Annotated in this window: 54 protein-coding genes and 1 pseudogene (2 of these 55 running past the window's edge); 12 read left to right on the top strand and 43 right to left on the bottom strand. The window is 70.8% G+C overall.

What is annotated here, in order from left to right; translation table 11 throughout:
• Positions 1 to 1,784 carry the 5' portion of a bifunctional metallophosphatase/5'-nucleotidase gene (locus ACIBJB_RS18980; protein WP_398931862.1) on the bottom strand. The gene continues 25 nt to the left of window position 1, outside the view, so the window shows 1,784 of its 1,809 coding nt (coding positions 1–1,784); the start codon lies at positions 1,782 to 1,784; the stop codon falls past the left edge of the window.
• A gap of 149 nt (positions 1,785 to 1,933) precedes the next feature.
• Complete coding sequence (locus ACIBJB_RS18975; RefSeq protein WP_057612355.1) at positions 1,934 to 3,217, bottom strand: adenylosuccinate synthase; 1,284 nt, start codon at positions 3,215 to 3,217, stop codon at positions 1,934 to 1,936.
• A 188-nt stretch (positions 3,218 to 3,405) separates the two neighbouring features.
• Between ACIBJB_RS18975 and ACIBJB_RS18970 the strand changes: the two genes are divergently transcribed.
• Entirely contained in the window at positions 3,406 to 4,254 is an 849-nt protein-coding gene (locus tag ACIBJB_RS18970) for a diacylglycerol kinase (RefSeq protein ID WP_398931860.1), read from the top strand.
• Positions 4,255 to 4,404: 150 nt separating this feature from the next.
• Here ACIBJB_RS18970 and ACIBJB_RS18965 read toward each other — a convergent pair whose 3' ends face one another.
• The 7 genes from ACIBJB_RS18965 to ACIBJB_RS18935 all read right to left on the bottom strand — a co-directional run bounded on the left by ACIBJB_RS18965 (position 4,405) and on the right by ACIBJB_RS18935 (position 11,530).
• Complete coding sequence (locus ACIBJB_RS18965) at positions 4,405 to 6,945, bottom strand: FtsX-like permease family protein (RefSeq protein ID WP_398931858.1); 2,541 nt, start codon at positions 6,943 to 6,945, stop codon at positions 4,405 to 4,407.
• A 7-nt stretch (positions 6,946 to 6,952) separates the two neighbouring features.
• Positions 6,953 to 7,654, bottom strand: coding sequence for an ABC transporter ATP-binding protein (locus ACIBJB_RS18960; protein ID WP_398932019.1), 702 nt, complete (start codon positions 7,652 to 7,654; stop codon positions 6,953 to 6,955).
• Positions 7,655 to 7,701: 47 nt separating this feature from the next.
• On the bottom strand, positions 7,702 to 7,935 hold the full coding sequence (locus ACIBJB_RS18955; RefSeq protein WP_398931856.1) for a hypothetical protein: 234 nt from the start codon (positions 7,933 to 7,935) through the stop codon (positions 7,702 to 7,704).
• 228 nt (positions 7,936 to 8,163) lie between these two features.
• Positions 8,164 to 8,601, bottom strand: a complete 438-nt coding sequence (locus ACIBJB_RS18950; RefSeq protein ID WP_398931854.1) for a hypothetical protein — start codon at positions 8,599 to 8,601, stop codon at positions 8,164 to 8,166.
• 53 nt (positions 8,602 to 8,654) lie between these two features.
• Complete coding sequence (locus tag ACIBJB_RS18945) at positions 8,655 to 9,170, bottom strand: SigE family RNA polymerase sigma factor (RefSeq protein ID WP_398931852.1); 516 nt, start codon at positions 9,168 to 9,170, stop codon at positions 8,655 to 8,657.
• 225 nt (positions 9,171 to 9,395) lie between these two features.
• Complete coding sequence (gene eutC / locus ACIBJB_RS18940) at positions 9,396 to 10,145, bottom strand: ethanolamine ammonia-lyase subunit EutC (protein WP_398931850.1); 750 nt, start codon at positions 10,143 to 10,145, stop codon at positions 9,396 to 9,398.
• Positions 10,142 to 11,530 (bottom strand): ethanolamine ammonia-lyase subunit EutB, encoded by a 1,389-nt coding sequence (locus tag ACIBJB_RS18935; RefSeq protein WP_398931848.1) that lies wholly within the window; start codon positions 11,528 to 11,530, stop codon positions 10,142 to 10,144. Before ACIBJB_RS18935 ends, eutC begins: the two co-directional genes overlap by 4 nt.
• Before the next feature lie 149 nt (positions 11,531 to 11,679).
• Here ACIBJB_RS18935 and ACIBJB_RS18930 point away from each other — a divergent pair, with 149 nt between their 5' ends.
• The gene (locus ACIBJB_RS18930; protein WP_398931846.1) at positions 11,680 to 13,188 is read left to right on the top strand and encodes an APC family permease; all 1,509 of its coding nucleotides are present in this window, start codon (positions 11,680 to 11,682) and stop codon (positions 13,186 to 13,188) included.
• A gap of 10 nt (positions 13,189 to 13,198) precedes the next feature.
• Here ACIBJB_RS18930 and ACIBJB_RS18925 read toward each other — a convergent pair whose 3' ends face one another.
• Positions 13,199 to 13,687: a GbsR/MarR family transcriptional regulator gene (locus ACIBJB_RS18925; RefSeq protein ID WP_398931844.1), complete on the bottom strand. Its 489-nt coding sequence runs from the start codon at positions 13,685 to 13,687 to the stop codon at positions 13,199 to 13,201.
• A gap of 74 nt (positions 13,688 to 13,761) precedes the next feature.
• On the opposite strand from ACIBJB_RS18925, the gene ACIBJB_RS18920 reads away from it, so the two are divergent.
• Genes ACIBJB_RS18920 through ACIBJB_RS18910 form a run of 3 tightly spaced genes read left to right on the top strand, consistent with a single transcriptional unit; the run spans position 13,762 to position 16,505 of the window.
• Positions 13,762 to 14,658: an ATP-binding cassette domain-containing protein gene (locus tag ACIBJB_RS18920; RefSeq protein ID WP_398931841.1), complete on the top strand. Its 897-nt coding sequence runs from the start codon at positions 13,762 to 13,764 to the stop codon at positions 14,656 to 14,658.
• Positions 14,655 to 16,223, top strand: a complete 1,569-nt coding sequence (locus ACIBJB_RS18915) for an ABC transporter permease (protein ID WP_398931838.1) — start codon at positions 14,655 to 14,657, stop codon at positions 16,221 to 16,223. The genes ACIBJB_RS18920 and ACIBJB_RS18915 overlap by 4 nt, the downstream gene beginning before the upstream one ends.
• Positions 16,224 to 16,268: 45 nt before the next feature.
• The gene (locus ACIBJB_RS18910; protein WP_398931836.1) at positions 16,269 to 16,505 is read left to right on the top strand and encodes a hypothetical protein; all 237 of its coding nucleotides are present in this window, start codon (positions 16,269 to 16,271) and stop codon (positions 16,503 to 16,505) included.
• Here the strand turns inward: ACIBJB_RS18910 and ACIBJB_RS18905 are convergent.
• The 4 genes from ACIBJB_RS18905 to ACIBJB_RS18890 are packed head-to-tail and all read right to left on the bottom strand — an operon-like array spanning position 16,465 to position 19,422.
• Entirely contained in the window at positions 16,465 to 17,097 is a 633-nt protein-coding gene (locus tag ACIBJB_RS18905; RefSeq protein ID WP_398932017.1) for a Uma2 family endonuclease, read from the bottom strand. The genes ACIBJB_RS18910 and ACIBJB_RS18905 overlap by 41 nt on opposite strands.
• 58 nt (positions 17,098 to 17,155) lie before the next feature.
• Positions 17,156 to 18,361 carry a cytochrome P450 gene (locus ACIBJB_RS18900; RefSeq protein WP_398931834.1) on the bottom strand — a complete coding sequence of 402 codons (1,206 nt, stop codon included), beginning with the start codon at positions 18,359 to 18,361 and terminating at the stop codon, positions 17,156 to 17,158.
• A gap of 9 nt (positions 18,362 to 18,370) precedes the next feature.
• Positions 18,371 to 18,571 (bottom strand): DUF397 domain-containing protein, encoded by a 201-nt coding sequence (locus ACIBJB_RS18895; RefSeq protein WP_398931832.1) that lies wholly within the window; start codon positions 18,569 to 18,571, stop codon positions 18,371 to 18,373.
• Positions 18,571 to 19,422 (bottom strand): helix-turn-helix domain-containing protein, encoded by an 852-nt coding sequence (locus ACIBJB_RS18890; protein WP_398931830.1) that lies wholly within the window; start codon positions 19,420 to 19,422, stop codon positions 18,571 to 18,573. Before ACIBJB_RS18890 ends, ACIBJB_RS18895 begins: the two co-directional genes overlap by 1 nt.
• A 218-nt stretch (positions 19,423 to 19,640) precedes the next feature.
• On the opposite strand from ACIBJB_RS18890, the gene ACIBJB_RS18885 reads away from it, so the two are divergent.
• Both ACIBJB_RS18885 and ACIBJB_RS18880 read left to right on the top strand, forming a co-directional pair.
• Positions 19,641 to 20,045, top strand: a complete 405-nt coding sequence (locus ACIBJB_RS18885; RefSeq protein ID WP_398931828.1) for an ATP-binding protein — start codon at positions 19,641 to 19,643, stop codon at positions 20,043 to 20,045.
• Between the two features lie 126 nt (positions 20,046 to 20,171).
• Positions 20,172 to 20,540, top strand: a complete 369-nt coding sequence (locus tag ACIBJB_RS18880) for a hypothetical protein (protein ID WP_398931826.1) — start codon at positions 20,172 to 20,174, stop codon at positions 20,538 to 20,540.
• 144 nt (positions 20,541 to 20,684) lie between these two features.
• Here the strand turns inward: ACIBJB_RS18880 and ACIBJB_RS18875 are convergent.
• From ACIBJB_RS18875 to ACIBJB_RS18865, 3 genes and pseudogenes are all read right to left on the bottom strand, one after another.
• Positions 20,685 to 20,900, bottom strand: a pseudogene (locus ACIBJB_RS18875) (helix-turn-helix domain-containing protein); the annotation flags it as partial.
• Between the two features lie 35 nt (positions 20,901 to 20,935).
• Complete coding sequence (locus ACIBJB_RS18870; RefSeq protein WP_398931824.1) at positions 20,936 to 21,274, bottom strand: helix-turn-helix domain-containing protein; 339 nt, start codon at positions 21,272 to 21,274, stop codon at positions 20,936 to 20,938.
• Positions 21,271 to 21,609 carry a type II toxin-antitoxin system RelE/ParE family toxin gene (locus ACIBJB_RS18865; protein WP_398932015.1) on the bottom strand — a complete coding sequence of 113 codons (339 nt, stop codon included), beginning with the start codon at positions 21,607 to 21,609 and terminating at the stop codon, positions 21,271 to 21,273. The genes ACIBJB_RS18870 and ACIBJB_RS18865 overlap by 4 nt, the downstream gene beginning before the upstream one ends.
• A 505-nt stretch (positions 21,610 to 22,114) precedes the next feature.
• On the opposite strand from ACIBJB_RS18865, the gene ACIBJB_RS18860 reads away from it, so the two are divergent.
• Complete coding sequence (locus tag ACIBJB_RS18860) at positions 22,115 to 23,194, top strand: MerR family transcriptional regulator (protein WP_398931822.1); 1,080 nt, start codon at positions 22,115 to 22,117, stop codon at positions 23,192 to 23,194.
• A gap of 29 nt (positions 23,195 to 23,223) precedes the next feature.
• Here ACIBJB_RS18860 and ACIBJB_RS18855 read toward each other — a convergent pair whose 3' ends face one another.
• From ACIBJB_RS18855 to ACIBJB_RS18815, 9 genes are all read right to left on the bottom strand, one after another.
• Complete coding sequence (locus ACIBJB_RS18855) at positions 23,224 to 23,889, bottom strand: response regulator transcription factor (protein ID WP_352387642.1); 666 nt, start codon at positions 23,887 to 23,889, stop codon at positions 23,224 to 23,226.
• Complete coding sequence (locus tag ACIBJB_RS18850) at positions 23,886 to 25,262, bottom strand: histidine kinase (protein ID WP_398931819.1); 1,377 nt, start codon at positions 25,260 to 25,262, stop codon at positions 23,886 to 23,888. Before ACIBJB_RS18850 ends, ACIBJB_RS18855 begins: the two co-directional genes overlap by 4 nt.
• Before the next feature lie 99 nt (positions 25,263 to 25,361).
• A complete protein-coding gene (locus tag ACIBJB_RS18845; protein ID WP_398931817.1) occupies positions 25,362 to 26,054 on the bottom strand; it encodes a response regulator in 693 nt (230 codons plus the stop codon).
• Positions 26,051 to 27,427 carry a sensor histidine kinase gene (locus ACIBJB_RS18840; protein ID WP_398931815.1) on the bottom strand — a complete coding sequence of 459 codons (1,377 nt, stop codon included), beginning with the start codon at positions 27,425 to 27,427 and terminating at the stop codon, positions 26,051 to 26,053. Before ACIBJB_RS18840 ends, ACIBJB_RS18845 begins: the two co-directional genes overlap by 4 nt.
• Positions 27,420 to 28,661, bottom strand: a complete 1,242-nt coding sequence (locus ACIBJB_RS18835; RefSeq protein ID WP_398931812.1) for an acyltransferase — start codon at positions 28,659 to 28,661, stop codon at positions 27,420 to 27,422. Before ACIBJB_RS18835 ends, ACIBJB_RS18840 begins: the two co-directional genes overlap by 8 nt.
• Positions 28,654 to 29,622 carry an alpha/beta hydrolase gene (locus ACIBJB_RS18830; protein WP_398932013.1) on the bottom strand — a complete coding sequence of 323 codons (969 nt, stop codon included), beginning with the start codon at positions 29,620 to 29,622 and terminating at the stop codon, positions 28,654 to 28,656. Before ACIBJB_RS18830 ends, ACIBJB_RS18835 begins: the two co-directional genes overlap by 8 nt.
• A 241-nt stretch (positions 29,623 to 29,863) precedes the next feature.
• Positions 29,864 to 30,787: an alpha/beta hydrolase gene (locus ACIBJB_RS18825; RefSeq protein ID WP_398931810.1), complete on the bottom strand. Its 924-nt coding sequence runs from the start codon at positions 30,785 to 30,787 to the stop codon at positions 29,864 to 29,866.
• Positions 30,788 to 31,034: 247 nt separating this feature from the next.
• Positions 31,035 to 32,231, bottom strand: coding sequence for a kynureninase (gene kynU, locus ACIBJB_RS18820; protein WP_398931808.1), 1,197 nt, complete (start codon positions 32,229 to 32,231; stop codon positions 31,035 to 31,037).
• Positions 32,224 to 33,066, bottom strand: a complete 843-nt coding sequence (locus ACIBJB_RS18815) for a tryptophan 2,3-dioxygenase family protein (RefSeq protein WP_398931806.1) — start codon at positions 33,064 to 33,066, stop codon at positions 32,224 to 32,226. Before ACIBJB_RS18815 ends, kynU begins: the two co-directional genes overlap by 8 nt.
• 341 nt (positions 33,067 to 33,407) lie before the next feature.
• Here ACIBJB_RS18815 and ACIBJB_RS18810 point away from each other — a divergent pair, with 341 nt between their 5' ends.
• Positions 33,408 to 34,094: a gamma-glutamyl-gamma-aminobutyrate hydrolase family protein gene (locus ACIBJB_RS18810; RefSeq protein ID WP_398931804.1), complete on the top strand. Its 687-nt coding sequence runs from the start codon at positions 33,408 to 33,410 to the stop codon at positions 34,092 to 34,094.
• Between the two features lie 59 nt (positions 34,095 to 34,153).
• On the opposite strand, the gene ACIBJB_RS18805 is transcribed toward ACIBJB_RS18810, so the two are convergent.
• From ACIBJB_RS18805 to ACIBJB_RS18775, 7 genes are all read right to left on the bottom strand, one after another.
• On the bottom strand, positions 34,154 to 35,485 hold the full coding sequence (locus tag ACIBJB_RS18805; RefSeq protein ID WP_398931802.1) for an MDR family MFS transporter: 1,332 nt from the start codon (positions 35,483 to 35,485) through the stop codon (positions 34,154 to 34,156).
• A 3-nt stretch (positions 35,486 to 35,488) separates the two neighbouring features.
• Positions 35,489 to 36,712, bottom strand: coding sequence for an ATP-grasp domain-containing protein (locus ACIBJB_RS18800; RefSeq protein ID WP_398931800.1), 1,224 nt, complete (start codon positions 36,710 to 36,712; stop codon positions 35,489 to 35,491).
• Between the two features lie 47 nt (positions 36,713 to 36,759).
• Positions 36,760 to 37,686, bottom strand: a complete 927-nt coding sequence (locus ACIBJB_RS18795; protein WP_398931798.1) for a diiron oxygenase — start codon at positions 37,684 to 37,686, stop codon at positions 36,760 to 36,762.
• A gap of 96 nt (positions 37,687 to 37,782) precedes the next feature.
• On the bottom strand, positions 37,783 to 39,525 hold the full coding sequence (locus ACIBJB_RS18790) for a carbamoyltransferase (RefSeq protein ID WP_398931795.1): 1,743 nt from the start codon (positions 39,523 to 39,525) through the stop codon (positions 37,783 to 37,785).
• Between the two features lie 75 nt (positions 39,526 to 39,600).
• Positions 39,601 to 41,313, bottom strand: a complete 1,713-nt coding sequence (locus tag ACIBJB_RS18785; RefSeq protein WP_398931793.1) for a carbamoyltransferase N-terminal domain-containing protein — start codon at positions 41,311 to 41,313, stop codon at positions 39,601 to 39,603.
• Position 41,314: 1 nt separating this feature from the next.
• Complete coding sequence (locus ACIBJB_RS18780) at positions 41,315 to 42,718, bottom strand: acetyl-CoA carboxylase biotin carboxylase subunit family protein (RefSeq protein ID WP_398931791.1); 1,404 nt, start codon at positions 42,716 to 42,718, stop codon at positions 41,315 to 41,317.
• 170 nt (positions 42,719 to 42,888) lie between these two features.
• Positions 42,889 to 43,635, bottom strand: a complete 747-nt coding sequence (locus ACIBJB_RS18775) for a hypothetical protein (RefSeq protein ID WP_398931789.1) — start codon at positions 43,633 to 43,635, stop codon at positions 42,889 to 42,891.
• 75 nt (positions 43,636 to 43,710) lie between these two features.
• On the opposite strand from ACIBJB_RS18775, the gene ACIBJB_RS18770 reads away from it, so the two are divergent.
• Positions 43,711 to 44,607: a LysR family transcriptional regulator gene (locus tag ACIBJB_RS18770; protein ID WP_398931787.1), complete on the top strand. Its 897-nt coding sequence runs from the start codon at positions 43,711 to 43,713 to the stop codon at positions 44,605 to 44,607.
• Between the two features lie 245 nt (positions 44,608 to 44,852).
• On the top strand, positions 44,853 to 45,272 hold the full coding sequence (locus ACIBJB_RS18765; protein ID WP_398931785.1) for a DUF3151 domain-containing protein: 420 nt from the start codon (positions 44,853 to 44,855) through the stop codon (positions 45,270 to 45,272).
• A 72-nt stretch (positions 45,273 to 45,344) separates the two neighbouring features.
• On the opposite strand, the gene ACIBJB_RS18760 is transcribed toward ACIBJB_RS18765, so the two are convergent.
• From ACIBJB_RS18760 to ACIBJB_RS18725, 8 genes are all read right to left on the bottom strand, one after another.
• Positions 45,345 to 46,814 carry an MFS transporter gene (locus tag ACIBJB_RS18760; RefSeq protein ID WP_398931783.1) on the bottom strand — a complete coding sequence of 490 codons (1,470 nt, stop codon included), beginning with the start codon at positions 46,812 to 46,814 and terminating at the stop codon, positions 45,345 to 45,347.
• Positions 46,815 to 46,880: 66 nt separating this feature from the next.
• A complete protein-coding gene (fbaA, locus tag ACIBJB_RS18755; RefSeq protein WP_398931781.1) occupies positions 46,881 to 47,912 on the bottom strand; it encodes a class II fructose-bisphosphate aldolase in 1,032 nt (343 codons plus the stop codon).
• 128 nt (positions 47,913 to 48,040) lie between these two features.
• Complete coding sequence (gene pyrE, locus ACIBJB_RS18750; protein ID WP_398931779.1) at positions 48,041 to 48,589, bottom strand: orotate phosphoribosyltransferase; 549 nt, start codon at positions 48,587 to 48,589, stop codon at positions 48,041 to 48,043.
• Positions 48,590 to 48,599: 10 nt separating this feature from the next.
• Positions 48,600 to 49,391 (bottom strand): aldose 1-epimerase, encoded by a 792-nt coding sequence (locus ACIBJB_RS18745; RefSeq protein WP_398931777.1) that lies wholly within the window; start codon positions 49,389 to 49,391, stop codon positions 48,600 to 48,602.
• A gap of 13 nt (positions 49,392 to 49,404) precedes the next feature.
• The gene (locus tag ACIBJB_RS18740) at positions 49,405 to 50,187 is read right to left on the bottom strand and encodes an SRPBCC domain-containing protein (RefSeq protein ID WP_398931775.1); all 783 of its coding nucleotides are present in this window, start codon (positions 50,185 to 50,187) and stop codon (positions 49,405 to 49,407) included.
• A 70-nt stretch (positions 50,188 to 50,257) separates the two neighbouring features.
• Positions 50,258 to 51,898: a polyamine aminopropyltransferase gene (locus ACIBJB_RS18735; protein ID WP_398931773.1), complete on the bottom strand. Its 1,641-nt coding sequence runs from the start codon at positions 51,896 to 51,898 to the stop codon at positions 50,258 to 50,260.
• A gap of 113 nt (positions 51,899 to 52,011) precedes the next feature.
• A complete protein-coding gene (locus ACIBJB_RS18730; RefSeq protein WP_398931771.1) occupies positions 52,012 to 52,536 on the bottom strand; it encodes a DUF2617 family protein in 525 nt (174 codons plus the stop codon).
• 433 nt (positions 52,537 to 52,969) lie between these two features.
• Positions 52,970 to 53,269 (bottom strand): hypothetical protein, encoded by a 300-nt coding sequence (locus tag ACIBJB_RS18725; protein ID WP_398931769.1) that lies wholly within the window; start codon positions 53,267 to 53,269, stop codon positions 52,970 to 52,972.
• Between the two features lie 130 nt (positions 53,270 to 53,399).
• On the opposite strand from ACIBJB_RS18725, the gene ACIBJB_RS18720 reads away from it, so the two are divergent.
• Positions 53,400 to 54,590 carry a pyridoxal phosphate-dependent aminotransferase gene (locus ACIBJB_RS18720; protein ID WP_398931767.1) on the top strand — a complete coding sequence of 397 codons (1,191 nt, stop codon included), beginning with the start codon at positions 53,400 to 53,402 and terminating at the stop codon, positions 54,588 to 54,590.
• A 51-nt stretch (positions 54,591 to 54,641) separates the two neighbouring features.
• On the opposite strand, the gene ACIBJB_RS18715 is transcribed toward ACIBJB_RS18720, so the two are convergent.
• Complete coding sequence (locus ACIBJB_RS18715) at positions 54,642 to 54,905, bottom strand: type II toxin-antitoxin system RelE/ParE family toxin (RefSeq protein WP_398931765.1); 264 nt, start codon at positions 54,903 to 54,905, stop codon at positions 54,642 to 54,644.
• Positions 54,898 to 55,161, bottom strand: the 3' portion of a protein-coding gene (locus tag ACIBJB_RS18710; protein WP_005483715.1) for a type II toxin-antitoxin system Phd/YefM family antitoxin. Its footprint extends 6 nt past the window's final position; 264 of the gene's 270 nt are visible here — the last part of the coding sequence; the start codon falls outside the window, past its right edge — the gene reads right to left on this strand; it ends in the stop codon at positions 54,898 to 54,900. Before ACIBJB_RS18710 ends, ACIBJB_RS18715 begins: the two co-directional genes overlap by 8 nt.

Below are 55,161 nucleotides of genomic sequence, written 5' to 3'. Positions count from 1 at the left end.
GTCAGCTTCCAGTTGGTGACCGCGAAGTCCTTCGGGTCCAGTGCGCCCTTGGAGGTCACGTAGTCGATCATCAGCTGGCGGATCTCGTTGGTGGAGCTGTAGGCGATGTCCGCGGCGGCGATGTGCGGGTAGCCGGAGCCGCCGTTGGCGCGGTAGTTGTTGACGGCGACGACGAAGACCTGGTCGTCGGTGACCGGCGTCCCGTTGTAGGACAGGTTCTTGATCCGCGAGCCCTCCGCCTGTGCGATGTCGATGTCGTACGAGACGCCCGCGGCGGTGTCGTACATGTAGTCCCAGAAGCTGTTGGCGTTGGTCAGCGTCGCGGTGTCCACGGCGGTGCCCGCGGGCACCTGGTGGTAGTACTTCGCCGCGTACTCCAGGTAGTCCTTGAGCTGGGCGCCGGTGAGCTTCTTGCCGTAGAGGGTGTTGTCGTAGATGTAGAGCCCGGCGATGTCCTTGATGGTGACGCTGCCCGCGGGGATGTCGGCGGTGCGGGAGAAGGGCGCGGCGACCGAGATGAGGGGCAGGGCGGCGTCGGTGGTCGACAGGCCCGCCTTGACGGTGTCCATCTGCACCTGGTGGATGAAGTCCATGATGGGGACGTCCTTCCAGCAGGACTCCGCCGCGGAGAGGTCCTCGGTGCAGGTGCCGACGGCCGTGTTGACGTACTTCACGACCAGCTCGTGGTCGGCCTCCAGGAGCTTCCTGATCTCCGGGTCCTCGTCGACCGTGTTGGGGTTCAGGGTCTGGGCCGTCTTCTTGGTCACCTTCCACTGCCCGCGCACGAGTTCCAGCTCGAAGTCGAAGACGCTGAGCCGGTAACCCCAGCAGTACGGCTCGGACAGCAGCACGTCCTCGCCGGTCTCCTCGTTCTTCACGGTGTACGACGGCACCTCGACGTGGGTGTGACCGACCAGGATCGCGTCGATGCCGGGGACCTGCTGGGCGACGAGGTTGGAGGCGTTCTCGACGTACGGCAGTTCGTCGCCGTACGACGAACTGCCGTCCAGGCCCGAGTGGTCGGTGAGGAACACGACGTCACAGCCGAGGGCGCGCAGCCGGGGCACGTACTTCTTCGCCTGCTCGACCAGGCCGGGGAAGACCATCTTCCCGCTGACGTTGTCCTTGTCCCACAGCGCGATTCCGGGGTTGGTGAGGCCCAGGATGCCGACCTTGATGTCGGGGGCGCCCGGCACACAGATCCGCTTCACGGTGTACGGCTGGAAGGCGGGCTTCAGGGTCTTCGCGTCCAGGGCGTTGGCGCCGAGGAGCGGGAAGCGGCACTGGCTTTCGAACTTCCGGAGCACCTCGATGCCGTAGTTGAACTCGTGGTTGCCGAGGGCGGCGGCGTCGTAGCGCATGTGGTTCATGGCGACGGCCATCGGGTGCTTCGGCGCGTCCTTGCCGGTGATGGGCTGCACGCGCGCGAAGTAGTAGGCGAGGGAGGTGCCCTGGATGATGTCGCCGGCGTCGACGAGCAGCACGTGCTCCTCGCCCTTGGCCGCGCGCTGCTGCTTGATGAGTGTGGCGACGCGGGCGACGCCGACGGAGTTGCCCTTGCTGTCGGAGTAGGCCTTGTCCAGGTAGTAGTCCCAGTCGAAGACGTGGCTGTGCAGGTCGGTGGTGCCGAGGACGGAGAACGACCAGGTGCGGTTCTTCTTCACCGGCTGGTGCTCGGCGGCCTGGGCGGCGGGAGCTCCCGCCGCCCCCGCGACGGCCACGGCCGCACCGGTGACGGCCGACTTCTTCACGAACGCGCGACGGTTCAGGGGACTGACGGGCATGGAAGGGCTCCTGGAACGGGAGAGGGAGGAGAGATGGAACTACCCGCGTAGATAGTCCCGTCCCGCCGGTCGCGCGCGGAACCAGGAGCAAGCCATGGGCCGGTCAAGGAAGTCCATGACCGGCCCAACAGCTGTCGAACAAAAGGGATTTACAGGAACGAGTTGATCTCGATCGTCTCGTCCCGGCCCGGGCCCACGCCGATCGCGGAGATCGGGGCGCCGGACATCTCCTCCAGCGCCTTCACGTAGTCCTGGGCGTTCTTCGGGAGGTCGGAGAAGGACTTCGCCTTGGTGATGTCCTCGCTCCAGCCCGGGAGGTACTCGTAGACCGGCTTCGCGTGGTGGAAGTCGGTCTGGGAGTACGGGAGCTCCTCGACGCGGCGGCCGTCGATCTCGTACGCGACACAGACCGGGATCTGCTCCCAGCCGGTGAGGACGTCGAGCTTGGTGAGGAAGAAGTCGGTGAGGCCGTTGACGCGGGTCGCGTACCGGGCGATCACCGCGTCGAACCAGCCGCAGCGACGGTCACGGCCGGTGGTGACACCGCGCTCACCGCCGATGCGGCGCAGCGCGTCGCCGTCCTCGTCGAACAGCTCGGTCGGGAACGGGCCCGAGCCGACCCGGGTCGTGTAGGCCTTGAGGATGCCGATGACCCGGCTGATCTTCGTGGGGCCGACGCCCGCACCCGTGCATGCACCGCCCGCGGTGGGATTGCTGGAGGTGACGAAGGGGTACGTGCCGTGGTCGATGTCCAGGAGCGTGCCCTGGCCACCCTCGAACAGGACGACCTTGTCCTGCTCCAGGGCCTGGTTGAGCACCAGGACCGTGTCGGCGACGTAGGGCTTGAGCCGGTCCGCGTAGCCCAGCAGCTCCTCGACGACCTGCCCGACCTCTATGGCGCGGCGGTTGAAGACCTTGGTCAGGAGCTGGTTCTTGCCGTCGAGGGCCGCCTCGACCTTCTGGGTCAGGATCGACTCGTCGTACAGGTCCTGGATGCGGATGCCCACGCGGTTGATCTTGTCCGCGTAGGTCGGTCCGATGCCGCGCCCCGTCGTGCCGATCTTGCGCTTTCCGAGGAAGCGTTCCGTCACCTTGTCGACGGTGACGTTGTAGGGCGTGATGATGTGGGCGTTGCCGCTGATCAGGAGCTTGGAGGTGTCGACGCCGCGGTCGTTCAGTCCGTTCAGCTCGGAGAACAGGACCGACGGATCGACGACGACACCGTTGCCGATGACCGGGGTGCACCCCGGAGACAGGATTCCGGAAGGGAGGAGGTGGAGGGCGTACTTCTGATCGCCCACGACTACCGTGTGGCCGGCGTTGTTGCCGCCCTGGTAGCGCACCACATAGTCCACCGAGCCACCGAGCAGGTCGGTTGCCTTTCCCTTGCCTTCGTCACCCCACTGAGCACCGAGCAGCACAAGTGCGGGCACGCGCGTACACCCCTTCCGGGCGGGGCATGTCCAAGGTCGGGGGCGTACGCGTACGGTTCCTCCGTCGCGTGCACCACGGCCGTCGTCGGCCGCTGTCCGTCGGACCCGGATGCCCCGGAATAGACGAAGCCCCTGGCGCAATAGCGCAAGGGGCTCTTGCACAAAGATGCTACCCGAGGAAGCGAGGCATGGCCGAGGTGGCGACTTCCGCGACTTCTGATCACCTGCTGGTGGTGATCGACCCGGTCGCCCGGCAGACGGACGGCGAGTCCGTACGGATCGTGAAAGACGTGCTCAGCGCGGGTGCGGCGACGAAGGTGTGTCTGCCGGACGGGCCCGAGGAGTTCGCCCGGGCGCTGGCGCGGCGCGGCTCGCGGCGGCCGGTGGTCGTCGGCGACGACCGGGCGCTGATGCGGGCGGTGGTGCTGCTGCACCGGCAGCGGGAGCTGGCCGAATGTGTGCTGTCGGTGGTGCCGGTGGGGGCGATGCTCACAGTCGCCCACGCCCTCGGGGTGCCGAGGGGGGCGGTGGCGGCCGCGCGGGCGGTCCTGGACGGGGCCGAGCGGCGCCTTGACATGCTCGTGGACGACAGCGACGGGGTGGTCCTCGGCACACTCCGGATTCCCGCCCTGGTAGCACGGGAGGAGCCCGCGGAGGCCGCGCGGCCCTGGCTGCGGACCTGCCAGTCGCTCGTACGGACCCTGGTGCCGGCACGTCCCGCCCGGGAGACCGCGCCCGCCCTTGCCGGGCCCTCGCGGCTGCGGGTGGAGGTCGACGGGGTCACGCTGGTGGGCCTGGACCAGCCCCTGGAGTCGGTCTCGGTGACCCCCGGCTCCGGCGACGGCCTGGCCTCGGTGGAGGTACGCCCGCTGTCCGTGGGCGCGGAGGCGTCCCCGCTGCTGGCCACCGGCAGGACGGTGACCGTCACGGGGGCGGATTTCCGGTACCGGGCGGACGCGGGGGTGGCGGGCCCGGTACGGAGACGGACGTGGACGGTGCGGGAGGGGGCGTTGGGGTTGGTGTTGCCGGGGCGGTGAGGGGCGGCGGTGCGCGTCCCTGGCGTGCGGGTCCCTGGGGGACGCGTCCCCGGCGTGCGGGTCCCCCGGGGTGGGCGTCCCCGGGGTTCCCGTCCCTGGGGCACGCCTCCCTGGGGGCTCCGCCCCCGGACCCCCGACCTGTGCCCATCCTCACTGCGCGCGGATCACCTCCGCCGGCGGCATGCGCAGTGCGCGGCGGGTGGGGAGTTCGATGGTGAGGAACGCCGTGACCGTGACCGTGAGCGCGGCGGCGGGCAGGAGCCACACCGGCCCTGCGGGCCAGGGCCGGCCGAGGAAGCCCTGCCCCAGCAGTGCCAGCGGCAGCGCGGACAGCAGCAGGCCTCCGGCGAGCGCGGCGGCGGCGATGACCGCGGCCTCGCGGCGCATCATCGCGCGGATCTGGCGGGGCGTGGTGCCGTTGAGCCGGAGGGCGGCGAGTTCCGTGCGGCGCTGGGCCGTCGCCGCGACCAGCTTGTTCGCGATGCTCAGCAGCAGGTAGGCGAGCAGCACCACGATCACGACCAGGTTGATCCACACCTCGGGCGGGGTGTCGCTCCCGCCGCCCGTGGCCCGCGTGGTGGTCAGGGTCAGGCCGGGATGTGCGGTGGCCAGCGCCGCGAGCCGGTGTCCGGCATCGGCCGTGCCGTCGGTGCGCGCGAGCACGCTCTCGGCCAGGTCCGTCGTCGTATGACCGGCCGCCAGGTCGCGGGAGAGGACGATCGGGCCGAAGCCCAGGCCCCGGGAGTAGACGGCGACGACCCGGGCGACGACCCGCGTCCCGTCGCCGAGGACCAGGTGCACCCGGCTCCCGATCCCGGCGCCGCGGGTGCGGGCCGCGTCACTGCTCACGGCCACGGTGGCGCCGGTGAGCCGGTCGAGGCCGCCGTCGCGTACGCCGAGATCGAGGACGTCCGTCGCGTCCGGCGTGATGATCATCGCGGAAGCGGCCTCGGTGTCGGGGTCGCCGAACTGCTCGTACTGCCACACGGCCGTGGTCGTGGTGACCGGCGCGGCCGCCCGTACGCCCGGCGTGTTCCGTACGGCGGTGAGCGTGCCCTCGGGCAGACCGCCCCACGCCGGCGCGGTGAGCCGGTACCGGGCGAGCGTGCCGGTGTCCGTGTCGTGGGCGGTGGCGGCCATGACGGTGGTCTGGGCGAAGGTGTACGTCAGGACGAAGACGACCGCCATCGCGAGCGGGCTGACGATCCCGGCGTTGCGCTGGGCGTAGGCGCGGAGGTTGGCCATCGCGAGCCAGGTCGGCGCGGAGACCCCGGCACGGGTGCGCCGGGCCGCCGCGTCGCCCAGCGCCTTGATGAGGGCGGGCCCGGCCAGGGCCAGGCCGATCGCGCCGAGGATGCCCGCGAGGGACGTGGCCGAGGCGCCGATGACGGTGCGCGAGAACAGCGGGACGACGGACAGGGTGCTCGCGGCGGCGACGAGCAGCAGGCCGATGCGGGTGCGCACGCGGGACGGGGCGCGCGGTTCGCTGCGGGACTCGGCGACCGCCTCGGTGGCCGGCATGCGGGAGGTTCGCCAGGACGCGGCCCGGGCGGACAGCTGCACGGAGACGGCGGTCAGCACCAAGGTGGCGAGGGCGGGCAACGGGCTGATGGTCAGGGGGAGTTCGGTGGGCAGGACGCCTCGGTGCGCCAGTACGTCGTGGAACCGGCCCGCGAGCAGGTAGCCGAGCGCCACGCCGGGCACGAGGGCCACGCCCGCCACGACGGACGACTGGGCGGCGGCCAGTCGCCGTATCTGCCGCGGCGTCGCGCCCACCGCCCGCATGAGCGCCAGGTCGCGGCGCTGCCCTGCGATCGCCACGCCCAGCGCGCCCGCCGTGACGAACCCGGTGATGAGCAGCACGATCCCCGCGAGCGAACCGGAGAGGAGGATGAGCAGCGAGCGGGCCGCGCCGATGCCGGGCGAGACCGCGTTGCCCCGGTCCTCTCCGGTGACGACCTTCAGGCCGGTGCCGGCCACCTGCTCGCGGACCGCCTCGGTGACCTGGTCAGCGGCCCCGGGCGCGGTCTTCAGGCCGATCAGGTCGACGGTGCCGGCGTGCGGCCCGTCGCCGGTCCGGCCGGAGAGCCGTACGGCGGTGGCGTCGGCGAAGAAGACGCCCGCGCCCGGTGTGCCGACCACGGCGGAGACGCGGTAGGGCGTGGCGGGGCGGCCGTCCGCGACGACCTCGACCCGGTCGCCCGCCTCGATCCCGGCCGCCGCCGCGGTGGCGGTGTCGACGGCGATCTCGCCGGAACCGGCCGGGGCACGGCCCTCGATGTGCGGCGCGGCCAGCAGCTTCGTCGAGGACCAGCCGTGGCCCGCCGTCCGGGGGTCCTCCCCGGCGGGTACGACCCGGCCGTGGGCGTCGACGAGAGCAGCCGGGAAGTCGACGGCGCCGACCGCGGCGGTGACGCCGTCCAGCCCGGCCAGCCGGTCGGTGAGCCGGGCCGGGACGGTGGCCCGCTCGGGCAGGGCGATGGGCAGGTCGCCGCTCGGGTGGAACTCCTGGTCGGCCGCCACCACGACGTCCGCGCCGGCGAGGCGGCCGGGCGGCAGGTGGGAGCGCACGCCGGACTCGGCGAGGACGCCGGTGGCCGTGATGAGCGTGGCGCCGCCGAGGACCGCGCAGGCCACGGCGAGCAGTGCGGTGATCCGGTGGGCGGCCATGCGTACCGCGAGAGGGAACATGGTTCCTCTACCTCTCCGCCAACGTGACGAGCCGGTCGGCGAGTTCGGGCGCGGTGGGCGCGTCCAGGGCGTCGACCACGCAGCCGTCGGCCATGACGAGGGTGCGGTGGGCCTGGGCCGCGGCGGCGGGGTCGTGGGTGACCATCACGACCGTCTGACCGAGGTCGTCGACGAGGGCGCGCAGCAGGTCGAGGACCTGGTGGGCGCTGCGCAGGTCGAGCGCGCCGGTCGGCTCGTCCGCGAACACGACGGCCGGACGGGCCGCCAACGCCCGTACAACGGCGGCCCGTTGCTGCTGGCCGCCGGAGAGCTCGGCCGGGCGGTGGGTGAGCCGGTCTGCCAGACCGACCCGCTCGACGAGGGTGCGCAGCCAGTCGGCGTCGGGGCGGCGGCCCGCGAGGCGCAGCGGCAGCGTGATGTTGTCCTCGATGCTGAGGGAGGGGATCAGGTTGTAGGCCTGGAAGACGAAACCGACGCGCTCGCGGCGCAGTTCGGTGCGGCGGGTCTCGTTGAGCCCGGCGATCTCGTGGCCGTCGATGCGGATGCTGCCCGTGGTCGGGGAGTCGAGCCCGGCGGCGCAGTGCATCAGGGTGCTCTTGCCGGAGCCGGAGGGCCCCATGACGGCGAGGAAGGTGCCGCGCCGCACGCTGAGCGACACGTCGTCCAGGGCCCGCACTCCGCCCGCGTACGTCTTGCTGACCCGCGCCATGGCGATGGCGGGCGTCTGCTGCGCGGTGAGCGGCGCGACGGGGGCGCTCACTTGCGTCCCCGCAGGTTGCGCACGACCAGGGTGCCGGCACCGAGCACGGTGACGGCACCGCACAGCAGGTGCACCCAGGTGCGGGCTCCGCCGTAGGAGGCGGCCATGTTGGCGACGGTGCTGACCACCACCACCGCCCACAGCACGGAGCGCAGGACGTCCCCGCGGGAGACGCCGCTCGGGCCGTCGGCGGGCGGGTCGGTCAGCCGGTAGGGGTTCGGGTGCGTCATGGCTCTTCCCTCAACTCGCGCCTGGTGTACGGCTTCTGCCGTCGTCACCGACGCTATGGATCAGGACCCCCCTCGGCCGATCCCGCAGTCCACCCGGTTCGAGGTACAGCAGGCTGTACTTCCCGACTCCCGGGCCCCCCGCTCGTACGCCTTCGCGATGCGACGATGTGGCGGACGCCCGCCCCTGATTGGCGCAGGGGCGGGCGTCTCAGATCAGCCGGAGCAAGATCAGCCGGAGCACAGGGTGAGGTCGACCGTGTCGCCGGACTTGACGATCTTCGGGGTGTGCGGGCTGACACCGACCACCGAACCGGGCTTGCAGTTCTTGACGGCCTTCTTGGTGACGGTGCCGAGCTTCGTCTGCGTCTTCAGGAGCACCTGCTTGGCGAGCACCAGGTCCCGGCCCGAGAAGTCGATCGTGATGGTCACCCCGTGGTCGTCCCAGAGCATGGTGGTGGCGTCGTTCTTGGTGACCGTGCTGCTCGGCTGCGAGGCGTGCGAGCCGCCGGCCGAGGTGGCCAGGGCCGTGCCCCCGCCTGCCAGGATGAGGCCGGTGGCGACCGCGGCGATGCCGACGGTCCGGCGGCGCCGGGTGCGGCGCATGATCGTCGGTGCGTCGAAGTCGGGCGCCTCGGCGGAGTTCGCGTAACCGTTCATGGCGTTCATCAGTTCCTCTTCGAAAGGTGTGCAGCCAGAAGGCCGCGCGTCGCCGTACGAAGTCATCGGATTCCTTCCGTGTGCTGCCGTGGTGAAGGGTCGGAGAGCGCGGGGAACTGGTTTCTGAGCTTCTCGATCCCCCGGGCGAGCTGGGAGCGCACCGTGCTCGGCGAGACGCCCAGGTCGGCCGCGATCTCGGTGTCCGAGAGGTCGTGGAAGTAGCGGAGCACCACGACCGTCCGCATCCGCATGGGCAGTTGCTGCAGCGCGCGCACCAACTGGTCCCTGCTGTCGACCTGTCCGTACTCGTCGCCGAGGGCGGCCCGGTCGGGGCCGTCCGCCTGCAAGGCCGTACGGCGGAAGCGGCGCCAGCGGTCGTTGGCCAGGTTGACCATGATCCGCCGCACATAGGCCTCCGGGGCGTCCTTGGCGGAGATCGTGCGCCACTTGCGGCAGGCCCGCTCCAGGGTCTCCTGGACCAGGTCCTCGGCGGCGTCGCGGTTCCCCGTCAGGACGAGGGCGCCCCGGAACAGCGACGCCGACCGGGCGGTGACGAAACCGTCGAAATCCGTCTCCACACGCTCCTCCCTTCCTGTCACCCCTCCTCGACGGAGACACCCCAGGATCTGCTGCACGCACGCGATGAGACCTGAGTCACAGGACGTCAAACGCCGGACGGGCTGATTCCAGCCCGTCCGGCGTTTGAGGACGAGGCCCCTTCAGGGCCGAAGCGGGGGTCTGGGGGCGGCAGCCCCCAGGGACGGGACGGGAAGGGGCGGCGGGGGCGAAGACCGCTGAGCCCGCTAAGCCGGCGGAGCCACCGCGTCCGACTCGTCCTTCAGCGCCACCCCCGTGGCACCCAGCTCCCGGGCCCGCCCCATCAGCCCCGCCAGCTTCCCTGCCGCCCCCTCGTAGGAGAGCCCCATCGGCGGCCGGATGTTCGACAAACAATTACGGTCGGCGTCAGTCGTCACACCCCGCACCGGCCGGTACGTCAGGTACGCCCCGAGCGAGTCCGCCGCCGACATCCCGGGACGTTCCCCGACCAGCACCACCACCATGTCCGCCCCCATCGCGGAGGCGATGTCGTCACCCAGCGCCACGCGAGCCTGCTCGGCGAGGACGACCGGAGCGACGGCCCACGACGGCAGACGCTCCACCGTCCGCCGTACGACCGCCGCCGCATGCTCGTGCACCGCCCGGCTGGACAGCCCGTCGGCGACGACGAAGACCACGTCCCACTCCCCCACCGGCAGATGCGCCCGGTCGGTGGCATCCAGCCGGCGCCCCAGATCCGGCCGCTGGAGATACGTCAGCCGATCGGGAGCCGCACTACGGACCCGTACCGTCGGCATCCCCGCCAGCCCCGCCACCACCGCGTCCGGGTCGAACGGCGAGTGCACCGCGTCCCGGGCCGCCGCATGCGCGGCCTGGAGTTCGAGCCGGTGCCGGGTGGGCAACGCCGAGCCGGAGCGGCCCAGGCCGATCCGGGCCTGCGTGTGGCGGCGCAGGGACGACCACAACTCACCGTTATTCAGCGCTACTTGGCTCATGCCGCGAGCTCCCTTCCGATGGCCGTCAGCGGATGTCCGCCCGCCGCGTCCCTGATCGCCCCCCGCTCGTCCAGCAGCCCGATCGACTCCAGCCACGCCTCGAACTCCGGTGCCGGGCGCAGGCCCAGGACCTCCCGGAGGTACAACGCGTCGTGGTACGAGGCGGACTGGTAGTTGAGCATGATGTCGTCGCCGCCCGGGGTGCAGATCACGAAGGACGCGCCGGCCACGCCGAGCACGGTGAGCATCGTCGCGATGTCGTCGTCGTCCGCGTCGGCATGGTTGGTGTAGCAGATGTCCAACCCCATGGGCAGGCCGAGGAGTTTGCCGCAGAAGTGGTCCTCCAGGGCGGCGCGCAGGATCTGCCGGCCGTCGTAGAGGTACTCCGGGCCGATGAAGCCGACGACCGTGTTCACGAGCAGCGGGTCGTAGCGCCGCGCCACCGCGTACGCCCGGGCCTCCACCGTCTGCTGGTCCACGCCGTGGTGGGCGCCCGCCGACAGGGCGCTGCCCTGCCCGGTCTCGAAGTACATGACGTTGTGCCCGACGGTCCCCCGCTCCAGTTTCAGCGCCGCCTCGTACGCCTCGTCGAGCAGCCCCAGCGTCACCCCGAAGGACGCGTTCGCCGCCTGGGTCCCCGCGATCGACTGGAAGACCAGGTCCACCGGGGCGCCCCGGGACATCAGGTCCACGCTGGTCGTGACATGGCACAGCACACAGGACTGGGTGGGGATCGCGTACCTCTGGATCACCCCGTCGAGCAGTTCCAGCAGGTCCCGTACGGCCTTGGGGCTGTCGGTCGCCGGGTTGATGCCGATCACCGCGTCGCCGGAGCCCAGCAGCAGTCCGTCGAGGAGGGCCGCCGCCACGCCCGCCGGGTCGTCGGTGGGGTGGTTGGGCTGGAGCCGGGTCGCCAGCCGTCCCGGCAGCCCGATCGTCGAGCGGAACGCGGTGACCACGCGCACCTTGCGGGCCACCGCGACCAGATCCGCGTTGCCCATGAGCTTGCTGACCGCGGCGGCCATCTCGGGCGTGATCCCCGGCGCCACCGCGGCCAGCGCCACCGCGTCGGCCCGCTCGGACAGCAGCCACTCCCGGAACTCGCCCACCGTCAGCCCCGCCACCGGCGCGAAGGCGGCCGTGTCGTGCGAGTCGAGGATCAGCCGGGTCACGTCGTCCGTCTCGTACGGGATCAGCGGCTCGGCCAGGAACGTGGCCAGCGGCACGTCCGCGAGCGCCCAGCGTGCGGCCACCCGCTCCTGTTCGGACGCGGCCGCGAGTCCCGCCAGCCGGTCGCCGGAGCGTTCGGGACTCGCGGCGGCGAGCAGACGGGCGAGGGTGTCGAAGCGGTGGTGTCGACCGCCGAGAACGGACGTGTAGCTCATGGCGACGACGCTACGAGCCGCGTGTTGCAGTCAGATTTCTAAAGGTCTGGTTGACAAACATTTAACGCCCCGAGACCCTTGCTCGACTTATTCGGGCTACAGAGTTCCGGTTCGGCACACAGTGGACGGACAAGGAGAGGGGCCACCCGATGGCAGTGGACGAGGGAGTCGCCCCGGCGGCGAACACGGATGAGGAAGGCACGGTTCACCGGCTGAAGCCCAACGCCATCGGCCTGCTCGGCGTGGTCTTCATGGCCGTGGCGACGGCCGCGCCGATCACCGCGATGACGGGCAACGTGCCCTTCATGGTGTCGGCCGGCAACGGCATCGGCGCGCCCGCGAGCTACCTCGTCGCAATGGTCGTCCTGGCAATCTTTTCGGTCGGCTTCACCTCGATGGCGAAGCACATCACCTCGACAGGCGCCTTCTACGGCTTCATCTCCTACGGCCTCGGCCGCACGGCGGGCCTCGCCTCGGGACTGCTCGCCACCTTCGCGTACGCCGTCTTCGAGCCGGCGCTCATCGGCATCTTCTCGACGTTCGCGACGGGCACGCTGAAGGACCAGACCGGGGTGCACATCCCGTGGTGGGCGTTCGCGATCCTGATGCTCGCGGTCAACGCGATGGGCACCTGGTTCGGTGTCTCGGTCGCCGAGAAGCTCCTCGTGGTCCTCCTGGCCACCGAGGTGACGATCCTCGCCGCGATGGCGGTCTCGGTCGCCTTCCACGGCGGCGGCCCGAACGGCTTCAGCCTCGACCCGGTCAACCCGGTCAACGCCTTCAAGGGCACGTCGGCCGGTCTCGGTCTCTTCTTCGCCTTCTGGTCGTGGGTCGGCTTCGAGTCGACGGCGATGTACGGCGAGGAGTCCCGCAACCCGAAGAAGATCATCCCCAAGGCGACGATGATCTCCGTCCTGGGCGTCGGCGTCTTCTACGTCTTCGTCTCCTGGATGGCCATCTCGGGCACCGGCGAGTCGAGCGCCGTCAAGGTCGCCACCGACAACCCCCTGCAGCTCTTCTTCGGCCCCACCGAGCAGTACGTAGGCCACTGGGCGGTCGACGTCATGCAGTGGCTGATGATCACCGGCTCGCTGGCCTGCGGCATGGCCTTCCACAACTGCGCCGCCCGCTACATGTACGCGCTGGGCCGCGAGGGCGTCCTGCCCTCGCTGAAGAACACGGTCGGCCGCACCCACCCCCGGCACGGCTCGCCGCACGTCGCGGGCCTGGTGCAGACGATCGTGACCGCCGTACTCCTGCTGGCGTTCTGGGCGGCCGGCAAGGACCCGTACAGCGGCACCTACGTCCTGCTCGCCATCCTCGGCACCATGGCCATCCTGATCGTGCAGGCCGTGTGCTCCTTCGCGGTGCTGGCGTACTTCCGCACGCACCACCCGGAGAGCCGCCACTGGTTCCGGACCCTCACGGCCCCGCTGGTCGGCGGCATCGCCATGCTCGCCGTGGTCGTCCTGCTGGTCTCCAACATGAGCGCGGCGGCCGGCACGGAGTCCGGTTCGCTGGTGCTGAAGGCCACGCCGTGGCTGGTGGCGGCCGTCGCGGCACTGGGCATCGGGTATGCGCAGTACCTGAAGCGGCGGTCGCCGGAGCGGTATCTGCTGCTGGGGCGGACGGTGCTGGAGGAGACGAAGGAACGCTAGGCGACCGGGGCTAGGCCCCGAACAGCCTGGCGCGGTGGGACTTCCAGCGTTCCATCATCTCCGCCACGTCCTTCTCGATGAACTCGAAGAACGCGAGGGTCTCGGCCAGCCTGTGTCCCGCCGGAGTCCCGGCGCCCAGGCTGGCCACTCCCTCGCGCAGGGCGTCCTCCCAGCGTTTGATGATCGCCTCGCGGTTGGTGAGCGCCTGGTACCACTGGTCGGAGTGGACCCGGTATCGCTCCCGCCGCGAGCCGGGCTCCCGCTCGCGCGAGAGCATGTGCACCTGCGCCAGGTAGCGCACCGCCCCCGAGACGGCCGCCGGGCTGATCTGGAGCTGCCCGCCCAGCTCCGCGGAGGTCAGCGCACCGCTGTCGGATGCCAGCAGCGCGGAGAAGACCCGCGCCGGCATACGCGGCAGCCCCGCCTCGACGAGCTGCGCCGCGAACCGCTCCACGAACCGGGAGACCGCCTCCGGGTCCCGCTCCACCGCATCCGTCATGGCCACCAGCCTAACGGGGATTCATACGCTTCCTTAACTTCACAAATTTCTGAAAGAAGCGTACGTTCCGAAGCATGACGAAGGCAATCACCGTCTCCGGTCTCCACAAGTCGTTCGGGAAGACGCCAGCCCTCGACGGCCTCGACCTGGAGGTAAGCACCGGCGAGGTGCACGGCTTCCTCGGCCCCAACGGCGCCGGCAAGTCCACCACCATCCGCGTCCTGCTCGGCCTGCTGCGCGCCGACTCCGGCGCCGCGCAGGTGCTCGGCCGCGACCCGTGGGCCGACGCGGTCGAGGTGCACCGCCGGATCGCCTACGTCCCCGGCGACGTGACGCTGTGGCGCAACCTCTCCGGCGGCGAGGTCATCGACCTCTACGGCCGTCTGCGCGGGGGACTGGATCGTGACCGACGCGCCGAGCTGATCGAGCGCTTCGAGCTGGACCCCACCAAGAAGGGCCGCACCTACTCGAAGGGCAACCGCCAGAAGGTCGCCCTGGTCGCCGCGTTCGCCTCGGACGTGGACCTGCTGATCCTGGACGAGCCGACCTCGGGCCTGGACCCCCTGATGGAGGAGGTCTTCCAGCGCTGTGTCGAGGAGGAGCGGGAGCGCGGCCGTACGGTCCTGCTGTCGTCCCACATCCTCAGCGAGGTCGAGGAGTTGTGCGACCGGGTGAGCATCATCCGGCGCGGCCGCACGGTCGAGACGGGCTCCCTCGCCGACCTGCGCCATCTGACCCGCACCAGCGTCACGGCCGAACTCGCGGGCGCTCCCAACGGGTTGGCGCGGCTGCCGGGCGTCCACGACCTCGACATCCAGGGCCATCGGGTCCGGCTGCAGGTGGACACGGAGCAACTCGACGCGGTGCTACGGCAGTTGAGCGAGTCCGGAGTGCGCTCGCTGACCTCGACGCCGCCGACGCTGGAGGAACTGTTCCTGCGGCACTACCAGAACGAGGGGGCGGCGTCATGACCTCCCTCGTCGGCACGGGCGTCCTGCTCCGCTTCAACCTGCGCCGCGACCGGCTGATGATCCCGGTGTGGGTGGCGGTGAACACCCTGATGGTCCTGTCCATGCCGAACACCCTCAAGGGCATGTACGGCACCGAGGCGGAGCGCGCCGACCTGCTGGACCAGGTGGCCACGAACTCCTCCTTCCGCGCGCTGATCGGCCCCGTCTTCGACGACTCCCTCGGCGCCCTCACCGCCTGGCGCGTCGGCGTCTACGCGGGGGCGCTCGCCGCCGTCACCGGTCTCCTGGTCGTCGTACGCCACACCCGTGACGAGGAGGAGACCGGCCGGCAGGAGCTGCTGTCCTCGGGCGTGGTGGGCCGCCGGGCCTCGCTGACGGCGGCGCTGCTGGCGGCGGCGGTGGCGAGCGGTGTGCTGGCCCTGCTGGTGACGGCGGGTCTGGCGGGCCAGGGAGTGGTGGGCGCGGTGGCGTTCGGCCTGGGGCTGGCCGCCGTGGGCATGCTCTTCGCCACGACGGCCGCGATCGTCGCGCAGCTGACGGAGAGCGCGCGGCTGGCGCGGGGCCTGACGGCGGGAGTGCTGGGCGTGGCCTTCGTGCTGCGGGCGTCGGGGGACGCGGCGTCCACCGACGGGTCGTCCGTCCTGACCTGGCTGTCGCCGCTCGGTTGGCTGTCGCAGTTGCGCCCCTTCGCCGGCGAACGCTGGTGGGTGCTGCTGCTGTTCGCGGCGGCGATCGCGGGCCAGGGGGCGCTGGCCTACGTCCTCGCGGGCCGCAGGGACGTGGGCATGAGCTTCGTGCCGACGCGTCCGGGACCCCCCGTCGGCCGCCTGGGCACGGCGGGCGCGCTGGCCTGGCGGCTGCAACGGGGCGGCGTGCTGGGCTGGTCGGTCGGCTTCTTCCTGGCCGGGGTGGTCTACGGCGGTCTGACGGACGGCGTGGCCGACCTGGTGGGCGACAACGAGAAGGCCCGCGAGATCTTCGAGCGGATGGGCGGACAGTCCGGGATCACGGACGCCTTCCTCGCCTCGATGACCGGCATGCTGGGGCTGGTGGCCGCGCTGTACGTGGTCGCGTCGGTGCTGCGGCTGCACGGTGAGGAGACGTCGACGCGGGCGGAACCGGTGCTGGCGAACGCGGTGGGCCGCCTGCGATGGGCCTCCGGCCACCTGGTGATCGCCTTCGGAGGCTCGGCGCTCATCATGCTGCTCGCGGGTCTCGGCTTCGCGGTGGGCTACGGCAAGGAAGTCGGCCCCATCCTGGGCGCGTGCCTGGTGCAGGTGGCGGGGGTGTGGGTGATCGGCGGGCTCACGGTCCTGCTGTACGGCCTGGCCCCGCGCGTCGCTCCCCTGGCCTGGGGAGTCGCCGGGGCGGTGCTGCTGATCGGCTGGGTCGGCCCGGCGCTGGACGTCCCGCAGGCGGTCCTGGACCTGTCTCCCTTCGGCCACCTGCCGAAGCTGCCGGGCGGGGCGATGGAGTGGGGGCCGGTGCTGGTCCTGCTCGGGCTGGCGGCGGTACTGGTGGTCGGGGGCCTGGCGGGATTGCGGCGACGGGATCTGACGACCTGAACCGCGGGCCGGGGAACGCACGTCCCCTCAGGCATGAAGCGGCGAGTGGACGGAGTGACCTGCGGGGGCTGTGCGCTGGCGGCGGTGGGGGCGACTGCGGCGCCCCTGCTGTGGCTGTCCATGCCCCGCACCCAGCGCCACCTGGGCGGCGGCTTCGAGAACGAGGGCATGGACCTCTCGGTCCTGTTCACGGAACTGCCGTTCGTGGTGTTGGGGGGAGCGTTTCTGCCGCTCCTCTTCTTCACCCTGCTGGTGCGGTGGGTGGACCGGCGGCGGGGCTGAAGTCCTTCAGCCTCTCCGTGTCGAGTTCGATACCGAGGGGCTCGGGGAGAACGAGCGTGCCACCGAACGCCGCTGTACGGCAGTTGCCGTATCCGACATCCGGGTCCGGATCGCTGTAGAGCTGGGCCGTGCGGGCGTCCCTGTCCATCAGCAGGTAGAACGGGATTCCTGCGGCGCCGTATGCGACAGGCTTCTCCTCACGGTCACGCCGGTCGGTGTCGGAGTCGTACAACGTGACCTCGAGCACCAGGAGCACACCGCTCGGGTCGGCCCACTCACCATGGCCGGCGAAGTGATCCTCGGGCACCAGCACCGCGTCGGGACGGGCCCGGCCCTCCCGGTACTTCTCGACCCTCAGACCCTGCCCCTGGTACAGGTCCAGATCGGGCCTCGCACGCATGCAGCGCTTGCTCAGCCACACAATGACGCTGTTGTGGTCACCATCGGCCACCTTCTTGACCCCGATCCGCCCGTTGATGAACTCCAACCTGACGGCGTCGTCGGTCTCCTTGGCCGCGAAGGCGGCGATCCGCTCGAACTCCTCCACCGACATCTGGGGCGACTGGGCTACGCGCTCTGCCATGACCGTCAGGGTGCACCCCCTCTCACGCAGCGGTGCCGGATCACCCGGTGATCAGCCGAACGAGTGATCACATCACCTCGACGCGCAGCCCTTCCAACCCCCGGATCACGAAGTTCGGCTTCCTCTGCGGCTCCGCTGCCAGGCTCAGCGTCGGGGCCTTCTCGAGTACGGCCGTCATGGAGGCGGCCAGTTCGATACGGGCCAGGGGTGCGCCGATGCAGTAGTGGATGCCGGCGCTGAAGGAGATGTGCGGGTTGTCGGCGCGGGTGAGGTCGAGGTGCTCGGGGTTCGGGAAGGTGGCCGGGTCGTGGTTGGCGGAGCCGAAGAGCAGGGCGATCTCGGCGCCCCTCGGGATGGTCGTCCCGTCGACCTCGATGTCGTCCAGGACCCAGCGTTCGAAGAGCTGGAGCGGGGTGTCGTAGCGCATGAGCTCTTCGACGGCTCGCGGGACGAGGGAGTGGTCGGCGCGCAGTTCTGTGAGCTGGTCAGGGTTGCGGAACAGCGCCCACCAACCGTTGACCGTGGCGTTCACGGTGGCCTCGTGACCGGCGTTGAGCAGCAGGACGCAGGTGGAGATCATCTCCTGCTCGGTGAGCCGGTCGCCCTCGTCGTGCGCGGCGATGAGCCCGGAGATCAGGTCGTCCCCGGGCTCCTTGCGGCGCTCGGCGATCAGGTCGCGGAGGTAGTCGGAGAACTCGACGGATGCCCGTACGGCCCGCGCCGCCACGTCCTCCGGCGGATTGAGCTCGTACATCCCGCAGATGTCGGCAGACCAGGGCCGCAGGGGCGCCCGGTCCGCTTCCGGGATCCCCAGCATCTCGGCGATCACGGCGACGGGAAGCGGCTCGGCGACATCGGTGAGCAGATCACCGCCGCCCTCCGCGACGAGCCGGTCCACCAGCTCACCGGCCAGCTCGGTCACGTACGGCTTGAGCTGCTCGACCGTGCGCGGGGTGAACGCCTTCGACACCAGACGCCGGATCCGGGTGTGGTCCGGGGGCTCCAGGTCGAGCATCCCGTGGTCGTTGAGCGTGTGGAACGGCTCATGTTCCGCCGGAGGTGCGGTACGCCCGAAGTCCTCGTGCGTGAACCGGTGCTGGTACGTCCGCCCGAGCCTCCGGTCCCTGAGCAGCGCGGAGACGTCCGCGTGGTGCGGGACGAGCCACTGGTTCGTCGGCTCGAAGTACTGCACCCGGCCGTTGGCGCGGAGCTCGGCGTAAGCGGGATACGGGTCGGCGAGAAACGCCGGGTCCCAGGGATCGAAGGCTGCCATGCGGGGACGCTAGCCGCTGATGCGGGCGTCTGACCAGGGGTGTTCCTTCAGGTGGTCGATGAGGGCGGTGAAGGCGGGGGCCGGGAAGGAGAGGGTGGCTCGGGCGGGGGCCTTGGAGTCGCGGACGGCTATGCGGGGGCCCGCCTCGGCGATCTCGACGCAGGTGTCGCCGTCGCCGCCGTCGGAGTACGAGGACTTACGCCAGTTCATCAGAGTTCCTTCGCCAGTCGGTGGATGAAGTCACGCGACGCCATGGGGTCCAGCGACGCATCCTCCACCCTACGGATCAGCCCGCGTAGTCGGTCCAGTTGAGATTCGGCATCGATGAACGCGACGCCGGTGGGTGAATCCCGCAGCCCGGTGTCCAGCCTCGGCACGGGGCCACCCGCGTACATCATCGAGGCCCCGGAACCAGCAAAGCCATCGGTGTCCGTAGGGATCACGCGCACGAGGACGAGTCCCTGCTCGACCAGATCCAGAATCTGCCGAAGTTGAGTACGTGAGGACTCGCGGTCAGCGACGCGGAGCCGCAGTGCGACCTCATGGATGATCGCCTCGTACGGAGTGGGATCGGCACCCTCAATGACGGTACGACGCCGCATCCGGTGCTCCACCCTGGGGGCCACCTCCTTGTCGGGCAACTCAGGGTTCATGTAGGCGTAGACCGCGCGGGCGTAGTCCGGGGTCTGGAGAAGGCCTGGGATGCGAGTGATCACGATCTCGCGAAGGAACGTCGCATGGTGCTCGGCTTCGGCCAAGTCCATGAACACAGGCGGTAGTACTCCCCGGTACTCCTCCCACCAGCCCCGTGTCCGGTCAGTCGCCATCGCCACTAGCACTTCGATCAACGCCTCGTCCGTGCAGGCGTAGTGAGCTGCGAGGCGCCGGACCCGCTCCTCGCTGACGCCTGCGAAGCCCAGCTCCACCTGGCTTATCTGGGTCGAGGTCGAGTTCAACAGCCCGGCTGCCTCGCGAGCCTTCAGCCCCGCCGCCTCCCGCAGTCGACGCAGCTCGGTGCCCAGTCGCACCTGCCGTGCCGTGGCGTGACTCCTCGGCGCCATGCACCCTCCTCAATGGCCCTGTCGCCATGCCTCGTTGGAGCGTCAGGGTAGCCAATCGCTTGCCGTAGGAACAATTGTTGCTCTACCGTCGGTGACGCGACGCACACGCTGCGGAACCCCGGGGTACCGGAAGCGCACCGCCCCGTCCTGCCATGACGGGCGCGACACTGCCACCGCCCGCCGCCCGCAACCCCCCACCACCCGAACGGAGTTGCCGCATGCCCGAACCCTGGGAGTACGTGCTCCACATCCCCAACGACCCGCGCGCCGTCACCGTAAGCCGCCGCACCCTCCGCCTGATCCTGACCATGCACGGCCTGATCACCTTGGTCGACACCGCGGAGCTGCTCGCCACCGAACTGATCTCCAACGCCGTACTCCACACCAAGGGCCCCGCCGCCCTACGGGTGCGGTGGTCGCCGCCGGGAACGCTCCGACTCGGCGCGTGGGACGCGGACCCCGAGCCACCCGAGCCACCGACGTCGCTGCACCACCTCACCGACGCCGAGAACGGCCGTGGCCTCGCCCTGGTCCGCGCCTGCGCCGACGTGTGGGGCTGGCAGCCCCTGTCCAGAAACGGCAACCGCGGCAAGTACGTCTGGTGCGAATTGGCCGCGGCATAAGTCACCGCGTAGAGCTCACGTGGCGAGGAGGGCACGGCACGGACAGCCGTCGGTCTCGACGCCGCCGCCAAGACCTGGGGCGTCGAACCGGAACTCGTCTATGTCACCGAGGTCTCCAACTACACCGTGTTCCAGGCGTCGGTCGGCGATTACAACGGCGCGTTTGCCGCCGCCTATCGGTCCAAAGATCGTGCCACCCGGTTCGGCCTCTTCGTGGATCGCCGCACGCTGACCGCCGAGAACTGCTCCGAGCAGCCGCTGGGCGAGGTGACGGCCAAGCAGGTCAGCTGTGAGCGCGACGGCGACGCCTGGTATCGCAAGGCGGGCGCTTCCCACGAATACGCGATACCCCGCGACGGTGTGGTGATCCGGGTCATCGCCGACACGAAAAAGGTCGACCGCGCCGTCCTTCGCAAGGCGGCCGAGGCGGTCCACCGCCCGGACGACGCCGAACTGGCTGAGCTCTTGCCGGCCACAAACGGCGCGGGCATCTGAGCAGGCGACAGGAAGTCGAGGCTGGCTCCTTCGATGACAGGCCTGCCTACGGCGTGATGGTCGTGGACGAGACCGGTGACCCGAGAAGGGCGTACGGGGCTGACCCGCGCTGACACGAGCTTCACCCGGCGGAGCCGATCCACATCAAGCGGCCTCGTCGCGCGGAGTGAGACTAATGCTCAAGTCAGCTCCAAGGGCACGGGCCAGGCGGCGCAGCAACGGAAGGGTGGGCACCGTTCCGCCGGCTTCGAAGCGGGAGATCTGCGGCTGTTTCATCCCGCACCGCCCAGCCAGTTCGGCCTGGGACAGCCCGAGTTCGGTGCGCCGGTCGCGGATGAGTCTGCCCAGCTCGCGGGCGAGTGCTGTGGAGGCGTCCTGCATGGCTCCTCCTGGGTTCAGGCTGCCGGAGTGACGATGGTGACGGTGGGCTCATCCCCAGGGGCGAGGTGCATGTCGACGGTGAGGTCCAGGGCTCGGGCCAGGCGCATGATGACAGCGATGGGCGGCAGTTCGGTGGCGGTCTCGATGCCCTCGATCTCGTCGGTGGTGGTGCGCAGGCGCTCGGCCAGGTCGGCCTCGCTCAGCCCGAGTTGCTTGCGCCGGTCGTAGACGGCCTTGCCCAGCGTCATGGCCAGGCCGGCTTCTTCGTAGACGCGGTCATACTCGGGGTCGGCGTCGAGGTGTTCACCGACCAGCTGGCGGTGGCGGCGGGTCCTCCATTCGCTGTGATTCATCGGTTCTCCTTGAGATCGCGGCTGTAGAGGTCGTGTTCGGCGGCTGCCTGGTGCTCGGCTTCGCACGGCCGTTGAGCGGCGTGCGCACGGTCCACTTCGGTCTGCTCGCGCATCTTGGTCTTGCGGAACACGGTGAGCAGCACGACGCGACGGTCGGGTGCGAGCCAGTAGGTGATGCGCTGGTGAGCATCGCCGAGGCGGAAGCGCAGCTCGCGGAGCTTGCCGCCCAGGTGGCGGGAGTGCGGTTCGTCGAGCGTGGTGGGCTGTTCGGCGAGCAGGTCGGCGACGCGTTCGGCCAGCTTGTAGTGATGGGCGGGAATGTTCTCCAGCCACAGTCACACCTCTGGTTCGATCTGGATCGAGTACCGCCCGCCGTCCATAACACCGATGATATGTGGAGCGAGGCGCGAGAGCGCGACTTCGTAGCTCAGGTCGTGTGCCGTCGACGCGACCGCAGCCACTCCAGCGTCGCACACCCCCATGCTCCCCCCTTCGACCTGATGCCACGGCGCCGCGCAAGCCAGGGGCAACCGGCCGAGGCGGCGCAGGGCCGGCTTCTTCGGCGGGATCAGGCCGGGGAAGAGACCCTGGCTTTCGACGCCATCCAGGTGGCCGTCAGCGGGGGACCCAGCATCCTCGTCACGTCCTGGTCGTCCGCCGGGACTCCACCGTTGCCACCTTCATGTCCCTGATCCCCTTCGAGCCCCCGACCGTCCCCCAGGACGTCATCGAGGAGCAGTTGAAGAAGTTCGCCTGAACTCGTCACCCCGGCAGTCCCCACTGAGCAGGGTTGACCCTCGACCTTGTGCAGGGCCCAGAGTTCAGGGCGTGGAGAACGACATGCGCAGCATTGGCGAGATGGCTCGCGACAGCGGACTGGGTGTGAGCGCCCTGCGGTTCTACGACCGTGCCGGTGTGCTCGTGCCGGCCTGGGTGGATCCGGTGAGCGGGTACCGCTGGTACGAGCCCGAGCAGCTCGAAGAGGCACGGCTGCTGGCCAGGCTGCGCCGGGCCGGGATGCCGCTGGCGGACATCCGGCTGGTGCTGGCCAGCTGGTCCGGCACGGACACCGATCTGGTCCGGAAACTGCTCACTGCCCATCTGCGCCGCCTGGAACTGGGGCTGTCCGACGCCCGCAACGAGTTCTCCGCACTCCGAGCCCTACTCGACCAACGGGAGAACCCCATGACTTCGCTTCACGTCGCCACCGTCCGGCTGACCGTCGCCGCGCCCGAGCTGGCGGCCGCGCTGGACACCGTCCGTTTCGCGGCGGGCACCGATCCTGAGCTGCCCATGCTCAGCGGAGTCCTGTTCGACATCGAGGGCGAGAACCTTCATCTCGTGGCCACCGACCGGTACCGCATGGCCGTCGCGCGGGCCGCCGTCGACGGGCGCGACGGGTACGACGGAAGCCGGGTGCAGGTCATTGTTCCCACCCCGCTCGCCGACGCGATGCGGGCGCTGGCTCACGGCGAGGGACCCGTGCGGCTCTCCCTCGACGGGGACCGCGTGACCCTGGAGGCCGGGGACAGGCAGGCGGCCGGCCAGTGCCTCGACCACGACTTCCCCGACTACCGTCGTCTCCTCCCCCAGGCCGGTGACCACCGCGCCCTCGTCGAGGTCGCGGACTTCCGGGAGGCCCTGGAGACGGGTCCCGTCCGCCGCGACGAGACCGGAACGCATGACCTCAGCGTGCTCAGGGTGACGGATGACGGCACGGTGGTCCTCTGCCCCGACGGCGACGCCGACGACCCGGACCGCGTCGCGGTCAACCGCGAGTTCCTGCTGGACGCGCTGGCCGCCGGAGCCCGGGACCGGCTGATCCTGGAGCTCACGGCTCCCACGGCCCCGATCGCGATCCGCCGCCCCGACGACGAGAGCGGCTTCTCGATCCTGATGCCGGTCCGCCTGGAGGACTGACGCCACGCCATCAAGAGGGCGGCCCCTCCCTACCCCGGCGTCACCAGCCGCGCCTCGTACGCGAACACCGCCGCCTGGGTGCGGTCCCGCAGCCCGAGCTTCACCAGGATGCGGCTGACGTGGGTCTTGATCGTGGACTCGGCGACCATCAGCCGCTCGGCCATCTCCGAGTTCGACAGGCCCTGCGCGATCAGGATCAGGACCTCCGTCTCGCGGTCGGTGAGGTCGCCGTAGGCCGTGTGGGCCGAGGCCATGAGTCTCGGGGACTCGGAGAGTTTGGAGAACTCCGTGATCAGGCGTCTGGTGACCGAGGGGGCGAGGAGTGCCTCGCCGGATGCCACCACCCTTACTCCCTCGGCGAGTTGACGGGCCGAGGCGTCCTTGAGGAGGAAGCCCGAGGCTCCCGCGCGCAGGGCCTGGTAGACGTACTCGTCGAGGTCGAAGGTCGTCAGGACCAGGACCTTCGCCGTGCCGTCCGCCGCGACGATCTCCCTGGTCGCCTCGATGCCGTTCAGCTCCGGCATCCGGATGTCCATCAGGACTACGTCGGGGGCGAGTTCACGGACCCGGTCGACCGCCTCGCGGCCGTTGACGGCCTCGCCGACCACCTCGATGCCCGGCATCGCGTTCAGGAGGACGGAGAAACCCTCGCGGACCATCATCTGGTCGTCCGCGACCAGTACGCGGATCGTCATGCCTCACCCTCGTCCCTGAGCGGCACCGGAAGGAACACCGCCACCTCGTACCCTCCCTCGTCCGTGGGACCCGCCGTCATCTCGCCGTTCAGCATGGAGACCCGCTCCCGCATGCCGGTGATGCCGTGGCCCGCTCCGGGCGAGGGCTTCAGCAGTGACAGCTCGGGCCGCGGGCCGTTGACTATGCGCAGGCCCAGGCCGCCCAGGACGTATCCGATCTCGACCCGTGCGCTCGCCCCGGGGGCGTGGCGCAGGGTGTTGCTCAGTGCCTCCTGCACGATCCGGTACGCCGACAGCTCCACGCCCTGCGGGAGTTCGCGCACCGCCCCGGTGACCGCCTTGTCGACGCTCAGGCCCGCCTCCCGCACGTTGCCGAGCAGGGCGTCCAGGTCGGCGAGGGTGGGCTGCGGGGCGTCCGGTGCCTCGTAGTCCTCGGCGCGGACCACCCCGAGGACCCGTCGCAGCTCGGTCAGGGCCGCCACCGCGTTCTCCCGGATGGTGGCGAACGCCTTCTCCAGCTCCGGGGGCGGGTTCTCCACCCGGTAGGGCGCGGCCTCCGCCTGGATGGCGACAACCGACATGTGGTGGGCAACCACGTCGTGCAGCTCACGGGCGATGGTCGTGCGCTCCTCCAGCAGGGTGCGGCGGGAGCGCTCGTGCGCGGTCACCGTCTGCTGGGCGGTCACGGTCTGCTCGGCGTCCCGGCGGATGTGCCAGACGCTCACGACGAGCAGGGTCAGGGCGGAGACGAACAGCATCTCCACGGTGTTGGAGCGGTAATAGTGCTCGCCGCCGAGGGCGCCTTGCCATATCAGACCGTAGGCCCCGGTCAGCAGCCACATCCAGGCCGCCGTACGCGGCCTGGTGCGCACGGCCACCACGGTGAGCACGACGAGATGGCAGGCGAAGCTGCCCGGCAGCCATGGCCAGTCCTGCTGCCAGGAGTTGACGAAAGCCACCGGGTAGGTAACCGCGGTCGCGGCCAACGACAGCCAGAAGGCCATGACCGGCCGCACCATCGTCAGCAGGACCGGGGCCAGGGCGGACATACCGACGAAGAGGTTGGTGACCGCGCCGCGGCCGCTGTTGTCCGCGCCGATGAGCATCGCGAGCAGTCCGGCCGCGGTGATCAGCGCATGGGGCGTCCAGACCGCGTACTCCCGCAGCCGGCCGGGCAGTCGGCGGGAGAGCCCCTTGTCGACGCGCATGGGAGGAAGCGGATGGTAGGCGAGGGCCTGACTGATCAGGTCGTACCGCAGGCCGCGCAGGGCATCCACGGCGGCTCTGAACTCCGGGCTGCGGAACTTGTACGCGTCGTACCCGCCGCGGCCGCCGTGCGGAGGTGTCATATGCGTCTCGGTCGTATCGGTCACGTTCAGAACGGTAGGCGGGGGCGGGAGTCACCGTCGTCACCAGCGAGACGGGTCCTTCGGCATCCCTCTCAGGTACTACGGGTACCGGAGGGCTTCTGATCAGTAGCCCGACGGCCGCACCAGCCCCGACTCGTACGCGAACACCGCCGCCTGCGTACGGTCCCTGAGGCCCAGCTTCACCAGGATGCGGCCCACGTGGGTCTTCACCGTCTGCTCGGCCACGACCAGCCGCTCGGCGATCTCCGCGTTCGACAGGCCCTGCGCGATCAGGGCGAGGACCTCCGTCTCCCGCTCGGTCAGCTCGCCGACCCGGCTCTTGAGCGGGGAGCGGGGCCGGTTGTCGAGGCGGGAGAATTCGGCGAGCAGCCGCCGGGTGATGCCGGGCGCGAGCAGCGCGTCCCCGGCCGCCACCACCCGCACCGCCTCGGCGAGCTGCTCCGCGGAGGCGTCCTTGAGCAGGAACCCGGACGCACCGGCCCGCAGCGCCTCGTAGACATACTCGTCGAGGTCGAAGGTGGTCAGCACCAGGACCCTGATCTCCGGGCGTTCGCCCGTGATACGGCGGGTGGCCTCGATGCCGCCCAGCTCGGGCATCCGGATGTCCATCAGGACGACGTCCGGGACGAGTTCGGCGACCTTGGCGATCGCGTCCAGCCCGTCGACCGCCTGCCCGATCACCTCGATGCCGGGCTGGGCGCCCAGCAGCACGCTGAAGCCCTGCCGGACCATCTGCTGGTCGTCGGCGATGAGTACGCGGATGCTGCCACTCATGCCGCTCGTGCCGCTCGTCATGCGGTGCCGTCCTTCGAGTCGGTGACCTGGTCGGGCGCGCCCGGGGGTGCCGTCGGAAGATACGCGGCCACCTCGTAGCCGCCGTCGGGACGGGGGCCGGCGCGCAGGGTGCCGCCCAGCATCGCGGCCCGCTCCCGCATGCCGAGCAGGCCGTGCCCCGCGCCCGGGGAGGACGGCACGCTGCGGGTGGGCCGTGAGTTGACGACCCGCACGTCCACCCCGTGCACGTAGTGGACGAGCGCGACGGAGGCGGTCGCGCCGGGCGCATGGCGCAGGACATTGCTCAACGCCTCCTGCACGATCCGGTACGCCGACAGGTCCACGCCCGGGGGCAGCGGCCGCCGGACACCGCGCACGTCGACCTCGACCGTCATTCCGGCCGCCCTGGTGTTCTCCACCAGCGCGTCGAGCCGGTCGAGGGTGGGCTGCGGGGCGTGCGGCGCGGTGCCGGTGGCGGGGTCGGCGGACTGCTCCGGCGTCTCGGGGTGCTCGGCCCGCAGCACGCCCAGGACCCGGCGCAGCTCGGTCAGCGCCTCCAGCGCGTTCTGCCGGATGCCGTCGAGGTTCTCCCGGAGCTCTTCGGAGGGGTTCTCGACGAGGTGCGGAGCGACCTGTGCCTGGATCGAGATGACGGACATGTGGTGGGCGACCACGTCGTGCAGCTCGCGCGCGATCCGGCTCCGCTCCTCCAGCAGGGTGCGGCGGGCCCGCTCCTCGGCGGTGAGGGTGGTCTGCCGGCCGAGCTCGGCACGGGCCTCCCGGCGGCCGCGCAGGGCGGTGCCCAGGATCACGACGACCGTGGAGAGGGAGACCGCGACCACGACCATGCCGCCGGACTGGTAGCGCGCGCCGCCCCACAGGCCCTGCAGACAGTAGGTGACCAGCACGGTGATCAGCAGCGCCTCGACGGACACCCGGGCGGGCACCCGCAGCGCGAGCAGCAGCAGGACGAAGAGGTGTGCGATGAGGCCGGCCGGGGTCCAGGGCCAGGTGAACGTGATCCCGTCCGTCGTGCTCAGACGGAGGTGGAGCACGACGGCTCCGACCACTGTGGCGAGTGTCGACAGCCACCACGCCGGGATCGGCCGCCACAGCGCGAGGGCCGTCGCGCCGCCCTGGAGGACCGCGACCGAGAAGGCCCACCCGAGGCCCAGGTGCCCGCCCTCCTCGAGGTGTGCCATGCCGCCCAGGGCGATACCCAGCGCCGCCAGCCACACCACACCGTGCGGCAGCCACCGCAGCCACACCGACGGGGGCAGCGGATCGACCCGCAGCGTGCACAGGTCCTCGCGCAGCACATGCAGCCAGCGCCGTATGCGGCCGACCACCAGCTGCCGGCTCCCCGTCTCCGTCACGCCGACCACCCTAGGCACGACGAACCTCCTTCGCTGCGGCCGACTCCGCACGGCGGTGGACACGGATCACCCGTGACGGACGGCCGTCGGCCCTGCGCGGCCCCTGCTCGAAGGACCGGAAGGCCGACCAACACACCGCCAGGACGAGGACGAACACCGGCAGCCAGGCCAGCCGCGCCGCCACCCAGCCCGGTCCGTCGGGGACGGTGTGCAGGCCGGGCAGCCGGCCCGCGGCGAGGCCGGTGGCGGTAGTGGCCATCAGCGCCGTCTGGTGCCACAGGAAGATCGTCATCGCGGAGAGGTTGACCAGCGCCACCGCCGCCCAGGCCGCAGGGCGTCGCATACCGCTGCGCAACCGGTCGCGCAGCAGCAGGGCCAGGCCGCACTGGGCCAGGCCGAAGGTGACGGCGGCCAGCGTCGGCGGGTTCAGGTTCGAGACCTGGGCGCCCGGCACCCCGACCATCGACGCCGGATACCCCGCCCATCCGACGAGCACCGCGGTCACCACCGCACCGCCCCCGAACAGCACCCATCCCACGCGCCGCCCCTCCAGCTCACCCCGCGTCCAGGCCGCGCCCAGGGTGTACGGCACCAGCCAGCCGGCCGCCAGGTTCACCCAGCCGAGCCGGTCCGGGCCGCCGAGCCCGAAGCGCACGATGTCCACGTGCAGGACGACGGCCAGCGGCCACAGCGGGTGGAGCCGCGACAACAGCGGGGTCGCCGCCGTCAGAGCGCCGAAGACCAGGAGGAACCACATCGGGGACAGGGCGAGCTTGACCAGCGTGCGGACCGTCTCGAACTGAGCTCCCGTCAGCAGCAGGGCCGTCGCCGCCACCGCCCACAGGGCGAGGAGGACGGCCACCGGCTTGAAGAGCCGCGACAGACGGCTCGTCAGCCACTGGCGGTACGTCGTCCCGCGGGCGCGTGCCGAGGTGTAGCCGCGTGTCGCCACATGGCCGCCCACCAGGAAGAACACGGCCAGGGTCTGGAAGGCCCAGGAGATCGGGGCCAGCCAGGGCATGTGCTGCAGCGGGCTCGCGGTGTGCAGGGCGCCGTCGTCGGCGACCAGGGCCGTCACCAGCCAGTGGCCGAGGACGACGCCGAGGATCGCGAAGGCGCGCAGGGCGTCGACGGCACGGTCCCGCTCGGGGGGTGTCGCCGCGTCGATCCGGTCGGCGGCCCGGCGCAGGCCGTCCGCGCCGTGGCGTATGCCGTCGCGTACGCCGCCCCGGGTGTGGTGGGTCTCAGGCACGGGTCACCTCCGCGGTGTCTCCGAGGACGATCCGGGCGAGGTTGGTCAGGGCGACCGAGCCCGGGCTGAAGTAGTCGCTGTGGCCGCCCCTTCCGGCGTCGAAGACATGGGCGCCGAAGGCCGGGGAGACCGGATCGGTGCCGAATCCGACGGTGACGCCGAAGAAATCGGTCCTGACGTGGGGGACCTCGCCGACCCAGTCGTCCTTGCCCCTGGCCGCCCAGACCCGGGCGGGGGTGTGCAGGGTCGCGGCGGTGTCGACGCCCGTGCCGGGGCTGCCGACGAAGGCCAGGTCGTCGATGTCCAGGTGGCTCGCGGCCCTGGCGCAGACGACCGTGCCGTAGGAGTGGCAGACGAGGGAGACGGTGGTGCGGCGGCCGACGACGCCCTGGAGCCGGCGTATGAACGCGCGCAGATGCGGGGCCGCTTCGTCGGCCCTGTCCGTGGTCAGGACCGTGGTGCTGACGGTGTCCGGGGTGCGGTAGCCGAGCCAGGCGACCACCGCGGTCCGGGTGCCGCGGGGGGCGGTGCCGGTGAGTTGCCGCTGCAGGGCCGCCGCCGTCGCCCGGAAGCGGTCGTAGGTGTCCAGGGAGGTGTCGGACCCGGGTACCAGGACGGCCACGTGGTCGGCGCGGGCGAGGTCGCCGAGGACCTCTGTCGCCTTTCCGGGGCCCCGGCCGTCGAAGGTGAGCAGGTGGCGGGTGGGGGCGGCCAACTCCCGCTCCGCCTCGGCGCGGTGGGTGTCGCCGTGGGCCGCGGCCATGCGGGCGGCCTCTGCCGCGTTGGCGGTGTTGGCCGCGTAGGTCCTGTCGAGGGTGGAAGCGGTGAGTCCCGGGAGGGTGGCCGGGGACGGGGCGGGGATCTCGGGGCGGGCGGCCGCGGAGAGGGGGACCACCACCGCGGCGGTGATGAGGGCGGCGAGGAGAGCCCGGCGCCATCGAGGGGAACGCCGGTCGTCCACCCTGTGCCGCCGCGCGTCACCGCGGCCCTCGCGCCCACCCCTCCAGCTGCTCCCCACAGTCCTCGTCCCTCCCCGTCCACTCGGCCATCGGGCTTGCCTGGAAGGGAAGTTACGGAGCGCAGACCGTCGTCCGCGTCACGCCAGGGAGCTCTTTGAGGTCGTAGCTCTCAGGTATTACGGGTATCACCGGGAGGGAGCGGACACGCGCCGAGAGAGGGCGGACAGGCGCCGGGACCCGCCGTCACCACGCCAACTGCGCGATCTCCTCCGCCACCACCGCGCACGCGTCCGCCGCCGGGTCGATCAGGGGGAAGTGGCCGACGTCCTCCAGCAGCGTCAGGCCCACCACCTCGCCCGCCTTGGCCGCAGCGTCCGCGTATGCCTCGGCAACCGCCTGCGGGACGACCGTGTCGGCGCGGCCCTGGACGAGCGTGGTCGCGATGCCCGTGGGGAGCAGCAGGGCGGGGTCGGCGTACGGCACGCGCGCGGTGAACCCCTCTTCGCCGCCCAGGAGTTGGCGGCACGCCCCGCCGCACACGGCCAGCTTGTCGGCGACCGTGAAGTCGGCGATCGGGGCCAGGGCGACAACCCCGCGCAAGGGAGCGGGGCGCTCGATGCGCCACGCGGCGTCGGCCGGCAGGAGGTGCCGGGCCGCGGCCCACAGTGCGAGGTGACCGCCCGCGGAGTGACCGGTGACCACCATGCGGCGCGGGTCGGCCTGCGGCAGGAACTCCCGTACGAGCGCCGGAAGCGCGTCCATCGCGGCGGCCACGTCGTCGAAGGTCTCGGGCCAACGCCCGGCGACGGGGCCGACGTCACCGGCTCCAGCGGCAGCGTCCTGCCCCGGAATGGACTCCCCGCCCCGCCGGTACTCCACATTGGCCACGGCGAACCCCCGCCGCGCCAGGAAGTCCGCGAACGGTGTCACATGGCGCCGGTCGTACGGCGCTCGCCACGCCCCGCCGTGCAGGACGACGATCAGCGGCGCGAGACCACCCCCGGGAGACACCGCCTCGCGCGGGGCGTAGAAGTCGATCACCTGGTCGGGATCGTCGCCGTACGCCGCGGTGGCGTCGGGGTCGACCGCCGGGTGTGCGAAGGCCGACTCCTCCTCGGCCGCGGCACGGGCTTCTGCGGCGGCACGGGCAGCGGCGGCGTCCGGCATGCTCCAACCTCTCAGCGATGGAACGGATCTGACGGCCCGTGAAAGGGAATCCGGCCGTTGGCCGGGACGCTATCAGGCCGATGACGTGCGCGGACACGCGTGCCGAACCGGGCACCGTCCGTCCCGGAGGGCGTACCGCGCGTGTCCGGCCGTGCTCCGGGCGACGGTCACCGGGGCGCTCCCGGCCGACACGGACCCGGCCGGGATGTACGTCACCCCGGCCTGACGCCACGACGAACGACAACCGTCAGCGGACGAGCGTCTCCCCCAGCACCCGCGCCGCCCGCTCCACGTCCGCGAAACCGACGTACAGCGGCGTGAACCCGAACCGCAGCACGTCCGGGTGCCGGAAGTCGCCCACCACACCCCGCTCGACGAGCCGCTTCATCACCTCACCCGCGTCCGCGCAGCGCAGCGCGATCTGGCTGCCCCGCTCCCCGTGGGCCGGCGGGGTCACGCACTCGACACGGCCCTCATCGACGTACGACGTGACGCACTCCAGGAAGAAGTCCGTCAGGGCGAGGGACTTGGCGCGCACCGCCTCGACCGAGACCCCGTCCCAGACCTCGAGGGCGGCCTCCAGGGCGAGCATCGAGAGGATGTCCGGCGTGCCCACGCGGCCCCGCAACGCGCCCTCGGCAGGGGCGTAGGACGGGCTCATGCCGAAGGGGTCGGCGTGCGAGGTCCAGCCCGGCAGCGGGGAGTCGAAGCGGTCCTGGAGCTCGCGGCGCACATAGAGGTACGCCGGTGAACCGGGGCCGCCGTTGAGGTACTTGTAGGTGCAGCCGACCGCGAGGTCGACGCCGTGCGCGTCGAGACCGACCGGCAGGGCGCCCGCGCTGTGGCACAGGTCCCAGACGGCGATCGCGCCCGCCGCGTGCACGGCGGCCGTGAGCCCGGGCAGGTCGTGCAGCCGCCCGGTGCGGTAGTCGACGTGATTGAGCAGGACGGCCGCCGTACGGCCGCTCAGCACGCCCGGCACCTCCGCCGGGGTCACCGCCCGCAGGGTGCAGCCCGTCATCCGGGCCGCGGACTCGGCGATGTAGCCGTCCGTGGGGAAGGTGGTCGCGTCGACGACCACCTCGTCACGACCGGAAGCGGGACCGCCCGAGAGCCGTACTGCACCCACAAGTGCCTTGAACACATTGACACTCGTCGAGTCGCCGACCACGATCTGCCCGGCCGCCGCCCCGACCAGCGGGGCGATCCGGTCACCGATCCGCTCGGGCGCGGTCCACCAGCCGCTCTCGTCCCAGGACCGGATCCTGAGCGAGCCCCACTGACGGCGTACGACGTCCTCGACACGTCCCGGCACGGCGGCCGGGAGCGCGCCCAGTGAGTTCCCGTCGAGGTACACCACGTCGTCGAGCACGAACCGGGAGCGTACGCCCGCCAGCTCATCGCCCGCGTCCAGCTCCTGGGCCTTGAAAGTGAGGTCAGACATGGGACCGGGCCGTCCACAGCTCCGGGAACACGTTCTTCTGCGCACGCTTCTCCAGCCAGGCCACCCCGGCGGAGCCGCCCGTGCCCGCTTTGGAGCCCATCGCGCGCCGGGTGGCGACGAGATGGTCGTTGCGCCAGCGCCACACCAGCTCGGCGACGTCCGTCAAGGCCTCGCCCAGGCGGGCGAGCTCGTCGTTCTCGGGGCCGGAGTAGAGGGCCGTCCAGGCGGCCTCGACCTCCTCCGACGGCTCGTACCGGCGCGAGACGTCCCGGTCCAGGACGGCGGAGGGGATGGCGTGCCCGCGCCGCGCGAGCAGCCGCAGCACCTCGTCGTACAGGCTCGGCTCGTGCAGCGCCTTCTCCAGCTCGGCGTGGACGCGGGGCGCGCCCCGGTGCGGGACGAGCATGGACGCGGACTTGTCGCCGAGCAGGAACTCCATGCGGCGGTACATCGCCGACTGGAAGCCGGAGCCCTCGCCGAGCGCCGAGCGGTAGGAGTTGAACTGCGCGGGCGTCAGCTGGCCGAGCGGCTTCCAGGAGGCGTTCAGCGCCTCCAGCTCGCGTACGGAACGCTTCAGCGCGGCAACGGCCGTGGGCACGTCGTCGGAGCGCAGCGCGGCCGCCGCGGTCTCCCACTCGTGCACGATGACGGTGAACCACAGCTCCATGACCTGGGTCGTGACCAGGAAGACCATCTCTCCGGGATCGTCGGAGAGGGTGTGCTGGAGGTGGGTGAGCACGTCCGCCTTGACGTAGTCCTCGTACGGCGTCGTGCCTTGGAAGTCGAGATGCGGGGTCTCCGGCTCGTGCGATTCCTGAGCCTCATGGGACGACATCGCTGTCTCCTGTTGTGTACTCCGGGTAGCGGTCCGCCCTGCCGTTACCGACACGGGGCCCCGGTCCCCGCCGGGCATCCTCTTCCATGCTCCCCGGAAATGGCAAGGCCCGCCCGGTCACACTGGCGGGCCCGGAAAGCGGAGCTGATGAGAAGCAGGGCGGGCACACGCCTGACCTGGAGATCGTCCCGCTCTGCGGGCAGCCGATCCGCGAGCCGACGGCGCACTACGGTCCCGCGCGGCCCCCGCCGCGATCTTTCTCGCGGATCTGCGGGCGGTGCCTGCGGGGCCGCGGTATACGTGGTGGCGATCGCACGTTCCGGCTTGGACGGGGGAGCCCCATGAACGACCGGCCGCTCATCGGCGTCACCACCTACCTCGAACAGAAGGTGAGTTGGGGCGTGTGGGAACTTCCGGCGGCGCTCCTGCCCGCCGGATACCCGCAGCTGATCCAGGCGGCGGGCGGGCTCGCGGCGATGCTCCCGCCGGACGACCCCGCCCACGCCGCGTCGGCCGTCGCCCGGCTCGACGGGCTCGTCATCGCGGGCGGCCCGGATGTCGAACCCGAGAGGTACGGTGCGGAGCGCGAGGAGCACACGGGCCCACCCGCGCGGGAGCGCGACGCGTGGGAGCTTGCCCTGATCGAGGCGGCGTTGGCGTCGAACACCCCGCTCCTCGGGATCTGCCGCGGCATGGAGCTCATCAACGTCGCCCGGGGCGGGACGCTGACCCAGCACGTGGAGGGGCACGTGGAGCGGATCGGATGCTTCGGCACCCATCCGGTGAAGCCGGTTCCGGGCTCGCTGTACGGGGAGTTGGTACCGGAGGAGACGGAGGTGTCGATGTACCACCACCAGGCGGTGGACCGCCTCGGCCAGGGGCTCGTGGCGTCCGCGTACGCCGGGGACGGCACCGTGGAGGCGGTGGAGCTGCCCTCCGCCTCCGGGTGGCTCCTCGGGGTGCAGTGGCATCCTGAGATGGGGCAGGACCTGCGGGTGATGCGGGGGCTCGTGGAGGCCGCCCGATGAGGTGGAAGCCGGTCGGGGCCGCGCGGTGAGACCGGCATCGGCGCGGCCCTCGGCTCCCGTCATCGGGTGGCAGGTGTGTCCGCCTCCCTGGGGTCCCCGGGCGCGGCAGCGGACGAGCGCGCGGGCTGCGGCGCCGCTCCGGCCCACATGCCCGCGAAAGCGATGAGTCCGAGGATCGCGCACATGCCCCACACCATGGTCCCGCTGTGCTGGAACAGGGTCGTTCCCGCGCTCGGGCCGACCGCGTAGCCGGCGGTCTGCGCGGTGGTCAGGGCTCCGATGTAGCGGCTGCGCAGCTGTTCCCTCGGCGCGGCCAGAGCGGGATAGGCGACGATCGAGGGGGCGCTGATGATCTCGCCGAGGGTCCACACGACGGTGCCCGTGAAGAAGATCCAGATCCCCGCGCCGATGCCGAACAGCGAGAGGCCGCCGCCGATCAGCAGACTGCCGAAGGCGATCATGGTGTGCATCGGCAGCCTCTGGGTGAACCGGGTCAACGGCAGCTCGAAGAGGATGACCAGGACGCCGTTGAGGGCGAGGACCGTGCCGTAGACGGCCGTGGACAGACCGCGGTCCTTGATCTCCAGCGGCAGCACCGCCTGGTACTGGGCCTCGGTGAAGGCGGTGAGGAACATCGCGACGATCACGAGGAGGAACCTGCGGTCCCGCAGGACGTCCACGTACCCCCCGCCGTTCTTCCTGTCCTCCTTGGCCTTCCCTTCCCTCTCGGGCGCTCCCGGCTCCGCTCCTCCCTGCACGGTGTCCGGAAGCGCGAGGAGCGCGACGATCGCGAAGCCCAGGTTGGTGGCCGCGTTCACCAGGAACAGACTGGTGTACGAGTACCCGGACAGCCATACGCCGAGCAGCGGACCCGCCGACGCGCCGACGTTCAGGCCGAGACGCGTGGCCGCGGACGCCATGACGAGCCGCTTGGGCGGCGTCAGCTCCGCGAGCAGGGTGGACGCGGCGGGCCGGTACACCTGGGTGAACGTGCCCGCCGCCAGGCTGATCACCAGGAGCGGGACGTACTGGTCCACGAAGCCGAGGCACGCCGTGGCCACGCCGGAGAGCAGCATGGACCCGACGATCGCCCGCCGGGGGCCGAACCGGCCCGTGACGGTGCCGCCGACGAAGCTGCCGGCGATCGTACCGACGCCGAACGCGGTCAGTACGAGACCGGCCCGCGAAGGGCTGTAGCCGTTGTCCGTGAGGTAGAGGATCAGGAACAGCGCGACAAAGCTGCCCATGCGGTTGAGTGCGATGCCGAACAGCAGGACCCTTACGGGGTTGGGCAGTTCACGCAGCGTACGCAGCACACCCGCGTGCTCGTCATGGTGCGCCGGGGATGCCTCTTGTTCCGGGGAGCCCGTCCCGGGCTGCTCGTCGGACACGGGTCAGCACTCGCCTTCGAAGACGACGTTCGCCTCGGCCCGGTCCAGGACCGCCTCGCACTCCTCCGGGGAGTCGGCCCGTGCGATGAGGTACCCGTAGCGGGCGATGTAGCCCTCGGGCGGCATGAGCAGGCGCGTGCCGGGCTCGACCAGCGGCACCGACTCGTACAGGCCCGCGTCGGGGTCGGCGGCGGGCAGGGCGAGGCGGCGCACCGTGCAGCTCGCGGGTGGGCAGAGGAAGCGGATGGCGACCGTCGCGTTGCGGCTCCGGTCGAGGCGGGGACGGACGCCCAGGGTCACGTCCGCCTGCACCTCGCCGGAGTCGATGCCATTCGCGATCCGGCCCAGATACGGGATCAGGTCGCCCCCGAGACGGCCGTTCACCTCGACGATCACGGGGCCGTCGGGGGTGAGTTTGACCTCGGTGTGGGTCATGCCGTGGGACCAGCCGAGGGCCCGGTGGGCCTCACCGAGCATCTTCCACAGGTCCTCGTCGGCGAACAGCGGGTCGTCGGCGATGACGGTGTGGCCCGTCTCCTCGAAGTAGGGTTCGCCACCCAGCTTCTTGTGCCCGATCAGATAGGGGAGGTACTCGCCGTCGAAGACGGCCGCGTCGACGCTGATCTCAGGGCCCGTCAGGAACTCCTCGACGAGCACGTCCGCGTGGCTGGCCATCCCCGCCTGGGTCGCCGATCCGGCGATCTCCAGGGCTCGGGCCAGGTCCTCGCGGGCGGAGACCTTGACCACCCCCTGGCTCGCGCCCAGTCCGCGTGGCTTGACCACCAGGGGGAAGCCGATCCGGGCAGCGGCCTTCTCGGCCTCCTCCTCGGTCGTGACCCGGGCGATCTCGGGCTGACGGATGCCCGCCCGGGTGAGAACGTCCCGGGTCGCGCTCTTGTCTCGCACGGCGGCCACCGCCTCGGGGGTGGGCCCCGGCACCCCGAGTTCGGCGGCGACGTGGGCGGCGGCCAGGATGCCGGCCTCGTGGTAGCAGTAGACGCCGCGTACGGGCGTGTGGGCGGCCAGTTCGCGAGCTGCCGGCACTGACGCCGCCGGGTCGAAGACGTCGAGGACCGTCGAGCCGACGATGTACGGGGTCTGCCAGGTGGGGGCCTCCGGGTCGAACAGCCAGACCTTGCCCCGCTGTGCGGCGGAGGCGAGGAGGTACTCGCGGAACTGTTGGTGGCCGCTCCCCAGGACGAGCAGCACACCATCCGTGTCAGTCATGTCTTCTCCCTCTGTGTACCGGCGTGCGGACCGGCTCATGGCCCGCCTCAGGCGGTGAGCAGGCCCTTGTCGTAGAAGCGCTCGCGCGCGCCGGGGAGGTCGAGCACGCCGACCTCCTCGAAGAGGCGGATGGTCTTGGCGGCCGAGTGGCGGATGCCCGCGAGGACGGGCTCGGGCGCGAAGGACTCGGCCACGATCTCCCGGGCCTTGCCCGCGTCGAACCCGGACGCGAGCAGCGCCGCGTGCGCGGGACGCGTGGCGGGCTGCAGAGACCGGATGATCAGGTCGGGCAGGTACTCGGCCACCAACTTCCGTGTGCGGCCGTCGAGTTGGCCCCACAGGTGTTTGAAGAAGGCCGAGAAGAAGGCATGGTGGCGTCCCTCGTCGATCGCGTGGTCGCGTACGGTCTCGCGGACCAGCTCGACGACCCCCTCGTCCTTGGGGATGTCGGACAGGATCGAGGTGACCAGGGTCTCGAAGACGACGACCTGGAGCAGCTGCACGAGCAGCCTGTGGTCGGGCATGTCGGCGCCGACCCCGTCGAGGCCCTTGATGAACGGGCCGAAGTCGTACTCCAGGGCCTTGATGCCGGAGCGGTTCTCCAACTGGCTCTGGACGTCGAGGCTGTACAGCGAGTGGTACCCCTCGTCCACGACGATCCGGTAGGCGTCCATGCGCGAGGCGTCGGTGAGGGACATGCCAGTGCTGCCGTCGGCTATCAGCTGGGTCGCCCGGCAGACCACGGCGACCTCGAAGTGCATGGTGAAGCGCAGCCACTGGTAGCAGTGCTGCGCGATCAGGTAGCGACGCAGCAGGTGGTCGTCCGGGTCCACGTGGGGGTGGGCGAGGTGCGGTACGAGCTCCTCGGGGAAGAACGCCTTGTGGATGTCGTCCTCGATGTCGAGGAGCCGTCTCGGATCGGCCCGGACGCCCGCGCGTTCGTACCAGTTGCGGAAGGCGCTCACTTCTGGCATGGGCGCGTGTGACGGGAACATGTTGCCTCTCGTACGTGGGGTGGACATGCGCGCTCCGAGGGCGGCCGCCGGTCGCGGCGGCCGCCCTCGGAGTCGTCAGGCCTGGGCGAGCGGGGTCTTACGCGGGTGCCCCGCGGGCAGGGAGCGGCCGGTCTTCGTGACCAGCAGACCGTCCAGGTAGAGATAGTCGAGTTCCGTGCGGTGGAAGGTGCGCAGCGCGTCCTCCGGCGTCTCGACGATCGGTTCGCCGTTGTCGTTGTACGAGGTGTTGAGAAGCATCGGCACGCCGGTCCGCTCGTGGAAGGCGCTGATCAGGGCGTGGTAGGTGGGGTCGATGTCCGCGTGCACGGTCTGCACCCGCGCGGTGCCGTCGACGTGCGTGATGGCCGGGACCTCGGCGCGCCGTTCCTCGCGCACCTCCGGCACGAGCAGCATGAACGGGCTCTCCCCGGTGAAGTCGAACCAGTCCGAGACGTGTTCGGCGAGGACCGAGGGGGCGTAGGGACGGAAGACCTCGCGGTGCTTGATCGTGGTGTTGAGGTAGTCACGGGTCTCGGGGTGGCGCGGGTCGGCGAGCATGCTGCGGTGGCCGAGTGCGCGGGGGCCCATCTCGGAGGCGCCCTGGAACCAGCCCACGAAGTGGTGCCCGGCGATCAGTTCGGCGACCTCGTCGACCGTCGCCTCACACCACTCGAGGGTGCCCTCGTAGCGGGCGAGCGCCTGCTCGGCGCGTTCGCGCGCGTACGTGCGGCCGGTCGCCGCCGAGCGCATACGGAACCGCTGCTTCCCGCCGAGCATCTCGTGCCAGCCGTAGAGGGCGACGCCGATGGCCACGCCGGAGTCGCCGGCGGGAGCGGGGATGTATATGTCGTCGAAGGGGCCCTCGGCGCGCACGCGCTGGTTGGCGACCGAGTTCAGGGTCACGCCGCCGGCCAGACAGAGGTGACGCTTGCCGGTCAACTCGTGGGTGTGGCGCGCCAGGTGGAGAACGGCGCGCTCCAGCTCGTCCTGGACCTTGTAGGCCACGTCCTTGGCGAACTGGTGGTTCCAGGAGCCGCGCGCGGTCGGCTCGTAGTCGGCCCCCTCGGATGCCAGGAGTTCCTTCCAGATCTGCTCCAGGTCCTCCTGGGAGACCTTGATGTCGAAGCCGTCGAGGACCAGCCAGTCGCCCCATTCCGGTCGGGGGCGGCCGTACGGGGCAAGGCCCATGGTCTTGCCGGCCTCCGGGTAGCCGCCGCACTCGAAGACGCCGAAGTCCGGAGTGCCGTAGCGGGTCAGGAAGTTCATCTTCGCGGTGAAGAAGTCGTAGAACAGGCCGAGGCTCATGTCCGTGTAGTCCGCCGGGTACGACGTGGCGGCCACGGAGCGCAGCGCGGTGCCCTCGCCGACGAAGGCGGTGTGCTTCTCGATGATGCCGTCGGCGTCGCGGCTTCCGGCCTGGTCGATGACGAGAACGGCTGCGTCGTCGAAGGGCGAGGTGTAGTAGGTGGCCGATGCGTGCCCGAGGTGGTGCGAGGGGAAGGGCAGCGCGTGGACCTTGCTCTTGTCCTTGATGGGCAGCTCGCGCAGGATCCGCCATACGGCGCCGTCGCCGAGCGGGCGGTTGCCGAGGACCAGGTCGACGTCGTCGATCCCGATGCCCGCGGCGTCGAGACAGTAGGCGATCGCCTTCATGGGGATGGTCTTCGTCAGGCGCTCGAAGTGGCCCTGTATGAGAAAGCCTTCGGAGTGCTTGATCCGATCCAGGCGCTCCTCCTCGATGGCGACCACGAGCTCACCGTCCTTGACGATGGCGGCGGAGCGGTCGTGGCTGAGGTTGATTCCGAGGACGTAGCTCATCTGATCCTTGGGTCCTTGCTTCCGTGCGGGAATGGTCTGGGGACTCGGCCGTGCCGTCGTGCTGTGACGGATGCGTCAGGCGAGGGGAACCTTGCGGTAGAGCGTGTTCTCGCTCCACACCATGTCGACGCGGCCCCACGCGAGGGCCGAGGCCACGTCGGGGAAGAAGCCGCTGCCGTTGAGGTTCGCGCTGGTGTTGCACAGGACCGGGATGCCGCTGAGCTCGTGGTAGGCGACGAGGATGCGCCGCAGCGTCTCGTCGTCGTCGGTGCCCACGGTCTGCAGGCGCGCGGTGTCGTCCAGGTGGAGGATCGCCGGGATCCTGTCGCGCCACTCGGGGCGGACGACGTGGTCGAACAGCATGTGCGGGTCGGGGGTGCCGGGAGAGAAGATCGCGGGAGCGTGCTCCTCGAGGCATATCGGGGCGACCGGCCGATACGGTTCGCGCTTCTTCACGTCGTTGAGGACGGTTTTCATCCGCGGTTCCACCGCCGCGGCGAGAATGCTGCGTCCGCCGAGAGCCCGGGGGCCGAGTTCGGCGCGGCCGTCGAGGACCACCACCGGCTCACCGGTCTCGTGCAGGAGGGCCGCGAGTTCCTCCGGCGAACAGGGCGTGGTCCGCCAGCCCTCCGGTACCTCGGGGGTGGGCTTCAGGGCGGGACCGAGTCGGGGGTTCCAGCCGATGGCGACCGGGCGGCCCGTCTCGGCGACGAGCCCGAGGGCGGCCGCGCCGATGGCCGACCCCGAGTCGTTGGGGAAGGGCGGGACCCAGACGTCGGTGAAGATGTCCTGGCGTCGGATGGCACTGTTCCACTTGATGTTCAGCGCGCAGCCGCCGACGAAGCACAGGTTCCAGGGGCCGTCGCCCTTCCACGCCTTCACCTTGGCCACGAGACGCTCGATGAGCAGGTCCTCGAGGAACTGGTGGATGCCGGCGAGGACGTCCTCGTCGGAGAACCCCGCCCCGGTGAGCCGCTCGTGCACGTCGTGGAAGTAGGCGTGCACGAAGGACATCGACGGCTCGGACGTGCTGCCGAACCCGCCGACCTTCGAACGGAACGCGGCCACGTTGTCCGACTCGGCCTCGAAGTGCTCGTCGAACGTCGCCCTCAGGACGTCGAGGATCGCCTGCTGGGGTTTGCCGAGGGCGATGTAGGCCATCAGCTTGCCCGCGACCGACAGGTCGTCGACCGTGCTCGCCTCGTTCGCGCGGCGGAACGGCCCGAAGTGGTGGGCCGACGTGGCGTAGGTGTGGCCGATCAGCGGGAAGAGCTCGCCGCCGTTCTCGACGCCGTGTTCGGGGTCGACCCAGTACAGGCGGGGGAAGAGGCCTCCGTCCCAGACGAGGACGAGCGAGGGCTCGCCGCGCCGCGCGAACTCGCTGGTGCAGTAGGCGCTCGCGATGTGCCCCGCGATGTGCACGTAGCTGCTGTACGGCAGGGACGCGCCGGCCAGCGGGAACGTGCCCTCCCGGCCCGGCTCGAACACGTTGGGGACCGCATCGGTCTCCCGGTAGGGCGCCAGATTCAGCGTGACAGGCCTGCCCTGGTCGGTGAGGTTCGCGTATCCGGTGTGCCTGCCGTCCCAGCCGTCGATGATCCAGCGGTCGACGTCTGATGCCTGATAGCCGAACTCCCTGAGGATCGTGGTGATGACGGAGCTGCTCTCCACCTCGCTGTAGCGAGGGTTGTTGGCGAGCTTCTCCACCTCGACACTGAAGACGAGCTGTCCGTCCTCGATGAGGGCGACCGCACCGTCGTGAGTCAGTTTTAGCCCACAGATGATCAACTCAGTGGCCTTCCGTCTGGGCGTTCTTCTCACGCCAGCCCTTGGACAGGGCGGCTTCGAGGTTGTTGAGCACGGAGTGGGAGTCACGGACCAGGGTGTCCGCGTCGGTGGTGCGCAGGAAGAAGATGCCGCCGTAACCGAGGGCTCCGCTGGAGGAGTCGTAGCGCGGCATCGCGGTGCCCTTGGTGATGCTGAGCCCCGGAACGGCCTCGATCCGGCTACCTGGGCTGAGGATGCCGGACCAGTCCACGAGGTCCTCGTCCCACGTCAGTTCCTCGGCCCACGGGTTGCCCGCGTCGTCCGTCGCGATGAGCGAGAGGGAACCGGCCGCGCCCTTGGCGTCCAGGTCGGTGAGCATCCGGTCGGGGAACCTCACCGGCAGTCCCAGGAGGGAGTCGATGAGCATGCCGACCGGTTCGTAGCCGAAGACGTGCTCGATCTCGGGGGCGACCATGACGCCGCCGAGCCGCGCCGCTGATTCCAGTACGGACAGGCCGCCGTCCTCCATGAGCTTGATCTCGGTGTGCGTGCCGCATGTCTCGAGGCCCAGCGCGTCGACGGCGGCGCGGGCCACCGATTCGACCTTGCGCTGCAGGTCCTGAGGAAGGGCGCACGGGGCGAGGTTGCTGAGCTCGGTGAAGGGCGGGATGGTCGGGATGCGCGACGTGATGCACAGTGGGTGGTACACGCCGTCGGCGACGATGCCCTCGACGCTGAGGTAGTCGCCATAGCCGCTGTCGGCGTCCCACCAGCTCCGGATGGAGCCCGGGATGATCTCTTCCACGAGGAAGTCGCGCTCGGCGCCCACCTGTTGGAGCTCCATGAAGCCGGTTGCGTGGGCGTCCGCCACCGTCGCGGTCGTCTCGGCCCAGGCTTCGGCGATCCGCTCCGGCGAGTCGATGACGAGCTGGCCGACGGCGCCCGCGCCCCAAGCGGACTTGAGCAGCAACGGAGGCGTCAACTCCGCGTAGGCCGACTTGAGTTCGTCCTCGGATGTGACGCGGCGGAAGCGGGGGCTCGGCACGCCCTCCTGCTCCCAGATCTCCCGCATGAGGCGCTTGTCCCGGGACTGGGCCGCCTTCGGCCCGGCGCCGCGCAGACCGAGCCGCTCGGCCGCCTCGGCCACGGCGAGGACAGCGAACTCGGACAGCGTGAACACCGCGTCCGCGCCGACCCGTTGAGCCTCGGCGACGATCAGGCCGACCAGGGCGTCGCCTTCGAGGCGCTCGTCCCACGCCGGAATCACGGCGGTGCAGTGCGGACGCCAGGAGTCCTCCGTGTGCAACGGCATCTGCTGCAGTGCCAGGACATGCACCTCAGCGCGCTCCGCGATCTTCGGGATCGCGTACTCGAGCGGTGCGCCGCCGCGACAGTACACGAGAAGGACTCGGCGATACGGATCCATGACAGTGTTGCTCCTTGCGGTCGAAGTAGGTGAAAGCCATCCATCTGAGATGGATTCGGGCAGGGGTGTGTACGGATCAGGTCAGGACCCAGTGCCGGACACCTGGGTGCCCGTTCAGGCCGTCCTGTCCGGAGTGGTCTGCTCGGTGTGGTCTGCTCGGATCGCCCTGTTCAGGCCGAGGGCCCGACGGGCACCGGTCGGCTCTCCTTGTGAGCGACCGCGGCCCTGACCAGGGCCACCGTGATCGCCTGCGCGCTCTCGTCGCCCTCGGAGAGCTCGGGCTGGAACAGGGTTGCCAGGAAGAAGGGATGGTCCGGGAGCTCCGCGATGCGGACCTCCCCGTCCCCGTCGACGCCGCTCCACCGCATCCCGTGCTGTTGCAGCACGTCACGGTAGGTGGAGGAAAGGCCGTAGGCACACTGATAACGGCCCGTGATCAGATCCGTACCGAGAACCCCCTCCGCGAGGGAGCCGGACTGTACGTGCACGACGCCTTCCCAGGCCATGAGCGAGCAGGCCAGGGGAACGATCAGGTGCTCCTCGGCCCAGGGGGTGTTCTCGGCGTGGCCGATGTCGGGGAACCCGCACTCGTGGCGCGCGAACTCCAGCAAGGCGTGCTGGAATCCACCGCACGTACCCAGGAACGGGATGCCGTGTACACGGGCGATGCGCGCGGCCTCCACGGCGCCGCTCTCGTCCCGGTAGGGACTCCCGGGGACCAGCCAGATCGCGTCGAATTCCTTCAGGGTGCCCTCGTCCACATCGCAGGTGGCCACCCAGTAGGTGTCGAGGAGCAGGTCATCGCTGTCGGCGATGGCGGCCAAAAGAGGCGGTATGTGGCCATGCGCACGTATGTGCGGAGCCCTGTCGCCCACCAGCGCAACGCGCGTCATACGGCCCCCCTGAGCTGCGGTCATGTACTCATCATCGCAATCGGACCCCGGCGGGATCCAACAACAATGGATAAAGAGTCATTAGCCATACTGATCGGCATGGATCTTCAAGTGCTCAAGACCTTCGTCGCGGTGGCTCAGCGCGGTTCGTTCTCAGACGCCGCACGCGCACTGGGGTACACACAGTCCGCCGTCTCACAGCAGGTGGCCGCCCTGGAAAATGATCTGGGGGTTCAGCTGCTGAACCGGCGGCCCGTGTCTCTCACGGCGGAAGGACAGCGGCTGCTGGAGCACGCACAGCCCCTGTTACACCGTCTGGAAGTCGCCCGCAGCGATGTCACACGCCGGCTGACGGCCCCTGCGGGCGCCCTCGTCCTCGGCGCTTCCCCCCTTGCCATGACCCGCGAGGCCGTGCGCGCCCTCACCCTGGCGCGTGCCGTGAGCCCCCGTACCCGCATCACCCTGCGCATGGCCGCGCGGGAGGACATCGCCGCACAGGTCTCGACGGGCACGTTCGACCTCGGTCTCGTCGACGGCATAGGCGCCCCCGACGACCCGCTGCCCGTGGTCGATGTCGGTCCCCTCAAGGCCATACGCGTCGCAGAGGAACCCGTGGCCGTCCTCCTCCCGGCCGACCACCCCCTCAAGGACCGCCCCAGGCTCCACCTGGCCGACCTCTGCGACGCCCAATGGATCGACGCCCCCTTCACGTCGGCCACCCTCACCGAGCTGCGCGCGATCTGTCACAGCGAGGCGTTTCCCGCGCCCCTCCGTTACGAGGGCCTGGACGTACGAACCCTGCAGGGTCTGGCCGAGGCGGGCCTGGGCCAGGTCGTACTACCGTGGTCCGTGGCGAAGGAGAGCACCTTCGGCACGGCCGTCCCCCTCGCGACGCCCCGGATCGTCCACCGGCGCGAGGTCCTCTACCGACGCAAACTCGACGGTGCCGCCAAGGAGTTGGTCACGCAACTCATGACGCCGGGCCGGGGCGGCTGAGCATGCGTTCCCTGTGGGGCCCATAGGACCAGTCGTCGGGGTGATGATCGGCTCCCAGTCACCCACGACGGGCTCTCCACCCCCTTGTCCCGCCACTCACGCGCGATCGACGCGCAACGGATGCCCCCCAGGAAGTCCTGCACCGCCTTGCGGAGGTTCTCGGCCTCTTCCGGCACCAGCGTCCTGCGATCCTCCCGGCCTTCAAGTCTTCCAGCATGTGCCAGGCCAAGTGGCAGACTGCTTACATGACGACGCACAAGAACCTGCTCGGCGGCCCGGACCCGACATACCTGCCGGAGAACGAAGAGGCATACCGCCTGCTGGGCGAGGAGTCCCAACCTCCGGTCGAGGTCGCGGCACAGCACCCCACGTTCTCGCTCGCCTGGGCGATGCTGGCCGACGACGCCTTCGAGGCGGGGCGAGTGGTCGAGTCGTACGCCTACGCGCGCACCGGCTATCACCGGGGTCTGGACTCGCTGCGCCGGGCCGGGTGGAAGGGACACGGCCCCATCCCTTGGGATCACCGGGCCAATCGCGGGTTCCTGCGCTGCCTCGCCGCCCTCGCTCGTGCCGCGGGCGAGATCAACGAAAAGGACGAGACGGAGCGTTGCTGGCAGTTCCTCAAGGACAGCAGTGCCGAGGCGTACAACGAACTGAGGCGGTAGTCACCGCAGTTGAAATTTCGCGCCCCCACGCGGCTCCGCCGCGTGGGCGCGACCGGCCACAACGCACCCGCACTACGACAGCCGCCCCCGAGCCCTCTCCCCCTCCAGCGGCGGCGACAGCACGGCCCCGTGCGTACGGCACTCCGGCCGACGGCACCCCGCCGGCAGCGACCGTACCGTCGCGAACGCCACCACAGAGCCCACCACCAGCACCCCCGCGCACACCGTCATCGCCCGCCCGAAGGCACTGTCGAACGCCGTGGGCGACCGGTACGCCTCCTCCCCCATCCCGGTGACCAGCGGCAGCGCGGCCACCGCGATCAGGCCCGCCGCCCGGGCGGCCGCGTTGTTGATGCCGCTGGCCAGCCCGGCCCGCGAGGCGTCCACCGAGCCCAGCACGGTCGCCGTCAGCGGGGCGACCAGCGTGACCATGCCGGTGCCCAGGACCAGGAGGGCCGGGACCACATCCAAGAGGTACGACGCCCCCGGCCCGACCCGCAGCATCAGCAGCATCCCGGCGGCGCACAGCAGCGGGCCGGCGGTGAGCGGGATGCGCGGCCCGATGCGGTCGGCCAGGGCACCCGAGCGGGCGGAGAACAGCAGCATCAGCGCGGTCGTCGGCAGCAGGGCCGTACCGGCCTGGAGGGCCGAGTAACCGACCACCACCTGGAGCTGGACGGCGCCCAGGAAGAAGAACCCGCCGAAGGCCGCGTAGACGCACAGGGTCACCAGGTTGACCGCGGTGAACTGCCGGGACGCGAAGATCCCGAGCGGCATCATCGGGTCGGGACGGCGCTTCTCGACGGCGACGAAGGCCACGCCGGCCGCGACCCCGGCCACCGCCGCCAGTGCCACGGTCCAGGACCCGCCACGCGCCTCGATCAGCGCGTACGTCACCAGCGCCAGCGCCAGCGCGCCCAGGACCGCGCCGAGGACGTCGAACCGGCCGTGGTCGGCCCGCCCGTCCGCCGACTCGGGAACATGCCGTACGGCGATCGGCGCGCACACCAGGGCCAGCGGGACGTTGAGCAGGAACACCCAGCGCCAGCCCGGGCCGTCCACCAGCCAGCCGCCCACGAAGGGGCCCACGGCCGCCCCGATACCGCCGAACCCGGACCACAGACCGACGGCCCGGCCCCGGTCGTCGGGGTGGAAGGAGGCCTGGATCAACGCCAGCGAACCCGGTGTGAGCAGCGCGCCGCCCACCCCCTGCAGGGCCCGGGCGGCGACGAGGACACCCGCGTTGGGGGCGAGCCCGCACAGCAACGAGGCCGCCGCGAACCACACCACCCCGACGACGAAGACCTTGCGGCGGCCGTACCGGTCCCCGAGGGAGCCGCCGAGCAGGATCAGCCCGGCCAGCGTCAGCATGTACGCGTTGACCGTCCACTGAAGGGCGGCGAGGTCGGCGTCCAGGTCGCGGCCGATGGCCGGCAGGGCAACGTTGACGACGGTCGAGTCCAGCAGCGCCATGCTGGAGCCGAGGATGGTGGTGAGCAGGATCCACTTGCCTTGCGGCGAGGCCAACCGGACGTCGGGCATGACCCCAGGTATACAGCGAGCCCGGTGCCGTAGCACCGGGCTCACCGAAAACAGCCGTAATGGGCCTTACTTGATCTTCGTGCCCGCCGAGCGCAGGTTCTGCGTCGCCTCGACGACACGGGCGGCCATCGACGCCTCGGCCAGCTTGCCCCAGGTCCGCGGGTCGTAGGTCTTCTTGGAGCCGACCTCGCCGTCGACCTTGAGGACGCCGTCGTAGTTGCGGAACATGTGGTCGGCGACCGGACGCGTGAAGGCGTACTGGGTGTCGGTGTCGATGTTCATCTTGACGACGCCGTTCTCCAGCGCGGTGCGGATCTCCTCCTCCGTGGAGCCGGAGCCGCCGTGGAAGACGAAGTCGAACGGCTGGGACCCGGCCGGCTTGCCGAACTTGGCGGCCACGCCGTCGTTCAGCTCCTTCAGCAGGTCGGGGCGGAGCACGACGTTGCCCGGCTTGTACACGCCGTGGACGTTGCCGAAGGAGGCGGCCAGCAGGTAGCGCCCCTTCTCACCGAGCCCGAGCGCCTCGGCCGTACGGATCGCGTCGTCGACGGTCGTGTACAGGGAGTCGTTGATCTCGTGCGAGACGCCGTCCTCCTCGCCGCCGGTCGGGGTGATCTCGACCTCGAGGATGATCCTGGCGGCACGGGCGCGCTCCAGGAGCTCCTGGCCGATGGAGAGGTTGTCGGCGAGGGTCTCCGCCGAGCCGTCCCACATGTGCGACTGGAACAGCGGGTTGCCGCCGGCCTTCACGCGCTCCTCGGACACGGCGAGCAGCGGGCGTACGTACCCGTCGAGCTTGTCCTTGGGGCAGTGGTCGGTGTGCAGGGCGACGGTGACCGGGTACTTCTCGGCGACGATGTGCGCGAACTCGGCGAGGGCCACGGAACCCGTGACCATCTCCTTGCTGTACTGGCCGCCCAGGAACTCGGCACCGCCGGTCGAGATCTGGATGATGCCGTCGCTCTCGGCCTCCGCGAAGCCGCGCAGCGCAGCGTGCAGGGTCTGGGTCGAGGTCACGTTGATGGCCGGGTAGGCGAACTTGCCCGCCTTCGCCCGGTCGAGCATGTCGTTGTAGACCTCAGGGGTTGCGATGGGCATCTGTCCGCTCCTTGTATCTGCGGGTTGGCGTACTGCGTGCTTACGGCCCTGACCTAGACCTTGTGTGGGGGTTCGACGTCATCGTCGGCCTCATCTTTCCAGACTTGGCCGGATGGTCCATCCCCTGGTCAGTCCAGCCCCAGCTCGTCCTTCGAGTACGCGAAGCGGTACGGCACGCCCGCGCCCTGCTCGATCTTCTCTGCGGCGCCGGTGGCCCGGTCGACGATCGTGGCGACCGCGACGACCTCGGCGCCCGCCTCGCGCACCGCCTCGACCGCGGTGAGCGGGGAGCCACCGGTGGTGGAGGTGTCCTCGACGACCAGCACCCGGCGGCCGGCGATGTCGGGGCCCTCGACCCGCCGCTGCATGCCGTGCGCCTTGGCCGCCTTGCGGACGACGAAGGCGTCCAGGCGCCTGCCGCGCGCGGCGGCCGCGTGCAGCATGGCGCCGGCGACCGGGTCGGCGCCCATGGTCAGTCCGCCCACCGCGTCGAACTCCAGGTCCGCGGTCAGGTCCAGGAGCACCTGTCCGACCAGCGGGGCCGCCTCGCCGTCGAGGGTGACGCGGCGCAGGTCGACGTAGTAGTCGGCCTCCAGACCCGACGACAGGGTCACCTTGCCGTGCACCACGGCCTTGTCCTTGATCTGCTGCAGCAGCTCGCCGCGTACGTCCGTCATGCCTGTCAGCTTAGATGCGGCGCCAGGTCCACGTGGTCGTGGCTTCCAGCGGCTCCAGCGGGGTGACCAGGCGCGGCAGGGTGTTCAGGCCGTTGGGCGGCCCGGTCTGCGGCTCCACGCAGACGGCGGCCTCCTGCTCGTCGTACACCACGACCCATTCCTCGCGGCTGGCGACCTTCAGCTCCAGCTGCCCCGGCCAGGTGAGCGTGACGTCGACGCCGCCGGGCATGCCGAAGCAGTCGTCCCAGGGGCCCGGCTTCGGCTCGACGCGGTTGCCGGTGGGCAGGTGGTCGTCGCCGCGCTCCTCCTGCCAGGCGGCGGTGAAGTCGAGCCGGACCGGTTCACCGCCTGCGAGGGTGCGGTTGAACCAGGGGTGCCAGCCGATCTGGGCCGGGAAGGAGGAGTCGTACGTCTCCACGGACATCGTGAGCGTCAGGGCGTCCGGGGTGAGCGCCGCGATCTGGGTGACGCGGCCCGCGTAGGGCCAGGGCTTGACGAGGTCGTACGTGAGGACGGCCTCGTCGGTGGACGTGCGGGCGATGTTCCAGGCGCCGTCGCGGGCCGTGCCGTGGATGGCGTGCGGTGGGGAGTTGAGCGGCATCTGGTGGACGTCGGCGCCGTCACGGAACCGTCCGTCCCGGATGCGGCCGCACCAGGGGACCATCGGGAAGCAGCCGAAGCGCTCTCCCTGCCGCAGCAGTTCGACGCCTCCGACCCTAAGTCCCCCGACCCGTCCACCGTTTCCCGGCTGCAAGGTCACTTCCGCGTCGCCCGCGGTCAGTGTGATGTCTTCTTGGCTCACGGGATGACACTACTCAACGGCGTTTTCTCAGCACCCGGGTCACCACGATCGCCGATGCCAGAACCACCGCGGCCGCCGGGGCCGCCCAGCGGAGGGTCGCTCCCGAGGCCACGGTCTGGGGGGCCGGGACGGGGGCGTAGCGGCCCCTGGGCGGTGCGTGGTCGACCTCCTCCGCGCTGCGGCCGATCATCGTGCGACGGGCGTGGGCCGCTTCGGCCGGGGGGTTGGCGGGTTCTGTGAAGTCGTCGACGGGGGGCGCGGGGGGCTCCTCGGGCTCGGGAGTCTCCACGGCCGCCGATGTCTCCGGCTTCTCCTCCGGTTGCTCGGGCTTCTCCTCCGGTTGCTCGGGCTTCTCCTCCGGTTGCTCGGGCTTCTCCTCCGCCTTGCCCAGGGCCTCCGCGAAACGGTTCAGCAGCCGTACGACCGCGGAGCCCACCGCGTCCTGCGGGAGTTCCGTGACGCGGCCGTCCGCCGTGGCCGTGCCGTCGAAGGTCAGGGTCGTGCCGCCCTCCGTGTCGCGCAGGCGGAGGGTGAGGGCGAGGCTGACCGTGCCGGTGCCGCGGGTCTCGGTGGCGTCGCCCTCGACGGCGTAGGAGCCGTCGTCCCGGCCGGTGACGCGCACCGCGCCGCGGTAGGTGATGGAGTGGCTGCCGACCCGCACCTTCAGGCGCCCGGCGACGGGATCCGCGCCGGCGTCCTGCTGGAGCCCGGGAACCGCCCGGGCGACCCTGACGGGATCCCCCAGGGCTTCCCTCAGCCGCTCGACCGTAACCGGAACGAACACCTCATGCTCCATGGTTGCCGAGCCTACCCAGGGGGGACGGTCATGCGCCCCCGTTGGTGGAAAGTGACCGCGCCCTTCGGTCTCAGTAGCGCGGATGCACCAACGTCGACGTCGGCAGCCCTACGATCCGGGTCGCCTCCGCCGCCCTCCGCGCCGCCCCCAGGGACTCCCGCGTCAGGGTCGCCGGCCTCGGCCCCCGGGCGCCCGGGCCCAGTGCCGGGCGTGCTCCCGGTGAGGCCAGCACGAAGCCCCAGTCGCGCGGTGCGCGGGAGGCGCCGGCCGTGCGGTCGGGGCCCGCGGCGAAGCCGGAGTCGCGGCCGCCGACGCGGTACGGGGTGGTGTGCAGACCCGCCGCACGCATCGTCGACTCCACCGTCCAGAAGACCCGGGGTCGGGAGGAGACCGGCCCCGCGTGCACGACGAGACGGCCCCCGGGGGCCAGGACACGGCGGACCAGGCCGTAGAACTCCGCCGAGTACAGCTTGGTGCTCGCGGTGATGCCGGGGTCGGGCAGATCGGCGATCACCACGTCGTACGACGGCACGGGCGCCGCCGTCCGCAGCCGGCGGAACGCGTCCGCGGTGGTCACCCGCACGCGCGCGTCGCCGTACACATGGCCGTTGAGCCGGGACAGCGCCGGGTCGCGGCGGGCCAGGTCCACCACCGCGGGGTCGATCTCGACGATGTCGACCCGCCGTACGTCCGGGTACCTCAGCACCTCGCGGGCGGCGAGGCCGTCGCCGCCGCCGAGGACGAGCACGCGCGCGTGGGTTCCGTCCATCGCGGGGGTGACGAGGGCCTCGTGGTAGCGGAGCTCGTCACGGCCGCTGACCCGCAGGCGGCCGTCGAGGTAGAGGCCGAAAGGGCGGCCGTCGGTGCCGCCGGTGAGGACGACCTCCTGGATGCCGGTCTGGAGGGCGACGCGCACATCCTGGCCGTAGACGGCCTCGCGCGCGGCCTGCTCGAAGTCGTCGACGAGGACGGCGGCGGTGGCGAGGACGCCGAGCACGGCGAGGTTGGCGGCCATCAGCAGCCAGCGGGCCCGGCGGGTCAGGTCGCGGCGGAACAGGCCGAGGACCAGGGCACCGCCCGCGACCGCGTTGACCGCGCCGGTGAGCATCGCGCCGGTCAACTGGCCCAGCTGCGGCAGCAGGAGGAAGGGGAAGGCCAGGCCGCCGACCAGCGCGCCGACGTAGTCCGCCGCGAACAGGTCGGCCACCGCGCCGCCCGCGTCCTGGCGGCGGATGCGCTGGATCAGCTCCATCAGCAAGGGGACTTCGGCGCCGATGAGCAGACCGATGGCGAGGGAGAAGGCGACGAGGAGCCAGCGCGGACCGCTCGCCCACAGTCCGCCCCAGTCGCCGGTCCACGCGAAGACGGCGTACAGCGCCATCGCGCTGCACCCGCCGACCAGCGCGAGCAGCGCCTCGAGCGCGCCGAAGGCCGCCGCCGCGTGCCGCCGCAGCCGCTTGGCGACGAGCGAACCGATGCCCATCGCGAAGACCATGACGGACAGCACCACGGAGGCCTGGGTGACCGAGTCGCCGATCAAGTACGAGGCGAGAGCGACCAGTTCGAGCTCGTACACCAGTCCGCAGGCCGCGCAGACGAAGACACAGGCGAGGACGAGGAAGCGGCCCGTGCCGGGACGGACGGGCAGCCGCGCAGGCCCGGCCCAGGACGGCGGAGCGCCGGGCGGAGCGGGAGCGTGCGGCTCGATCACGTTGCGACGGTACGTCACGGATGAGGCACGCTTCGTCACCCACACGTGTGGAACTGAGGAGCGACCGGGGACCAGGGGTTTGGAGCAAACCGGGGAACAGGGGGCTGCGTGGCTCAGCCCGCCGTCCCGACCGGGACCCGGACCCCGACCCGTGTCCGCGTGGCCACCAACTGCCCGTCCTGCGGATACGCGTGCCAGGTCCGCCAGTGCACCTGCCCGTCGTACCGCTGGGCCAGCAGCGCCGTGAACGCGAAGGGGCTACCCGGGAAAACCCCCGCCAGCCCGTTCGGGTGGTCGGACACCAGCGCCAGCAACTCCTGTGCCCGTCCGGCGAACTGACCCGGCGACAGCGCCTCGACACGCGCGGCGAACTCGTACTCCCAGTCCCCCACCCGCTTGGCCACGCCCAGGGGCAGGGGCGTACTGCTGCCGGCGATGCACGCCACCGTCTCCGAACAGGTGCCCCGATCCTCCTCCAAGAGCACTTGGTGGGACGCGCCGAGGAGTCTCAACTGAAGCTTTCCCCCGCCGATTTCCAGGTCGAGCGTGGCCAGGGCGGGCAGCGGCTCGCGCCCCAGGGCCCAGGCGAGGTCGGCCGCGCGCGTGTCGGTGTACGAGGTGTTCAGGGTCGTGAGCATGGATCGGCTCCGCTAGCACGCAAAGAAAGGGTGGTGTGGGGTTCCGGCACGCCCGGGCGACTGTGGGGGGATCGGCCCGGTCAGCCCAGTCGGGAGGTCAGGAGGTGTCCGTGGGACGTCCGAGGGGCTGCGTTGGTGATTTAGAGGGAATCATGAACAGTGGCGCCGCCACAGCGTTTTTACCCAACTTCGTGGGGTTTCCATCCCTCCGTGGGCTCCCCAGCTCATCTGTTCAACCACGGCGTGCGCCACGGCGGCCGGAGCGTGCGCCGGAGCACCGGAGCGAAAAAGTGACAAGCGGGGGCGTGCGTCACAGCGCCGAGCGGGGGTGTGGGTCCCGACCCAGGTCCGGACCCACACCCCCCGTTCCCCCGTTCCCCCGTTCCCCCGTCTCCGGATGCGGTTCCCCCTGCCGGAGCTCAGCTGCCCCGTGTCAGCTGCCTCCCCCGCATCCGCCGCCGCCGCAGGACGACCCGCCACCACAGGACGACCCACCGCCGCAGGAGTGGCCACCGGAGTGGCCGCCGGAGTCGCCGCCCGACGAACCGCAGGACGAGCCGGCGCCGCCCGTCGCGCTGCCGGCCCACCAGCTGTCCCGGTGCGCCCGGGACCCCCCGCCGCGGGGCGCCCTGACCGGCTTGACCAGCTTGACGCTCTTCTTCCTGTTCGCGGCGGACACCAGGGCCCCGATGAACAGGACCGCGAACACCGCCAGGATGATGCCGATGGCCATGGCCCACCCTCCTTCCGTTACCCCCTCGAAGCGACCCCCCGTGGGCGCCTCGCCGGTTGCGTGAGCTGGAGATGCCCCTCTGTCTCACGGGCCAAAGCAGAGTTGAGGAACTCCAGAGCTTGGGCGCAGGATGACCGGCATGACCTCCAGCGCGCGCCCCCTGCTCAACCGCCGTCTCGCCGAGTTCGGGACGACGATCTTCGCCGAGATGTCCGCCCTGGCCCTGCGGACCGGATCGATCAACCTGGGCCAGGGCTTCCCCGACACGGACGGCCCCGAGGAGGTCAGGGAGGCGGCCGTACGGGCGTTGCGGGACGGGCGGGGCAACCAGTACCCGCCGGGGCCCGGCGTCCCGGAGCTGCGCACGGCGGTCGCCGCGCACCAGGAGCGCCGCTACGGCCTGGCCTACGACCCCGACACCGAGGTCCTGGTCACCGCCGGAGCCACGGAGGCCATCGCCGCCGCCCTGCTCGCGCTGGTGGAGCCGGGTGACGAGGTCGTCGCGTTCGAGCCGTATTACGACTCCTACGCGGCCTGTATCGCGATGGCGGGCGGGACCAGGGTCCCGGTCACCCTGCGGCCGCACGAGGGCAGCTTCCGCCTGGACCTCGACGAACTGCGCGCCGCGGTCACCGACCGGACCCGCCTGCTCCTCATCAACACCCCGCACAACCCCACCGGCACGGTCCTCACCCGCGAGGAGCTCACGGCGATCGCCGAACTGGCCGTGGAGCGGGATCTGCTGGTGGTCACGGACGAGGTCTACGAGCACCTGGTCTTCGACGAGGCCGAACACCTGCCCCTCGCGACCTTCCCGGGGATGCGGGAACGCACGGTCTCCATCGGTTCCGCCGGCAAGACCTTCTCCTTCACCGGCTGGAAGGTCGGCTGGATCACGGCGGCGCCTGGTCTGGTCTCGGCGGTCCGCTCGGCGAAGCAGTTCCTGACGTACGTCTCCTCCGGCCCGTTCCAGTACGCGGTCGCCGAGGCCCTCGCCCTCCCGGACAGCTACTTCGACGCCTTCCGCGAGGACATGCGGGCCAAGCGGGATCTGCTGTCGAGCGGCCTGGCGGAGGCCGGGTTCAAGGTCTTCAAGCCTGCCGGCACCTACTTCGTCACCACCGACATCCGCCCCCTCGGCGAGAGCGACGGCTTCGCCTTCTGCCGCGCGCTCCCCGAGCGCGCGGGCGTCGTCGCCATCCCGAACGCGGTCTTCTACGACAACCGGGAGGAGGGGGCGCCGTTCGTGCGGTTCGCTTTCTGCAAGCGCACGGAGGTGCTGGAGGAGGCGGCCGCCCGGCTCAAGACGCCGACCGCATGAGCGCGGCACCGCCGCATCGGGAGTCCGGAACGGGTCAGTGAACAGGAGCGCTCAGGTGTCATGGACGGTGGAGCGATGCCCGACGTGTACGACCCACACCACCAGCTCGCCGTTGTCGATCGTGTAGATCACGCGGTAGTCGCCCACCCGTAGGCGGCGCCGGTCGGGCTGGGAGACGAGGGCCGTGGTGTTGAACCCCGTCGGGTCGCTCTCCAGCTCAGTCAGCTTGGCCAAAATACGGAGGGCCATGTCTCGCGGGACCTTGCGGAGTTCGGCCTGAGCCTCGGCTCGGAAGACGGTGCGGTACTCACTCACTGCGCGCCAGCGTCTCCCTCATGATGTCCTCGATCGGGATGCCGGGTGCCGGGTTGGTCATGCGCTCGTCGATGATCCGGTTGATCTCGCGCTCTTCCCACTCCTGGTATTTGCGCAGCACCTCGATGGACACCACGGCGGCGACCTGCTTGCCGCGCCGGGTGATGACGGTAGGTACGTCGTCCCGGTCGGCCCGCTCCACGACCTCGGCCAGGTGCGCCCGGACATCGCGGATGGACTCTATGGGCATGGGCTG

The organism is Streptomyces sp. NPDC050759, from assembly GCF_044456945.1.
GTDB lineage: Bacteria > Actinomycetota > Actinomycetes > Streptomycetales > Streptomycetaceae > Streptomyces.
Note: the sequence above shows the minus strand (reverse complement) of the source record. Positions and strands in the feature narration are given on the sequence as shown.

Bases quoted from the DNA above. Each gene is read 5' to 3' on its own strand.
- ACIBJB_RS18970 (WP_398931860.1), top strand. From the start codon at position 3,406: ATGGCCGAGGTGGCGACTTCCGCGACTTCTGATCACCTGCTGGTGGTG.
- ACIBJB_RS18965 (WP_398931858.1), bottom strand. From the start codon at position 6,945: ATGTTCCCTCTCGCGGTACGCATGGCCGCCCACCGGATCACCGCACTG.
- ACIBJB_RS18960 (WP_398932019.1), bottom strand. From the start codon at position 7,654: ATGGCGCGGGTCAGCAAGACGTACGCGGGCGGAGTGCGGGCCCTGGAC.
- ACIBJB_RS18955 (WP_398931856.1), bottom strand. From the start codon at position 7,935: ATGACGCACCCGAACCCCTACCGGCTGACCGACCCGCCCGCCGACGGC.
- ACIBJB_RS18950 (WP_398931854.1), bottom strand. From the start codon at position 8,601: ATGAACGCCATGAACGGTTACGCGAACTCCGCCGAGGCGCCCGACTTC.
- eutC (WP_398931850.1), bottom strand. From the start codon at position 10,145: ATGAGCCAAGTAGCGCTGAATAACGGTGAGTTGTGGTCGTCCCTGCGC.
- ACIBJB_RS18935 (WP_398931848.1), bottom strand. From the start codon at position 11,530: ATGAGCTACACGTCCGTTCTCGGCGGTCGACACCACCGCTTCGACACC.
- ACIBJB_RS18930 (WP_398931846.1), top strand. From the start codon at position 11,680: ATGGCAGTGGACGAGGGAGTCGCCCCGGCGGCGAACACGGATGAGGAA.
- ACIBJB_RS18925 (WP_398931844.1), bottom strand. From the start codon at position 13,687: ATGACGGATGCGGTGGAGCGGGACCCGGAGGCGGTCTCCCGGTTCGTG.
- ACIBJB_RS18920 (WP_398931841.1), top strand. From the start codon at position 13,762: ATGACGAAGGCAATCACCGTCTCCGGTCTCCACAAGTCGTTCGGGAAG.
- ACIBJB_RS18915 (WP_398931838.1), top strand. From the start codon at position 14,655: ATGACCTCCCTCGTCGGCACGGGCGTCCTGCTCCGCTTCAACCTGCGC.
- ACIBJB_RS18900 (WP_398931834.1), bottom strand. From the start codon at position 18,361: ATGGCAGCCTTCGATCCCTGGGACCCGGCGTTTCTCGCCGACCCGTAT.
- ACIBJB_RS18895 (WP_398931832.1), bottom strand. From the start codon at position 18,571: ATGAACTGGCGTAAGTCCTCGTACTCCGACGGCGGCGACGGCGACACC.
- ACIBJB_RS18890 (WP_398931830.1), bottom strand. From the start codon at position 19,422: ATGGCGCCGAGGAGTCACGCCACGGCACGGCAGGTGCGACTGGGCACC.
- ACIBJB_RS18885 (WP_398931828.1), top strand. From the start codon at position 19,641: ATGCCCGAACCCTGGGAGTACGTGCTCCACATCCCCAACGACCCGCGC.
- ACIBJB_RS18870 (WP_398931824.1), bottom strand. From the start codon at position 21,274: ATGAATCACAGCGAATGGAGGACCCGCCGCCACCGCCAGCTGGTCGGT.
- ACIBJB_RS18860 (WP_398931822.1), top strand. From the start codon at position 22,115: ATGCGCAGCATTGGCGAGATGGCTCGCGACAGCGGACTGGGTGTGAGC.
- ACIBJB_RS18855 (WP_352387642.1), bottom strand. From the start codon at position 23,889: ATGACGATCCGCGTACTGGTCGCGGACGACCAGATGATGGTCCGCGAG.
- ACIBJB_RS18845 (WP_398931817.1), bottom strand. From the start codon at position 26,054: ATGACGAGCGGCACGAGCGGCATGAGTGGCAGCATCCGCGTACTCATC.
- ACIBJB_RS18825 (WP_398931810.1), bottom strand. From the start codon at position 30,787: ATGCCGGACGCCGCCGCTGCCCGTGCCGCCGCAGAAGCCCGTGCCGCG.
- kynU (WP_398931808.1), bottom strand. From the start codon at position 32,231: ATGTCTGACCTCACTTTCAAGGCCCAGGAGCTGGACGCGGGCGATGAG.
- ACIBJB_RS18815 (WP_398931806.1), bottom strand. From the start codon at position 33,066: ATGTCGTCCCATGAGGCTCAGGAATCGCACGAGCCGGAGACCCCGCAT.
- ACIBJB_RS18810 (WP_398931804.1), top strand. From the start codon at position 33,408: ATGAACGACCGGCCGCTCATCGGCGTCACCACCTACCTCGAACAGAAG.
- ACIBJB_RS18800 (WP_398931800.1), bottom strand. From the start codon at position 36,712: ATGACTGACACGGATGGTGTGCTGCTCGTCCTGGGGAGCGGCCACCAA.
- ACIBJB_RS18795 (WP_398931798.1), bottom strand. From the start codon at position 37,686: ATGCCAGAAGTGAGCGCCTTCCGCAACTGGTACGAACGCGCGGGCGTC.
- ACIBJB_RS18790 (WP_398931795.1), bottom strand. From the start codon at position 39,525: ATGAGCTACGTCCTCGGAATCAACCTCAGCCACGACCGCTCCGCCGCC.
- ACIBJB_RS18780 (WP_398931791.1), bottom strand. From the start codon at position 42,718: ATGGATCCGTATCGCCGAGTCCTTCTCGTGTACTGTCGCGGCGGCGCA.
- ACIBJB_RS18775 (WP_398931789.1), bottom strand. From the start codon at position 43,635: ATGACCGCAGCTCAGGGGGGCCGTATGACGCGCGTTGCGCTGGTGGGC.
- ACIBJB_RS18770 (WP_398931787.1), top strand. From the start codon at position 43,711: ATGGATCTTCAAGTGCTCAAGACCTTCGTCGCGGTGGCTCAGCGCGGT.
- ACIBJB_RS18765 (WP_398931785.1), top strand. From the start codon at position 44,853: ATGACGACGCACAAGAACCTGCTCGGCGGCCCGGACCCGACATACCTG.
- ACIBJB_RS18760 (WP_398931783.1), bottom strand. From the start codon at position 46,814: ATGCCCGACGTCCGGTTGGCCTCGCCGCAAGGCAAGTGGATCCTGCTC.
- fbaA (WP_398931781.1), bottom strand. From the start codon at position 47,912: ATGCCCATCGCAACCCCTGAGGTCTACAACGACATGCTCGACCGGGCG.
- pyrE (WP_398931779.1), bottom strand. From the start codon at position 48,589: ATGACGGACGTACGCGGCGAGCTGCTGCAGCAGATCAAGGACAAGGCC.
- ACIBJB_RS18740 (WP_398931775.1), bottom strand. From the start codon at position 50,187: ATGGAGCATGAGGTGTTCGTTCCGGTTACGGTCGAGCGGCTGAGGGAA.
- ACIBJB_RS18730 (WP_398931771.1), bottom strand. From the start codon at position 52,536: ATGCTCACGACCCTGAACACCTCGTACACCGACACGCGCGCGGCCGAC.
- ACIBJB_RS18725 (WP_398931769.1), bottom strand. From the start codon at position 53,269: ATGGCCATCGGCATCATCCTGGCGGTGTTCGCGGTCCTGTTCATCGGG.
- ACIBJB_RS18720 (WP_398931767.1), top strand. From the start codon at position 53,400: ATGACCGGCATGACCTCCAGCGCGCGCCCCCTGCTCAACCGCCGTCTC.